The organism is Mycobacterium sp. AMU20-3851, from assembly GCF_043974665.1.
Lineage (GTDB): Bacteria > Actinomycetota > Actinomycetes > Mycobacteriales > Mycobacteriaceae > Mycobacterium.
The window spans coordinates 5,177,281-5,232,572 of sequence record NZ_CP146371.1 but is presented as its reverse complement, the minus strand read 5'-3'; the positions used below and the strand labels follow the sequence as shown (position 1 = coordinate 5,232,572).

Below are 55,292 nucleotides of genomic sequence, written 5' to 3'. Positions count from 1 at the left end.
GAGCCGTGGATCAACGGCCGGGCCGCGTTGCCCCGTGTGTAACCGATGCCATTGGCGTGGTCGATGACGGTGTCCGGGTTGCCTCGCTCGGCTGCCGGCAGGAACCACTGCATCCAGCTATTTAAGCCGCAACGCCGAAGCCGGACACAACTTCACGGCTTCGCGTGCATGCTCCTCTTCACCCTCGGGGACATCTTCGGTGAGTACCACCACCACACCGTCGTCGTCCTGATCGAACACCGCACCGGCCACCATCACGCAGTTGCCCGCAGTGATGCAGCTGTCGTAGTCGGCTTCAACTTTCATCGTCACCACCTCACTGATAGCGACCGTAGCCCGTAGATGAAGTGGAAATCGCGGAACTCGACATCCTCGAACGGCTCGGCGAGCGCCAGGGTGGGGAAGCGGCGCAGCAGCGCGGGGAAGGCGATCCGCATCTCCATCCGGGCCAGCGGTGCCCCGAGGCAGTGATGGACGCCGTGGCCGAACGCCAGATGTCCGGGTGCGCCGCGGCGCAGATCCAACTCCTCGGGCCGGTCGATGAACGACGGATCGCGGTTGCCCGCCGGCAGCGATGCGAACACCAGCGAGCCGGCCGGGATGCGCACGCCGGCCACCTCGACATCGGCGGTGACGAACCTCGGGATGGCGTGATGGACCACCGACAGATAACGCAGCAGTTCCTCCATCGCCGGTCCGATGGTGTCCGGGTCATCGCGCACCAGCGCCGCCTGCTCGGGCCGGCGCAACAGGGCCAGGGTGCCCAGTCCCAGCATGTTCGACGTCGTCTCGTGGCCGGCGAGCAGCAACAATCCGGCGATGCCGACGAGTTCGTCATCGCTGAGTTCGTCGCCGTGCTCACGGATCAGCATGCCGAGGATGTCCTCGCCCGGTTCCCGCCGGGCCCGGGACACCAGGCTGTGCATGTAGTCCCGGCTCTGCCGCTGCAGTTCCATCCGTTCGGCGATCGGAAGCGAGAGATCGAGCTGACGGGCCGAACGGTCCTGGAAGTCCGCCCGGTCGGCATACGGCACGCCCAGCAATTCGCAGATCACCAACGACGGTACCGGCAGGGCGAATTGGGATACCAGATCGACGGGCGACCCGGCGGCGGCCATCGCGTCCAGATGCTGCTCGACGATCTCGACGATCCTCGGCTCCAGGCGCTTCATCCGCCGGATGGTGAACTCCGGGGTCAGCAGCCGGCGTAGTCGCTGGTGCTCGGGCGGATCCTGGCCGAGCCGGTTGCCGGCCCGTGCGGCGGCCAGCTCGTCATCCGACATCTGTGGTGCGCCCGGCAACCGGAAACCCGGTGGGCGCGCGTTGCCGAAGTGCTCGTGGTCGGCCAGCACCGCCTTGACGTCCTCGTGCCGGGTCACCAGATACACCGTGTTGCCGATCGCGCTGACGACCGAGGCCACACCATCGCGCTCCCGGATCTCCCCGAGTTCAGGGACCGGATCGAAGCCGTTGCGCCGCATATGAATCGGCGGCAGCGGCGGAGTCATGCGCGGTCCGCCTTCGGCTTCTCGCTGCTGGGTCATCCCCCCACGCTACGCGTCGGCGCGCAGCCCCGGCCACCAGATGCGCGGCCCGATCAGGGTGAACAGCGCCGGGATGATCACCGTCCGCACCACGAAGGTGTCCAGCAGGATACCCAGGCCGACGATGATGCCGAGCTGCGTCAGCACGATCAACGGGAGCACGCCGAGCACGCAGAACACCGCGGCCAGCACGATGCCGGCACTGGTGATCACCGCACCGGTCGCCGAGACGGCACGCACGATGCCTTGTCGGGTACCGAATTCCGGTGTCTCCTCACGTGCCCGCGTCACCAGGAAGATGGTGTAGTCCACACCGAGGGCGACCAGGAACAGGAACGCGAACAGCGGGGTGCTGTTGTCCAGCGCCGGGAACCCGAACAGGTGCACGCTGGCCCAGCCGCCGATGCCCAGGGCCGCCACGGAACTGAGCACGGTGACGGCGACCAGGATCAGCGGCGCCAGCACGGACCGCAGCAGCACGAACAGCACCGCCAGAACCACCGCCAGGATGGCAGGAATGACCACCATCCGGTCCCGCTGCGCAGCCGTCGCGGAATCGCGTGCCTTGGCGTCCGATCCGCCCACCAGCGCGTCGGCGTTCACCGACTGCACCGAATCACGCAGCGCGTCAACGGTGTCGAAGGCTTCATCGGAGGCCGGTGCGGCCTCCAGAACGACCGACCACTGGGTCAGCCCGGTGCTGGACTCGCCGGCCGGCCGGGCCGAGACCACGCCCGGGGTATCGGAGATGGCACGGCCGAGCGCGTCGGCGTCGGTGCTGGGTGCGATCACCACGGCGGGATCGGTGAGGCCGCTCGGGAAGTGTTGGGACAGCGTGTCATAACCGGTCACGGATTCGGCTTGCACGCGGAACTGTTCGGTCTGGGACAGTCCGACCGGTGTGGAGAGCAGACCGAAGCACAACGCAACCAGCACAGACAGGGCCCCGGTCGCCACCCATGCGGGGCGCTTGGCGACCCAGGCGGCGACCCGGTGCCAGATGCCGCTGTCGGTCAAGGCCTGATCGCCGACCTGCGGGATGAACGGCCAGAAAAGCTTCTTGCCGAACAGGCCGAGGAACGGCGGCAGGACCAGCAGTACGAAGATCGCCGCGACCACCAGACCGGAGGCGGCCTGCACGCCGAGGCTGCGGTTGCTCGGGGCGGTGGCGAAGGTCAGGGTGAGCAGGGCCAGGACGACGGTGGCGTTACTGGCCAGGATGGCCGGGCCGGCGGCGCGGGTGGCCACGCGCAGCGCCTCCCGGTGGTCGGCCCGGGCGCCCAACTCCTCGCGGTAGCGCGAGATGAGCAGCAGCGCATAGTTGGTGCCCGCGCCGAACACCAGCACGCTGGTGATGCCGCCGGTGGATCCGTCGGGGTTCAGGCCGAGGCCCGAGGCGACGGCGGTGCCCACCACCGATCCGACCCGGTCGGCGAAGGCGATCACCAGCAGCGGGACCAGCCACAACACCGGGGAGCGGTAGGTGACGATGAGCAGCAGCGCCACCACCGTCGCGGTGACGGCGAGCAGTGTGAAGTTGGCTCCGGCAAAGGAGTTGGCAATGTCCGCCCCGAAAGCCGGTCCGCCGGTCACCTCGGCGCGCAGGCCGTCGGGCAGCCTGTCGGCGGTCTCGGCGCGCAGATCCTGGATCGCCTGGTCGAGGTCGAACCCGGACAGGTCGGCCGGCAGGGGGCTGACCGACAGCGCGGCCAGGCCGTCCTCGGAAACCTGTGCCCCCGGGCCTGCCGCGGCCACGTCCGCGGGGCTGAGCGGGGCGTCGTCCTCCCGGGTGAACACGATGATGGCCGGCGCCATATCGCCGCCCGGGAACTCCGCGCGCAATGCGTCGACTTGCGCGGATTCGGCGGCGGAGGGCACCGACACCGGGGATTGAGAAGCGGCGTCGGACCCACTGAGGGCGCCCATCAACCCGCCGGACACCACGATCACCAACAACGCCAGAACCCAGGAGATGCGACCGGACATCACGCCAATATTTCAGAATCTTAATAATTAAGCAACTGAAAGTTTCGTTATATGCTCGCTTCATGCAGGATCGCGAGGCACTCGAACAGCAGATCGCGTCCGACGTGCGCGCACTGACCGCGGAGTCGGATCAGATCGGGCGAGAGTTCGCTACCCGCAACAACGTCGCCTCAAACGACTTCCGGGCCCTATTGCACGTGATGGTCGCCGACGCCGCGGGAGCCCCGCTGACCGCCGGCGAGCTGCGCAAGCTGATGGGCACCTCCGGCGCTGCCATCACCTACCTGGTGGAAAGGATGATCGCGTCCGGGCACCTGCGGCGCGAGACGCACGCCCAGGACCGCCGCAAGGTCATCCTGCGCTACGACGACCACGGCCTGGCGGTGGCGCACAATTTCTTCGCCCCGCTGCAGCGGCTCAACTCCCAGGCCCTGGCGGGGCTGCCCGACGAGGACCTGCAGGCCGCGCACCGGGTGTTCACCGCACTCGTGGCGGCCATGCGCGAGTTCCAGGCTGCCGACGACGATTGAGCCCAGAATCTGGCAGGCTGGGTGCGCGATGGCTAATGAGGCGGACAACACAAGCAATTCGGCCGGTCCCGTGGTGATGCTGCTGGGTTCCGGTGAGATGAGCCGTGAACTGGCACTGGCGTTTCAGCGGCTCGGCGCGTCCGTCGTCGCCGTGGACGGTCACGCCGATGCGCCCGCGCACCGGGTGGCCGATCGGCACGCCGTGGTGACGATGAACGATCGCGCAGCACTGGCCGCGGTGATCGACCGGGAGCGCCCCGACTACGTGGTCGACCCGGCCGGTGTCCTCGCCGTCGAGGAGTCGGAGACACGGACCGACGGCGTCGAGATCTTTCCCAGCCCGCGTGCCATCAGCCTCAGCCTGGACCGCGAAGGCCTGCGGCGGCTGGCCGCCGACGAACTCGGCCTGCCGACCGCCCCGTTCTGGTTCGCCGGATCGGCCACCGAACTGTCCACGATCGCCGAGCATGCCGGGTTCCCGCTGACGGTGACGCCGGTGGCGGGTGCGACCGCCGACGGCCGCTCGGTGCTGCTGCGCCCCGAGGATGTGCAGCCCGCCTGGAACCGGGCGATCGCGGCGGGCACGGTCACCACCCCCAACCGGGTGATGGCCGAGACCGTGGTCGACGTCGACGACGAGATCACCCTGCTGACGGTGCGCACCGTCGGTTCGACCGGGCCGTCCGTGCACTTCTGCGAACCGATCGGGCACCGGGACTCCGACGGCACGCTGGCGGCCTGGCAGCCGCATCGGCTCAGCCCGGCCGCGTTGGACGCCGCCAAGTCGATCGCCGCCCGCATCGTCAACTCGCTCGGCGGGCGCGGTGTGTTCGCGGTCGAACTCCTCGTGCGCGGCGACGAGGTCTACTTCACCGATGTGCGGCCCCAGCCCGGCGACGCCGGCCTGCTGACCCTGCGGACCCAACGGCTGTCCCAGTTCGACCTGCACGCCCGCGCGATCCTGGGCCTGCCCGTCGACACCATCATGATCTCCCCGGGAGCGGCCGAGATCGGCTACGCAAACGGGCCGGCCACCGCGACGGCCAAGCGGCCCGACGCACTGGCGATCCTGTCGGAAACCCTCGACGTGGCCGAGAGTGACGTCGTGCTCTTCGACCGGCTCGACGAGACCGACGGCAGCCACCGGCTCGGGGCGGCCATCGCCACGGCAGCGGACGTCACGGTGGCCCGGGACCGCGCGCAACGGACCGCGGTGTCGCTGCGTAGGCTCTGGCAATCGTGAGTCAGGATCCAGCAGACCGGGACCGACCGACGGCGACGCCGTTCCTCTTGGCCCTGGTCATCATCGTCATTGTGATCACCGCGATTCTTGTGATCAATCGCGGTGACGGTGACGGTGACCCCGAGCAGATCGGCCGGGCCGTCGTCGCCCAGAACGACGCCCTGCAGCGGCAGGACTACCAGGCCTTCGTGGCCAGCACCTGCGCCGCGCAGCGCGGTACCGAGGAAAAGATCCTGGCCAGGCAACGGGAATCCGCTGCCGCGCGCGGCGAGCGGTACGTCGACGGGGCGGGCAACGTCGAGGTCGACGGTGACCGGGCGACCGCCAAGGTCAAGTACCACTTCGGCGACGACGAGGACGCCCAGGACACCGAAGTCACCGTCGACATGACGTTCGTGCGCGAGGACGGTGCCTGGAAGGTGTGTTCGGAGGGACCGGCCTAGCCGTTACGGTATGGGGGTGTCCACATCCGATCGTCCGGGCTACGCCGGAGACATCACGCCCGAGCAGGCCTGGGAGCTGCTGTCCGCCAACCCCGAAGCCGTGCTCGTCGACTGCCGCACCGAGGCCGAGTGGCGCTTCGTGGGCGTCCCCGATCTGAGCCCGCTGCGCCGCGACGTGGTCTACGTCGAATGGACCAAGTCCGACGGATCGCACAACGACAACTTCATCGACGACCTGGGCCGGGCCGGGATCGCCCCCGGCGAGCGTGCGGTGGTGTTCCTGTGCCGGTCCGGTAACCGGTCCATCGGCTCCGCCATCGCCGCCACCGACGCCGGCATCGGGCCGTCCTACAACGTGCTCGACGGGTTCGAGGGCAACCTCGACGAGAACGGTCACCGCGGTTCGACCGGCTGGAAGGCCGTCGGACTGCCCTGGAAACAGAGCTAGCAACAGAGCTGGCGACAGAGCTATCAACAGAGCCAGAAAAAGAGCGAGACAAGCATGAGTGACGTTCCATCCGTGCCCTCTGTGCGGATTCCCGCACCGCTGCCCGACGGTGTCAGCCAGGCCACCATCGGGGTGCGCGGTGGTCTGCTGCGCTCGAACTTCGAGGAGACCGCCGAGGCGCTGTACCTGAATTCGGGGTACGTCTACGCCAGTGCGGCCGACGCCGAGAAGGCGTTCACCGGCGAGATCGACCGCTACGTGTACTCGCGGTACGGCAATCCGACCATCACGATGTTCGAGGAGCGCCTGCGCCTGATCGAGGGTGCGCCCGCGGCGTTTGCGACCGCGACCGGCATGGCCGCGGTGTTCACCGCCCTCGGTGCGCTGCTGCGCGCGGGGGACCGGCTGGTGGCTGCCCGCAGCCTGTTCGGCTCGTGTTTCGTGGTGTGCAACGAGATCCTGCCGCGTTGGGGTGTGGAGACCGTCTTCGTCGACGGTGACGACCTCGCGCAGTGGGAGGAAGCGCTGAGCAAGCCCACCCAGGCCGTCTTCTTCGAGACCCCGTCCAACCCGATGCAGTCGCTGGTCGACATCGCGGCGGTCTCCGAGCTGGCGCACGCCGCCGGAGCGAAGGTGGTGCTGGACAACGTCTTTGCCACGCCGCTGCTGCAGCAGGGAATGCCGATGGGCGCCGACGTCGTGGTGTACTCGGGCACCAAGCACATCGACGGGCAGGGCCGGGTGCTCGGCGGGGCGATCCTGGGCGACAAGGAGTACATCGATGGCCCGGTGCAGACGCTGATGCGCCACACCGGTCCGGCGATCAGCGCGTTCAACGCCTGGACATTGCTCAAAGGCCTTGAGACACTTGCCGTCCGGGTGGACTATTCGAACCGCTCCGCGCAGCGGGTGGCCGAGTTCCTGGAGAGCCAGACATCGGTGAACTGGGTGAAATACCCGTTCCTGGAATCGCATCCGCAATTCGATCTGGCCAAACGGCAGATGCGTGGCGGTGGCACGGTGGTCACCTTCGAGCTGGATGGCGGCAAGGACAAGGCCTTCGAGGTGCTCGACAAACTGCGCGTCATCGACATCTCCAACAACCTGGGCGATGCCAAGACGCTGATCACCCACCCGGCCACCACCACCCACCGGGCGATGGGGCCGGAGGGTCGCGCGGCGATCGGGCTGGGCGACGGGGTGGTACGGATCTCGGTCGGCCTGGAGGGCACCGACGATCTGATCGCCGACCTGGATCAGGCGCTGAGCTAGCGGTGTCCAAGCGAGGGGACGCCAAGAAGGCGCGACGCAAGAAGCGCCAGTCGGCTGCGCGGGTGCCGGCGGCGATCATGGACCAGCTGGCGGCCATCCCGGACGGGATCGTCGCCGACCTCGCGGAGTTCGACGAGCGGGTCACCGCACGCGGTTGGACCTTCGACGAGGAAGAGTCCAACGACGACTACGCGGTGTGGTTCTTCGAGCCGTCCGGGGCGCTGGTGGACGACGGACTGCCGGTGACCTCGCTGTGGCTGGATGCGGCCGAGGACGGCGCGATCGTCCGGGTGGTGCTGGTCGGCACCACGGCACAGCATCCGTTCACCCACACCCAGTTGTTCGCGCACCTGGATGCGATCGAGGCCTACCGCAGCGGCAGCCCGATTCCGGAGTTCGGTTAGCTCTTACCGTCGGAGTCGATGACGCCCTGGGCGGCTCGGGCGCGGTCCTCGTAGGCCTTGCGCTTGTCCTTGTCGAAGTCCAGGAACACCGTGTCCAGGCCGAGCGCCTTGTTCATGGCGCGGCGGCCCTTCGGCGGCAGCATCTGCGCGGCCTGCGCGGTGAACCGCAGCGGGGTGGGCACCGACACGTGCGTCTTCGGCTTGTCGAGGGTCTTGACGATGGCCGCGGCAATCTCTTCGGGTTCGACCGGCTTGATCGCGCCACCGGACTTGGTGCCCGAGATCAGCTCGGTGTTGGTGAACGGCGGCATGATGACCGAGACGTGCACGCCGTGCGGGGCCATCTCGTCGGCCAGTGCGGTGGACAGGCCCACCACGGCGTACTTGGCGCCGACGTAGACCACCTGACCGGGCAGCGGGATGAGACCGGACAGCGAAGCGATGTTGATGACGTGCCCGCTGCGCCGCTTGACCATCTGCGGCAGCGCGAGCTGGCAGCCGGTCAGCACGCCGTAGACGTTGACCTCCAGCGACGAGCGGATCGACTGCTCCGTCTCGTCGAGGAAGGCACCTACGGGCATCACGCCGGCGTTGTTGATCAGCACGTCGATGTGGCCGCCACCGTCGGTGCGGGCCTTGTCCAGGAAGGTCTCGAAGGATTCCCGGTCGGTGACGTCGAGCGGGTAGCCGGAGACCTGCCCGAGCTTGGTGAGTTCGACGACGGCCGATTCCTGCAGCGCGACGTCACGGTCGCCGATGACGACGCGGGCACCGCGGGCCAGCAGCGCCTTTGCAGTGGCATAACCGATGCCGCGGGCGGCGCCGGTGATCGCGATGGTCTTACCCCTGATGTTGTCCATGGCGGCGAACTTTACACGTGTCAAGTTTCTTCCGGAAGGGGGGAGTTGCGCAGCCACAGGTCGACCCCTTCGTCGGCGAAGATCTGCACCAGAGTGCCCCACATCCGCGCTCCCACGGCCTCCTTGACCTGCCGATAATCGGTCATCACGAACCGGAAGCCGCCCTCGTCGGGAGTTCCGAAACCACCGCGCAGACAGTCCGCCAGCGCGTCCAGATTGGTGCCGAAGTAGCCGCCGTCCCCGTTGACCGCCCGGCCGATCTCCTTGAACAGTTCCGCGGCCGACCCGACCCGGGCACCGTCGATCCGATACGTCTTCATGCGTCCCCGATCAGGCAGAAGGATTCGTAGTGGTCGTCGGTGTAGTAGAAATCCGGCGGATCTCCGCCGGTGACGATGCGCCGCGTCCCGCGGTGCCCGAGACCCGGTGTGGGCACCGTGTATTCGCGGTAGTAGTCCCGGTCGTGCTCCGGCAGCCGGCCCTCGTAGTTGCCGAATCGCGTCCCGTCGTTGCGCGGGTGGGGAAACGGGCCGCCGGCCTCGATGAGTTCGACGGTGGCGGCGGCCTCCGGCGGCAGGGAGCTCAGGCTGCAGGTGTCGTCCGCTGCCTCGGGGGCCTGGATGGGCGACGTGCAGCCGATCAGCAGGCCGCCGGTCAGCGCGAGGGTCGCGGCGATGCGCATGGCGTGACGTTAGCAACGACCTGCCCATTCTTCGGATCAACGCGAGTGAATACCCCCTGCCGGAATGCGCGATCGGCCGGGGCGTTAGACATTCAAGTGATGACCGGATCGCAGGTGGCGCCCGTGCGCTTCGTGGCGGTGGGCCAGGACGACCCACTGGCCGAACCCCTGCTGGCCGAACTGGCCGTCGAATATTCCAGTCGGTACAACGTCACCGAAGAGGGCACCACGGCGTGGCTGCGCTCGCATCCGGCGCACGAGTTCGCCGAACCCGACGGCGCGCTGCTGATCGGACTGCTCGACGGCGTGCCGGTGACCGGCGGGGCCTTCCAGCGGTTCGACGCCGACACCGCCGAACTCAAGCGGATCTGGACCCACAGCGGGTACCGGCAACGCGGCTACGCCAAGGCGCTGCTCATCGAACTGGAGGCACTGGCCGCGCAGCGCGGATACCGCCGCGTCTACCTGACCACCGGGGACCGCCAGCCCGAGGCCGAGGCGCTCTATGAGTCGGCGGGCTACATCCGGCTGACCGACCCGCTGCCCGCAGACGGGGATATCTTCCCGATCGCCTTCGAGAAGGCGCTGGCATGAGTGTGCCGCTGTCGGTTCTCGACCTCGCCCCGGTTCCCGCCGGCGGCGACGCGGTCACCGCGCTGCGCAACACCGTCGACCTCGCCCGGCACGCCGAACGGTGGGGCTTTCGCCGCTATTGGGTGGCCGAGCACCACTACGTCGCGGTGGCCAGCGCCTCCCCGGCGGTGCTCATCGGCCAGATTGCGGCCGCCACCGACACCATCGCGGTCGGCGCCGCCGCCGTGCAGCTCGGGCACACCACCGCCATCGCGGTGGTGGAGAGCTTCGCAACCCTGGACGCGTTCCACCCCGGCCGCATCGATCTCGGCGTGGGGCGTTCCGGGCAGCGCCGCACCGAGGCCGCCCGTGAACGCTCCGGCAAGCCTCGCACGGAACGCTTTTGGCATGAGCGGGACGGTGTGGTCATTCCCGCCCCGTACGACATCGGTGCGCAGCTGCGCAATCCGCGGCTGCAGGCCGTCATGTCGACCCTGCAGCAGCCCGAGGCGGTGGCGCCCGACTTCGGTGATCAGGTCGCCGACATCATCGCCCTGTTGGAAGGCCGCTTCCGGGTCGACGGACACGAGGCGCACGCCACCCCGGGGGAGGGAACCGCGTTGCGGCCGTGGATCTTCGGCAGTAGCAAGGGGCAGAGCGCACGTGTGGCCGGCGCGCTCGGGTTGCCGTTCGTCGCGGCGTACCACATCGCACCGGCGACCTCGCTGGAGGCGATCGAGGTGTACCGCAACACTTTTGTGCCCTCTGCGAAGCTGCCCGAACCGTACGTGGTGGTGTCGGCCGACGTCCTGGCCGCCGACGACACCGCGACCGCGCGGCATCTGGCGTCCAGCTTCGGGCACTGGGTGCACTCCATCCGGATCGGTGGCGGCGCGGTGCCGTACCCCGATCCGGACACCGTCACGCCGTTGCCGCCGGAACAGCAGGAAATCGTGCGGGACCGTACCGAGACGCAGTTCGTCGGGGCGCCCGAGGAGGTGGCCGATCGGCTGGCCGCATTGCAGCGGGTGACCGGCGCCGACGAACTCGTCATCACCTCGGTGGCGCACCGTCATGCCGACCGGCTGCGGTCCCACCAGCTCATCGCCGAGGTCTGGGCCGGCTGACTTCGCATAAGCTGAGGCGGTGCCTCTGCTCCTGGTCGGCGCGCTGATCCTGCTGGGCGCCGTGGTCGTCGTCCTGGTGGGGGTCGGGGTGCGCACGCTGCTGGCCCGCAGGCAGGACACCGCCGACGATGCCGAACTCGACGAGAAGATCCTGATGCCCACGATCGTGCTGGCGTGCGGGCTGGTGGTGACGGCGGTGTTCCTGGTCGGCTATGCCCTCATCGCTTAGCGGCGAGTTCGGCGGCCTCGCGGATCGGACCCCGCCATACCGGGCCGTGCCCGGGCAGCAGCACCTCGGTGTCGAGCAGGCCGAGCGCGGCCAGGCTGCGCACGCAGCCGTCCTGATCGTGGTTGAAGATCGACGGCAGCAGCTGCGGGCCGTGCCGGGTGCTCAGCGGGTGCCCGGTGACCACGGCGTCCCCGGAGACCAGGACGCCGTCCACCAGATAGGAGCAGTGCCCGCCGGTGTGCCCGGGGGACGGGACCACCGCAGGCGCGCCGGGCAGCGCCGCGGCGATGCCCTCGTCGAGCGCCTCGGCCGTCGGGATCCCCTCGTGGGTCAGGCCGCCCTTACGGGCCAGCGCGAGCGACCACGCAAGGTATCGCGGCTGCCAGGCCCGGGACAGCACATCGGCCGGAGATACCTGCTCCAGATACCGCCGCTGTGCGTGCCCGACCTCCGCGGCATGCGTATACACCGGTGTGCCATGGGTTTTCGCGAACCAGATGGCCGAACCCAGGTGATCCACGTGCGCGTGGGTGAGCAGGATCGCCCGCACATCCTCGGGTCCGAAACCCAACCGGCGGACCGTGCCGAGTACGTCGTCGCGGTGGCCGGGATACCCCGCGTCGATCAGCAGAACCCCCTGGCCGTCGGTCACCAGCGTCCAGTTGACCAGGTCGGTCTGGGCGAAATGGACGCGATCGGTGACGGCCGTCAGCACCGGAGCCATGGCCCGAGTGTAGAAACATAGGTATGGCTGAACTGAAACTGGGCTACAAGGCGTCGGCGGAGCAGTTCGCCCCGCGTGAACTCGTGGAATTGGCCGTGGAGGCCGAGGCCCACGGGATGGACAGCGCGACGGTGAGTGATCACTTCCAGCCGTGGCGCCATGAGGGTGGGCATGCCCCGTTCTCGTTGGCGTGGATGACCGCGGTGGGGGAGCGCACCAAGCGGTTGCAGTTGGGCACCTCGGTGTTGACCCCGACGTTCCGGTACAACCCGGCGGTGATCGCGCAGGCGTTCGCGACCATGGGGTGTCTGTACCCGGACAGGATCTTCCTGGGCATCGGTACCGGTGAGGCGCTCAATGAGATCGCCACGGGTTATGAGGGGGAGTGGCCGGAGTTCAAGGAGCGCTACGCCCGGCTGCGTGAGGCGGTGCGGCTGATGCGTGAGTTGTGGCTCGGGGACCGCGTCGATTTCGAGGGCGAGTACTACAAGACCAAGGGCGCGTCGATCTACGACGTGCCCGAGGGCGGCATCCCGATCTACATCGCCGCGGGTGGGCCGCAGGTGGCCAAGTACGCGGGGCGGGCCGGGGACGGGTTCATCTGCACCTCGGGCAAGGGTGAGGAGCTCTACAAGGACAAGCTGATGCCGGCGATGCGGGAGGGGGCCGAGGCGGCGGGCAAGAATCCCGATGACGTGGACCGGATGATCGAGATCAAGATCTCCTATGACACCGATCCGGAGTTGGCGTTGGAGAACACCCGGTTCTGGGCGCCGTTGTCGTTGACCGCGGAGCAGAAGCATTCCATCGATGACCCGATCGAGATGGAGAAGGCTGCTGATGCGTTGCCGATCGAGCAGGTGGCCAAGCGCTGGATCGTGGCCTCGGATCCGGACGAGGCGGTGGAGAAGGTGGCCGACTACGTGAAGTGGGGCCTGAACCATCTGGTGTTCCATGCGCCCGGGCATGACCAGCGCCGCTTCCTGCAGCTGTTCAAGTCCGATCTGGAACCACGGCTGCGGAAACTGGGCTGACACCGGCGCCGCTGCTGGTCGCGGTCAGCCGGACCCGGTCGGCGCGGAACAGGTCGTAGGCGTACTCGAACGGTCGCCGGTTACCGTCACGAGTCACCCGGGTGATGGCAAGCAGCGGTTTACGGTGCGCAATCTGGAGCCACTCGCCTTCCCGCGGACTGGCGCTGACCACTTCGATCGTCTCGGTGATGTCGACCGGTTCCAAGCCGTACCGCCGGCGGAACAGTTCGTAGATCGAGCCGTCCAGCGGTTGTTCCAGCAGATCCTCCGCGTCCGCGGCCACGAAGCAGGACATGTCCACCGACAGCGGAACCCCGTCGGCGTAGCGCAGCCTGCGGATCACGAAGATGTCCGTGGAGTCCGCAACCTGGAGCGCCGCCGACTCCACCGCGGACGCGGCGCGGCGTTCGGCGTCGAGCACCGTGGTGGAGCTGGTATGCCCGGTGCTCTCCAGCCGCACCGGCAACCCCGCCAGTTCTGCTGCGTTGCGCTGCACCACGTCGGCGCGGATGAAGGTGCCCCCGGCCCGCCCGGTCCGCCGCTCCAGCACGCCGGCCTGGCTCAGCGGCAGCAGCGCGCTGCGCAGCGTGGAACGCGATACCGCAAAGGCGTCGGCCATCTCGCGTTCGGTACCCAATCTCGACCCGGGCCGCAGGGCGCCGCTCGCCAGCATGGACAGGATGCGCCGACGCACATCCTCGGCGACCGGTCCCCCGGCTGACTCCTCCACTGCGCTACGGGGTGACCGCGTCCGGTGACTCCGGCAGCACCTGTCCGCCGTCCACGGCGATGGCCTGCCCGGTGATGTAGGCAGCTTCGGTCGATGCCAGGAATGCGGCGAGGTGCCCGATGTCCTCCGGAGTGCCCAGCGCGCCTGCGGGAATCGCTCGTGTCATACCGGCAATGTAGTCATCGCCCATGTCCTTGAGGCCCTCGGTCAGGATGTTGCCGGGCAGGATGGCGTTGACCGTGATGCCGTGCGGCGCCAGTTCGATTGCCGCCGTGCGCATGAAACCGAGCTGCGCGGACTTGGATGCGCCGTAGTGGGTCCAGCCCGGGTAGCCGGTGATGGGTCCGGTGATCGACGAGGTGAGGACGACCCGGCCGGTACCCGAGGCGATCAGCGCGTCCATGCAGGCCTGAACCGCGAAGAAGGTGCCCTTGACGTTGACGTCGAGCACGTCGGCGAGCTGGTCGGGGGTCATGGTGGCCAGCGAGGCCTCCGGAAAGATCCCGGCATTCGCGCACAGCACGTCCAACCCGCCGAACGCCTCGACGACCGCCGCCGCCATCTCATCGCAGGAACCGCGGTCGCTGATGTCGGTGCGCACGCCGAGCACCTTGCCTGGTCCCAGCCCGTCGAGCCGACCGACTGCCTCGTCCAGGTCGGCGGCCGAGCGTGCTGCGATCGCGACATGTGCTCCGGCACGGGCGAATACCGATGCGATGCCCAGGCCGATTCCCTTGCTGCCGCCGGTGACGAGTACCGATCGATCCGTCAATTCGAACATCGTGCTCCTTAACTCAGCCATGAATCGTCAGTGAGGTATTTCTCGGCCAGTCGTGCCGTGCCCCGGGCGTAGTCCGGGCCGATCGTGCCGGCTGCATCGGCATCGGGGTGTGATCCGATCCAGGCGGTCAATTGGATACGTCGCATCATCACGAAGGTGGGCACCATGGCGATGTGCTCATCGGGCAGGGCTCGCACCTGCTGGTAGCCGCGCAACCAGTCGGCCACGATCTGTTCTGCGGCGGGTGTGTCCTCGATGAAGGAGACCACGGCCCCCAGGTCGGCCAGATGCCAGGACCAGCCGCAGTCGTCGAAGTCGATGACGGTGATACCGGTGGTGGGCGAATCGGGGTCGACCATCAGGTTGGCCAACCGCAGATCGGCGTGGACGAGGCCGAACCGGTCTGCTTCGGTGCCGAAGCCGGCCAACCGGTCGGCGATGACGATCAGCGCTCTGTCGATCGAATCATTGTCTGCCGACGTCAAACCCGGTGCGTCACGCCAGTTTCCCCACCGGCCCTGCGGCCCGACCATGGTGTCCATATCCCATCGGAATCGGGTGAAGCCGCTGGGTTGGGCCCAGGAGAGTGCGTGTTCGTGCATGAGGGCGGCCAGTTCGCCGAGCGCTTGGAAGCCCACCGCATCGGGCGCCTCCTCTGCGGTGCGGCCCGGTACGAAGCTCACCGCGTCGACGTGCAGCGTGCGATCGTCGACGGTCGCGGCCACCACCTGCCGGCCGGACCGCGCGGTGATCAATTCCGGTGTCCTGACCGATGTCTGGCCGCGCAGCGCGGACATCCAGGCGATCTCGGATTCGATGGCGGCCAGGGAGTGGTAACCGGGACGGTGCACACGCAGCACGAACGGCTCGTCACCGGGCGGTGAGACCAGGTACGTCGCGTTCTCGGACAGGCTGAGCAGGCGCAATCCGGCGTCGGCGGGGCAGTCGTAGGTAGGCAGTGCCGCCCGAGCGAACAGCTCATGGTCGGCGGGTAGTCCGGGCATGCCAGACAGTGTGCACCATTGCTTTGGCTCGAGCAGACCAAATCGAACTATTTACCCGACCGAAACATGACGCCCGCCGGATATCGAGTTTGCAGTGAAATTGGCAGTTGACCAATGGATCCCGGGGTAGTAACAATGTCGCTTGTCGCATCGCCGCACAGATTCGGCGCACCAGACCAGACCAAATAAATGGTCTGGAATCCTCCTGATGGGACCCATATGAGCGAGATCAGCGATCCACCGGCGCCCGTTCAGCGCCTCAAGCCCAATGCCGTGGGATTGCCCGGCGTGCTGTTCATGGCAGTGGCCACCGCGGCGCCCATCACCGCAATGGTCGGCAATGTGCCGATCTCGGTGGGCTTCGGACTGGGCGCCAACGCCCCGGCAGGCTATCTCGTCGCGACCATCGTGCTGACCCTGTTCGCCATCGGTTACGCCGCCATGAGCAAGCACATCACGGCGACCGGCGCGTTCTACGGATACATCTCGCACGGACTGGGCCGCACCGTGGGCCTCGGTGCGGGGTTCCTGACCGCTTTGGCGTACATGGTGTTCGAGGCATCGTTGGTCGGCATCTTCTCGTTCTTCGCCAACGACCTGTTCAACTCGTTCCTCGGTGTCGACGTACCGTGGCTGGTGTTCGCCGTGGTGATGCTGGCGGTCAACTCGATACTGAGCTACTTCGACATCAATCTGGCGGCGAAGGTGCTCGGTGTCTTCCTGATCACCGAGATCGTCATGCTCGCGATGATGGCCCTGTCGGTGGTGTTCACCGGCGGGGGACCCCAAGGCTGGTCACTGGGTTCGCTCAACCCGCTCAACGGCTTCCAGAGCCTGTCCGGCGAGGTGGCCGGACCCGACGGCAGCATGATCGCGGTGGCCGGTTCGGCCGGTGTCGGCCTCTTCTTCGCCTTCTGGTCCTGGGTGGGATTCGAGTCCAGCGCCATGTACGGCGAGGAATCGCGCAATCCCAAGAAGATCATTCCCATCGCCGTGATCACCTCGGTGGTCGGTATCGGCCTGTTCTACGTGGTGGTCTCCTGGCTGGCCATCGTGGGTACCGGCCCGGACAATTCCGTTGCGCTGGCCCAGGATTCAGCCACCGCCGGGGACATCTTCTTCGGACCCGTCCAACAGCATCTCGGCGTCTGGGCGGTGGATCTGTTCAAGATCCTGCTGATGAGCGGATCGTTCGCCTGTGGGATGGCCTTCCACAACTGTGCCGCGCGGTATCTGTACGCCATCGGCCGGGAGAACGTCATCCCCGGTATGCGCCGGACCATCGGGGCCACCCATCCGCGCCACGGTTCGCCCTACATCGCCGGATTCGTGCAGACCGGAGTCGCCGCCGCCATCGTGTTGTTCTTCGCGGTCACCGGCCGGGACCCCTACACCGGCCTGTACGGATTGATGGCACTGCTCGGGACCACCGCGATCATGCTGGTGCAGGCCTTGGCGGCGTTCTCCGTCATCGCCTACTTCCACGTGCAGAAGCGTCATCCCGAAACCGCCCACTGGTTCCGCACGCTGCTCGCTCCGCTCCTCGGCGGCGCCGGTATGCTCTATGTCATCTACCTGCTGGCCAAGAACGCCTCCTTCGCCGCGGGTTCGGCCGCGTCCGACTGGATCTTCGCGGCCATTCCGTGGGTGGTTTCAGTGGTGGGCATCGGTGGTGTCCTGCTGGCGATCTACCTGAAGTACAAGTCGCCGCAACGTTATTCGGAACTCGGACGGACCGTCCTGGAAGAAGCACACGAGCGCTGATGAGCACCAACTTCTCCAACATCATGGACTCCAACAGCTATGCGGGGGGTTCCGACGCCGATCCGCTGATCAAGGCCCGCAGCCGGGTGCTGGGCTCCGCCTATCGGCTGTTCTACGACAATCCGGTGCACCTGGTGCGCGGTCAGGGCACCAAACTGTACGACGCGCAGGGACGCGAATACCTGGACGCCTACAACAACGTGGCCAGCGTCGGGCACTGCCATCCCCATGTGATCGATGCGGTGACCAGGCAGATGAGCACCCTGAACACCCACACCCGGTATCTGCACGAGAACATCGTGGAGTACTCGCAGCGACTGTTGGCCAGCATGCCGGACGAGATCGATCAGGTGATGTACGCATGCACCGGATCGGAGGCCAACGACCTCGCGTTGCGGGTCGCGGCAAAGTACACCGGCGCTACCGGCGTCATCGTCACCCAGGAGGCCTATCACGGCAATACCGAAGCGGTGAATGCGATTTCACCGTCGATGGGTGCCGAGATCGTGGGACCGCACGTCCGCACGGTGTCGCCGATGCTGGAACCGCAGGAGGTCGCTGCGGCAATCGCCGATCTGCAGGACAGCGGGTACGGGTTGAGCGCACTGGTGGTGGACACCATCTTCTCCTCCGACGGCATCCACCCCGACCCGTTCGTGCTGGCGCCCGCGGTGGCCGCGGTCCGGGCCGCCGGCGGCGTGCTGATCGCCGACGAGGTGCAGCCGGGCTTCGGCCGCACCGGCGCCGGTATGTGGGGATTCACCCGGCACGGTGTGGTGCCCGACCTGGTCACCATGGGCAAGCCGATGGCCAACGGGATGCCGGTCTCGGCGATGGCCGCTCGCGGTACGGTGCTGGCCCGGTTCGCCGAGCAGGTGCCCTACTTCAACACCTTCGGCGGTAACCCGGTATCGATGGCGGCCGCGGCCGCGGTGCTCGACGTCATCGAGGGGGAGGGGCTGATATCGAATGCCGCCACGGTGGGCGGTGACCTGCGTACCCAATTGACCGAGCTGACCGCCGGGAACCCGCGGATCGGGGAGGTGCGCGGTGTGGGCCTCTACATCGGGATGGAAGTGCTCGACGCGGCCGGCGCGCCGGACCGTGCTGCCGCCCGGTGGATCATCAACGCCATGCGTGAGCGCCTGGTGCTGATCTCGGTGTGCGGCGCCGACGGCAACGTGCTCAAGATCAGGCCGCCGTTGGTGTTCTCGATGTCCGACGTGGACCGCTTCGTTGCCGAACTCACCGAGGTACTGGCAAGCTTGCACGAGTGACAGCGCACGCTGCTTCGGCCATCTACATCGCCTCCCCCGAGGGGGACACCGGAAAATCGACCATTGCGCTGGGCATTCTGCACAAGCTGGCGGCGACGGTCGCCAAGGTCGCGGTGTTCCGGCCGATCGTCCGGGGTGAACGCGACTACATCCTGGAACTACTGCTGGCTCAGGCCACCGCGGGGCTGTCCTACGAGGAGTGCGCCGGTGTCAGCTACCAGCAATTGCACGAGGACCCCGAGGCTGCCATCGCCGAGATCGTGGACCGGTTCCACAAGGTCGCGGACCGCTCGGACGCGGTGCTGATCGTCGGCAGTGATTACACCGACGTGGCGGCGCCCAGCGAACTGGGCATGAACGCCCGGATCGCGGTGAACCTCGGCGCGCCCGTGGTACTCGCGGTGAAGGCCAAGGACCGCACCCCGGCCGAGGTCGCCCAGGTCGCGGAACTCTGCCTGGCCGAACTGGCCGGCCAGCACGCACACACCGCGGCCGTGGTGGCCAACCGGTGTGAACCCGACCAGCTGACCGCGGTCGCCGAAGCGCTGGTGGATCTGGGACCCAAGAGCTATGTGCTGCCTGAGGAGCCGTTGCTGGTGGCCCCGTCGGTGGCCGAGTTGCGTGACGCGGTGGGCGGCGAACTGACCGGGGGCGACGAGCGCTTGCTGATCCGGGAGGCGATGAGCGTGCTGGTGGCGGGCATGACCGCCGAGCATGTGCTGGAACGACTCCGCGACGGGATGGCCGTGATCACGCCCGGTGATCGCTCCGATGTGGTGATGGCCGTGATGGGCGCCCATTCGGCGGCCGGATTCCCCTCCCTGTCCTGCGTGATCCTCAACGGCGGGATGCCGCTGCACCCGGAGGTCGCCAGGCTGGTGGCGGGCCTGGGCAATCGGCTGCCGATCATCAGCACCGATCTGGGCACCTACGACACGGCGCGGGCCGTCGCGACCACCCGTGGACGGGTCACCGTGGATTCGCACCGCAAGGTCGACACCGCCCTCGCGTTGATGGAACAGCACGTCGACACCGCGGATCTCATTGCCACCCTGTCGATTCCGATTCCGAGCGTCACGACCCCGCAGATGTTCACCTACCAGCTCATCGACCAGGCGCGCGCCGACGTGCAGCGCATCGTGTTGCCCGAGGGCGACGACGACCGGATCCTGCGCGCGGCCGGCCGGCTGCTGGCGCACCGGGTGGCCGAGCTGACCATCCTGGGCGAGGAGGCAGCGGTGCGGGGTCGCGCGGCAGAACTGGGCGTCGACCTGTCCGCGGCCACCGTGCTGGATCCGCGCACCAGCGACCTCTGTGACACGTTCGCCGAGCAGTACGCCAAACTGCGCAGCCACAAGGGCATCACCGTGGACCAGGCACGTGAAACCATCTCCGACGTCTCATATTTCGGCACCATGCTGGTGCACAACGACATGGTCGACGGGATGGTCTCGGGCGCCAGGCACACCACCGCGCACACCGTGCGGCCGTCCTTCGAGATCATCAAGACCCAGCCCGGGGTCTCGACGGTGTCCAGCATCTTCCTGATGTGCCTGGCGGACCGGGTACTCGCCTACGGGGACTGCGCGATCGTGCCGGATCCGACCGCCGAGGAACTGGCAGACATCGCCGTCTCCTCGGCGCGCACCGCCGCCCAGTTCGGTATCGATCCCCGGGTGGCCATGCTGTCCTACTCGACCGGAACGTCGGGAACCGGCGCCGACGTCGACAAGGTCAGGACCGCAACAGAATTGGTCCGCGAACGGGACCCGGAACTACTCGTGGAGGGCCCCATCCAGTACGACGCCGCAGTGGACCCGACCACAGCCAAGACCAAGATGCCGGATTCGCCGGTCGCCGGGCGGGCCACCGTGCTGATCTTCCCGGACCTCAACACCGGTAACAACACCTACAAAGCGGTGCAGCGCAGCGCCGGGGCCATTGCGATCGGGCCGGTCCTGCAGGGGCTGAACAAGCCCGTCAACGACCTGTCGCGGGGGGCACTGGTGGAGGACATCGTGAACACCGTGGCGATCACGGCGATCCAGGCGGCCCGCCGGTGACGAAGGAAACGGCGGTGCTGGTGTTGAACTGCGGTTCGTCATCGGTGAAATACCAGGTGCTCGAACCCCGGTCGGGTCGGTCGCTGTGCGCCGGGATCATCGAAGGGGTGACCGACTATGCGGCCGCGCTCCGGCAGATCTTCGAGGTCGTCACCGCCCACGGTGTGCACACCGAGGACCTGGCTGTGGTCGGGCATCGCGTGGTGCACGGCGGTCGACGGTTCCACCGCCCCATCGTGATCGACGACGACCTCGTCTCGACCCTGGAGGAGTTGTCCCCGCTGGCGCCGTTGCACAACCCGCCGGCGATCCTGGGCATCAACGGCGCCCGCAAGGTGCTGCCCGATCTGCCGCATATCGCGGTGTTCGACACCGCCTTCTTCCACGATCTGCCGCCCGCCGCCGCCGAGTATGCCATCGACCGCGACATCGCCGATGAATGGCACATCCGCCGCTACGGCTTCCACGGCACCTCACACCAGTACGTGAGCGAACAGGCCGCGGACTTCCTGGGGGCACCACTGGAATCGCTGAATCAGATTGTGCTGCACCTCGGTAACGGGGCGTCGGCATCGGCGATCGTCGGTGGCCGCCCGGTCGACACCTCGATGGGGCTGACCCCGATGGAAGGGCTGGTGATGGGCACCCGGTCCGGCGACGTGGATCCCGGGGTGATCACCTACCTGTGGCGCACGGCCCAGATGAGCATCGAGGACATCGAGAGCATGTTGAACCGGCGGTCGGGGGTGCTGGGACTCGGCGGGCAGAGCGACTTCCGGGAGCTGCGCAAACTCATCGATGCCGGCGACGAACAGGCCAAGCTCGCCTACGACGTGTACGTGCACCGGCTACGCAAGTATGTCGGCGGATACCTTGCGGTGCTGGGCAACACCGACGTCATCACCTTCACCGCGGGCGTCGGCGAGAACAGCCCCGCGGTCCGGCGCGATTCGCTGACCGGGCTGACCGCGCTGGGAATCGAGATCGACGAGACGCTCAACGAATCGCCCGATCGTGGACCGCGGCGTATCTCGGCCGACGGCTCGCCGATCACCGTACTGGTGATCCCCACCAACGAGGAATTGGCCATCGCCCGGGCGTGCCTGGAACTGGTCTGATCTGGCTCAGAACGTGCTCATCGGCCGCACGCTGTTGGCCAGATCGACCAGCGCATAACGGTGTTCCTGGGTGGGCGCCACCCGGGCCAGTCCGCGCAGCGAGGCCTCCACGCCGAGTTGCAGACCGTGCTGGGTGAACGGGAAACCGAGAATATGGTTGGTACTGGCGGTGTTGTCGGCCAGCCAGTCCATCGCGGTGCCCAGCACCAGAGCCCGGATCTGCAGCACCCGCGGCTCGCTCTCCGGCAGCGCCTCCACACGCCGGGCGGCACTGCGGATCTGCTGTTCGGACACCTCGTTGATGGACCGGCCGGACAGCAGCGTCACCGAACTGGTCAGCCGCGCCACCGTGAAATGCCTTGAGGTGGGCGGCACCTGATCCAGCGTGCGCACCGCATCGTCACGTTCCCCGGCGGCGGACTGCGCGCGGGCCAGGCCGAAACCGGCCGAGATGACGCCGTTGTCGGTGCGCCACACCGTCTGATAGAACCGGCGCTCGTCGGAGCTGCCCGCCAGTTCGGCCGTCGCGGCCAGTGCCAGCTTGGGCGCCAGCTCACCGGGCAGGGTGTCCAGCACCTCGGTGAAATACTTTGTGGCCGTGTCGTAGTCGGCGGTCAGCAGGGCGGCCACCCCGCGGAACCAGACCAGTCGCCAGCGCCAGCCGACCCGCTCGGCCAGATCGTCGAGCTTGCGGGTGGCCTTGGCGACGTCGCCGAGGTCCAGCAGCGCGCGGACCTCCATCAGCGGCAACTCCACCGATTCGGACAGGTCGATGCCCTCGGAGTCCAGCGTCCCGTGCCGCGCGGCGCGCAACGAATCCAGGGTCTGCACCGGCTGACTGAGCACGGTGGCCGACAGGATGGGCGCCCCGACGTCGGCGGGGTCGACCAGCGGAACCTGCAACGCCTTGACGATCTCCGGGGCGGTCAGCTTCTCCGAGTGCACCTGACCGTCCAGATAGACGTCGGTGTGCGCGACCAGCAATTCGACACCGAAGGTGGACCGTGGCGGGCTGAACACCGTGGACAGGCCCGGGCGTGGCACCCCACTGTCCTGTGCGACCACCTCGCGCAGGACGCCCAGCAACTGGCTGGACATCTCCTCGGCGCTGGCGAACCGGCGCCGAGGATCCGGATCGATGGCGCGGCGCAACAACCGGCCGAACGAATCGTATTTGGCCAGCACCGGATCGTCCTCGGGTAGCCCGTCGACGTAACGGCCCTTGCGAGTCCGCAGGCTCAGCGTCAGCGCCGCCAGGGTGCGCCCGACGGTGTAGATGTCGGTCTGCACGGTCGGGCCGGTCTGGACGATCTCGGGAGCCTGGTATCCCGGTGTGCCGTAGAGATATCCGAAGGAATTGATGCGGGACACCGCACCCAGGTCGATCAGCTTGAGCTGTTCCTCGGTGACCATGATGTTCTCGGGCTTGAGGTCGTTGTAGACCAGGCCGAGGGAGTGCAGATAGCCCAGAGCGGGCAGGATCTCCAGCATGTAGGCGATGGCCCGGGCGACCGGCAGTTTGACACCCTTGGCCTGTTTGAGCGAGGTCCCGCCGACGTACTCCATCACGATGTAGCCCACCGGCTCACCGTGCTTGTCCGCGTGCTCGACGAAGTTGTAGATCTTCACGATCGCCGGGTGCGTCACCTCGGCGAGGAACTGCCGCTCGGCCATCGCGGTGGCCTGCGCCTCGGCATCACCGGAATGCACCAGACCCTTGAGCACCACCGGCCGGCCGTTGACGTTGGTGTCGAAGGCCAGATACACCCAGCCCAGACCGCCGTGCGCGATACAGCCCTTGATCCGGTACTGGTCGGCGACCAGATCGCCGGGGCTGAGCTGCGGCAGAAACGAGAACGGGCTGCCGCAGCGCGGGCAGGAGCCCTCCGACGGGGCCCGGTGCTCCGGATCGTTCTTGTCCGCGCGCCCCACCGGTCGACCGCAGTTCCAGCAGAACCGTTTCGCTTCGGCCACCACCGGATTGGTCATCAACGCGGTCAGCGGATCGCGCTCGTGCACCCGAGGCACCTCGACCAGGCCACCGCCGAGCCGGCGCGTGGTCGACCGCGGCCGGCTCAGCGTGATCATGCCCTCGGTGGGCTGGGTGGATTGCGTCGACGCGCGATCGGTGTCGTCGAAGTCGGGCCGATACACGGCCTGGGTGGCCATCGGCCGTATGGTCGCGACGGACTCGTCGTCGTCCTCGAGGTCGGCGAGGCTGGCCGGCTGGGTCCCGGGATCTTCACTCATCAGTCGGAATACCTCGCCACCGGCGGAGCGGGAGTCGGGCCCAGCACCGTCAACCACTTGCGGTACAACGTATTCCAGGTGCCGTCCCGGCGGATGCGCTCCAGCGTGCCGTTGACGAACCGGACCAGACCCGGGTTGTTCTTGTTGATCCCGATGCCGTACGGCTCCTGATTCATGCTGGGGCCGACGATGTGCAGATACGGATCCTGGCTGACCAGGCCGGCCAGAATCGAATCATCGGTGCTCACCGCGTCGACCTGACGCTGCTGCAGGGCGACCAGGCAGTCCGCCCAGGTCACCACGTCCACCAGTTTGACCGGCGGCTCGATCTGCTGGACCCGCATGCGGGAGGTGGTGCCCTTGACGGCGCACACCCGTTTCCCGGACAGATCCGAGGCCTGCCGGATCCGCGAGTCGCGCGGGGCCAGGATGCGTTGATTGGCCGAGAGGTACTCGGTGGAGAAGTTCACCTGCTTGCGGCGCTCGCAGGTCATGCTCATGGTCTTCACCACGATGTCGACCTGGTTGTTCTCCAGCGCCTCGATGCGGTCCGCCGAGGACAGGATGCGGTACTCCACCTGGGACGGGGTGCCGAAGATATCGCGGGCCACCTCGCCGGCGATGTCGACGTCGAATCCGGTGATCTCACCGGTGATCGGGTCGCGGAAGGAGAACAGGTTGCTGCCGATGTCCAATCCGACGATCAACCGGCCGCGATTGCGGATGTTCTCGACGGCCTCGTCGGCGTCGGCGGGATTGGAGAACGGGCGCAGGCTCTCGGTGCGGTCGCAGTCGTCGTTGTCGGGCAACTCCGGCGGCGTCGTCTCGGGCGGGGATTCCTCCATCCCGGCCGGGGTCGGCGGGGCAAGCGTCACCTCGGGGATCGCGTCGACGGTCGAGGCCTGCTGGCAGCCCGTCAGGACCGCCGCCGCGATCAGAGCGCTCAGGACTTTTCTCACTACCGGTACTCGCTCAGTCTCGGCCACAACCCGAGCGCCACCGCGATCGCCGCGATGATGCTCAGTGCCGCGGCGCCGAAGGTCGCCCCGGACAGCACCCGGCGGGCGTTGACGATGTCGGTGCGCAGTTGCCCGCGGCTCTGCTCGATCGCCTTGGACAGTGCGGCGTCCAGGCTGCTGAACGCCGGGGTGGAATTGTCCTCACCGCTGCCCAACGCCACCTGGGTGGCCGCCTGGTAGTCGCCGACCGCGATGTAGGCGTTGATCCGGTCGTTGGATGCACGCCACTTGCGCAGCAAATCACCGGCGCCGGAAAGCTCGTCCTTGTCGATGTCGGTGTCGGCGTTGAGGAACGTGTTCAGCTGCTGCTGCATGCTCTCGATGCGCTGGTAGTACGACTGCTTGCGGACGTCTTCGTCGCCGCGGCGGACCAGGGCCAGGGTCTCGTCGGCGCGCGCCTGCTGCGCGGTGATCGCCATCGTCGTCACGGTTTTGAGTGACTGTGCCGCAGTATTTTTGGCACTGCGACTGTCCGCGGTGGAGATGACGAGTGCGGTGCCCACCCACACCACCATAATCAGAACGGCCAGCCCGCCCGCGACGAAACCCATGTTGACCCGGCGCCGGGTCCGCTTGGTCAGCCACTTGTTGGCGAACAACCCGAACATGACGGTCGCGAGCACCACCAGGATCACCGGGGCCGGGATTCGGGTGGAGGCCGTCGTCTCGGCGTCCACTCGCGCCGAGGTCTCCTCGTAGAGCCGCTGCGCGTTCGGCAGGATCTGGGTCTGCATCAGGGCCGAGGCTTCAGACAGGTACGACGAACCCACCGGATTGCCGGCGCGGTTGTTGGTGCGCGCGGTCTCGACCAGGCCCGTGTACACCGCCAGTTCGGCGTTCACCCGCCCCAGCAGTTCGATCATCGGTTCGGTGGTCAGCCCGGCGGATGCCCGGGTGACGGCGACGGCGGCGTCGGTGATGGCCTGCTCATAGCGCTGACGGACGTCCTGCGGTTCGGCCCCGGCGATGAACGCGGTCGCCGCGGCGGCATCCGCGACCGACAGCGTGGTGTAGAGCTGGCCGGCGGCGAAGGCCAGCGGCTCGCTGTGGTCGAGCACCGTGGTCAGGGCGGCCTGGCGGTCGTTGACGGTCGTCGAGGTCGCGAACGCGCACGCCATCACCAGGGCGGACAGCACGACGCCGATGGTCAGGATGCGGCCGGGGGTGGTCCAGAGGAACCACCACCGCGGATGTACGGGATTGGTCGGCGAACGTGAAGCCAGCGGTTCGGTCGACGGGTGCGCCAACTCCACGGTCACGTGTGCGCGGACCTCCTCGGTGTTTCTCTAAGAAGTCTAAGAGACATTGGAGTGACGTGTGGGAATTCGCGAGCCCCTATTCTGAACCCGTGCGCGGTGACGGTGACGGTTGGGTGATGTCGGACGGCGGCGGCCACTTCTGGGGACGCCACGGTGCCGCCGGTCTGCTGCTGCGGGCGCCCGGTCCCGACGGTACCTTCGCCGTGCTGCTGCAGCATCGAGCCCCGTGGAGCCACCAGGGCGGCACCTGGGGATTGCCGGGCGGCGCCCGCGACAGCCACGAATCCGTCGAGGAGGCCGCCATCCGGGAGGCCTTGGAAGAAACCGGCGTGGTGGCCGACCTGTTGACCGTGCGGGTCAGCGTCGTCACCCATGAGGTGCCGGGCTGGACCTACACCACCGTCATCGCCGACGCCGCCGAACAGCTACACACCACCCCGAACCGGGAGAGCTCCGAACTGCGCTGGGTGGCCGAGCACGAGGTGGCCGACCTGCCGCTGCATCCCGGTTTCGCCGCCAGCTGGGACCGGCTGCGCACGGTGACCGCCGACCTGCCGCTGCTCTCCTAGAGAGCCGACTTGAGCGCCTGCGCCGCAGCCCGGGGATCTTCGGCCGCGGTGATCGCGCGCACCACCACGATCCGACGCGCCCCGGCGGCCAGCACCTCGGGCAGCCGCTCACCGTCGATCCCGCCGATGGCGAACCACGGCTTGTCCGGCGCCAGCGCCGCGGTGTGGCGGACCAGATCCAGGCCCGGCGCAGTGCGCCCGGGTTTCGTCGGCGTCGGCCAGCACGGCCCGACGCAGAAGTAGTCCACCGCCTCCGCGATCGCGGCGGCGACCTGGTCGGCGTCGTGGGTGGAGCGGCCGATCACCGGATCGGGCCCGATGATGTCCCGCGCGATGTCCAGCGGTAGGTCGTCCTGGCCGAGGTGCAGCACATCCGCGCCGGCGGCCCGGGCCAGATCGGCCCGGTCGTTGACGGCCAGCAGGGCGCCGTGCCGGCGTGCCGCGTCGGCGAGCACCTCGAGCGCTTCGAGTTCCTGGCGGGCCTCCAGCGGTCCGAACTCCCGTTCCCCGGCCGAGCCCTTGTCACGCAACTGGATGATGTCCACCCCGCCGGCCAGCGCCGCATCGGCGAACTCGGCCAGGTCGCGGCGTTCCCGCCGGGCGTCGGTGCACAGGTACAGCGAGGCTGTCTTCAATCGTTCGACGAGTGGCTCGGGCACCCGAGTATCCTTTCAGTCGAACACGGGAGTCCCGGGACCGGGGACTGAGAGTGGGCGTACGACCGGCCCTGACCGTCGAACCTGATCCGGGTCATGCCGGCGAAGGGAGAGGGAGAACAGGTGTCTGGCTCAATTGCCGTGATCGGCGGCGGTGTCATCGGTCTGGCGGTGGCGCGGCGCGCCGCGCAGGACGGCTGGTCGGTGACGGTGCACCGCACCGAGGAACGCGGTGCGTCCTGGGTGGCCGGTGGCATGCTCGCCCCGCACAGCGAGGGCTGGCCGGGGGAGGCCGCCCAGCTGGCCATCGGGCTGGAATCGCTCAAGCTCTGGCACGCGGGATTCCTGGACGGATTGCCGGCCGAGGTGGTGACCGCCCACGAGTCCCTGGTGGTGGCGGTGGACCGGGCCGACGTCGCCGATCTCAAGACCGTCGCGAACTGGTTGTCCGAGCAGGGGCATCCGGTCACCATGACCACCGCCGCGCGCGAGATCGAACCACTGCTGGCCCAGGGCATCCGGCACGGCTTCACCGCCGACACCGAGCTGGCCGTGGACAACCGGGCCCTGGTCTCGGCACTGGAGCAGGCCTGCGCGGAGCTGGGTGTGCGATGGGCGCCGCCGGTGACCGACCTGGCCGAAGTGCACGCCGATGTGCGGGTGATCGCCAACGGAATCGACGCGCCGGCCCTGTGGCCGGGGCTGGCGGTGCATCCGGTCAAGGGCGAGGTGCTGCGGCTGCGGTGGCGCAAGGGCTGTATGCCGCTGCCGCGCAGGGTTGTTCGGGCCCGGGTGCACGGCAGGCCGGTTTATCTGGTGCCGCGCGGTGACGGGGTGGTGGTCGGCGCCACCCAATACGAGCACGGCCGGGACACCGCCCCGGTGGTCCGGGGGGTGCGCGACCTGCTCGACGACGCGTGCGCGGTGATGCCCGCGCTGGGGGAGTACGAACTGGCCGAATGCGCGGCCGGGCTGCGCCCGATGTCGCCGGACGGTCTGCCGCTGGTCGGTAGGCTCGATGAACGGACGCTGGCCGCCACCGGCCACGGACGCAACGGTTTTCTGCTCGCCCCGTGGACGGCCGAGCGGATCGCCGCTGAACTTGCAGAACTCGCAACACGTGCAGGACTTTGAGGGACGACATGATTTTGCTGGTCAACGGTGAGGAAGCCGAGGTGCCCGACGGCACCACGGTCGGGCAATTGATGGATCGGTTGGGGTTCCCGGAGAAAGGCATCGCGGTGGCGGTGGACTGGGAAGTACTGCCCCGGTCGTCGTGGCACACCGAACTGACCGGTGGCACCCGGGTGGAAGTGGTGACGGCGGTGCAGGGTGGCTAGCCAGGACAAGCTGACCATCGCCGGGCGCGAGTTCGGGTCCCGGTTGATCATGGGCACCGGCGGCGCGGCGAACCTGGCCGTGCTGGAGGAGGCGCTGATCGCCTCCGGCACCGAACTGACCACCGTGGCGATGCGCCGCGTGGACGCCGAAACAGGTACCGGAGTACTGGATCTGCTCAGCCGCCTGGGCATCACGCCGCTGCCCAACACCGCCGGTTGCCGGGGTGCCGCCGAGGCGGTGCTGACCGCACGACTGGCCCGGGAAGCGCTCGGCACCGACTGGGTGAAGCTGGAAGTCATCGCCGACGAGCGCACGCTGCTGCCCGACGCCATCGAATTGGTCAGCGCGGCAGAGCAATTGGTGGACGACGGTTTCACCGTGCTGCCTTACACCAACGACGACCCGGTGCTGGCGCGCCGGCTGGAGGACACCGGCTGCGCGGCGGTGATGCCGCTCGGCTCACCGATCGGCACCGGGCTGGGGATCGCCAACCCGCATCACATCGAGATGATCGTCGAGCAGGCGAACGTGCCGGTGATCCTGGACGCCGGCATCGGCACCGCCAGCGACGCCGCGCTGGCGATGGAACTCGGCTGCGACGCCGTGTTGTTGGCGACCGCCGTTACCAGGGCCGCCGATCCGGCGGCGATGGCCGCGGCGATGGCGGCCGGCGTCACTGCCGGGTATCTGGCCCGGCACGCCGGCCGCATCCCCAAGCGTTTCTGGGCACAGGCATCCAGCCCACAGCTGTGAGCCGGTTCGTGGCGCTCGGCTCGTCGATGGCGGCCGGGCCGGGCATCGCTCCGACGGCGCCGGGATCGCCGCTGCTGGCCATGCGTTCGGCGCGCAACTACCCCCACCTGGTGGCCCGGGACCTCGGCCTGGATCTCGTCGACGTGACCTTCTCCGGTGCCACCACCGCGCACGTGCTCACCGACTCCCAGCACGGGGAGCCACCACAGGTCGAGGCGCTGGACGGGTCCGAGGTGCTGGTCACCGTGACCATCGGCGGCAACGACGTCGGATACGTGCCGATGCTGTGTGCCGCCGCGTTGCCGGCCCCGTTGCGCTGGCTCCCGCCGCTGCGCGGCATGCGGGATCCCGGCGCCCGGCGCCGGGACCTGGCGGCGGTGTCCGACAAGCTCGTGCGGGTGGGCCGGGAGATCCGGCGCCGCGCCCCGCACGCCCGGGTGGTGTTCGTGGACTACCTGACCCTGCTGCCCGCACGCGGCACCGCGTCACCCCTGTCCGCCCGTGACGTGGACCTGGGCCGCGAGATCGCCGCCGAACTGGAACGGCTGACCGCGACCGCCGCCGAGACCACCGGCTGCCGGGTCGTGCGCGCCGGCGCGGCCAGCAGGGAACACCACGCCTGGTCGGGGCAGCCCTGGACGACTCTGCCGAGCCGTTTCCCGGTCCCGATCCCCGGACACACCGCGCCGCTGCACCCCAACGCCGACGGTATGCGGGCGGTCGCCGACCTCGTCGTATCCGACTTCGACGGGACGGAGTTCCGGGCGTGATCCAACTGAACGGTCTGACAAAGGCTTTCGGCCGGGGTTCGGCGCGCGTCACCGCCGTCGACGGGCTGAGCTGTACGGTCGCCCCCGGCGTGGTCACCGGTTTCCTCGGTCCCAACGGCGCCGGGAAGTCCACCACGATGCGGATGATCGTCGGCCTGGACCGGCCGACCGCCGGGTCCGCCACCGTCGCGGGCCTGCGCTACCACGAGCACAAACATCCGCTGCGTGCCGTCGGCGCACTGCTCGACGCGCGGCAGGTACACCCGAATCGCACCGCGCGCTCGCACCTGCGCTGGATCGCCGCGAGCAATGGCATCCCGGTGACCAGGGTGGATCAGGTGCTCGACGACGTAGGTCTCACCGCGGCAGCGGGGAAGCAGGCCGGGTCCTTCTCGCTGGGGATGTTGCAGCGGCTCGGTATCGCCGCGGCGCTGCTCGGTGACCCCCCGGTGCTGTTGTTCGACGAACCGGTCAACGGTCTGGATCCCGAGGGCATCCGCTGGATCCGGACGCTGATGCGCAAACTCGCCGGCGAGGGTCGCACCGTGTTCGTATCCAGCCACCTGCTGGCCGAGATGGCCAACACCGCCGACCATCTGGTGGTGATCGGACGGGGCCGCCTCATCGCGGCGACCACCATGGCGGATTTCCTGAGCCGCGCCGAAACGGTCCGGGTGCGCAGCCCACAGTTGGATCGGCTGGCCGCGCTGCTCCCGGGTGCCCGCCGGGACGGCGACGCGCTGCTGATCGAGGGCAGCAGCACCGAACAGATCGGCGACCTCGCCGCGGCCAACGGCATCGTGCTGCACGAGCTCAGTGCCCGGCGCGCCTCGCTGGAGGAGGCCTACATGGACCTGACCGACCAGGCCGTCCAGTACCGGGCGCGCCCATGAACGTCATCGCCGCCGAACGTATCAAGCTGACCAGCACCCGGTCGCCGTTGTGGCTGGCCTCGACCGTGGTGGTGCTCAGCCTGGGACTGGCGGCCATCCAGGCCGTCGCCGCGCTGCCCTACAGCACCGTCGGACCGGAGCGAGCGGGTCTGGGCGTGGCGATGTTCGGCGTGCCGGTGCTGATGATTTTGTCCGCGCTCACCGTGACCGGCGAGTACCGCACGTCGATGATCCGCACGACGTTCATGGCCACACCCCGCCGGTCGCGAGTACTCATCGCGAAAGCGGTTGTGGCGATGTCGCTTTCCGGCCTACTCGCGGCGGTGATGTCGCTGGGTTCGATGGTGCTGGTGCGGGCGATGCTCGACGAGCGCCAAGGCGCGCAGCTGGCACTGGACCAGAGCGGCCCGTGGCGCGCGGTCGCGGCCATCACGCTTTATGCGGTACTGGCGGCCTTGTTGGCAGTGGCATTGGGTGCGTTGCTGCGTCACAGCGCGGCGGTCATCGCGGTCCTGCTGCTGCTGCCGTTCGTCGTCGAACCGCTACTGGGGGCGACGCCCGGTGTCGGGTCGCGGATCGGGCCGCTGTTCCCGTTCGCTAATGCCAATGCTTTCACCGACATTCCGTGGTTGCAGAGTTTCACCATGTGGTGGGGTCCGCTCGGGTCTGCGCTGTATTTCGCGGCCGTCGCGGCAACGGTGTTCGCCGCGGCGGTCGCCGTCGTCGCCCGACGCGATCCCTGAGTCCGCTACCGTGGGGCTCATGCAGTCTCGTACCCGGTCCCTGGCGGCCACGCTCTCGGTTGCCGCCCTCGCCGTGGCGGCGGCCGGGTGTGGAAAGCAGGAGGACCCGGCCACGCCGGCGCCGGCGTACGCCGAGCAGATCTCCCAGGGCATCAGCGTCGACGCGATGGTGGGCCACCTGACCCGTTTGCAGGAGATCGCCGACCAGCACGACGGGAACCGGGCGATGGGCACCCCCGGATATCAGGCCAGCGTCGACTACGTGGTGAACACGTTGCGTGACAAGGGTTTCGAAACCGACACCCAAGAGTTCGAGGTGCGGCTGCCGTTCGCCGAGGAACCGGATGTCACCGTCGGCGGGGCCGAGATCACGGCCAAACCGCTGTCCTTCACTGTCGGCACCGGCCCCGACGGGGTGTCCGGCCCGCTGGTCGCCGCGCCGGTCGACGAGACCCCGGGCTGCGCCGACGCCGACTACCAGGGGCTGCCGGTATCGGGTGCGGTGGTCCTGGTGGATCGCGGCTCCTGCCAGTTCGGTGACAAGCAGACGATCGCGGCCAAGCGGGGCGCGGTGGCACTGATCGTGGCCGACAACGTCGACCGCCCGGTCGAGGAGTTCGGTGGCACCCTGGGCAGCAGCACCGACGTCAAGATCCCGGTCGTCAGCGTCAGCAAGGCCGAAGGCGCCCGGTTGCGGGCCAACCCCGCCCAGGCCGTCATCAAACTCACCGCCGGCGTCAACGTGAACAAGACCAGCAATGTCATTGCCCAGACCAAGACCGGCTCCACCGAGAACGTCGTCATGCTGGGCGGGCACCTGGACAGCGTGCCGGAAGGGCCCGGTATCAACGACAACGGTTCGGGGGTGGCGGCGGTGCTGGAAACCGCGCTGCAGATGGGCCCGTCACCGGAGGTGGAGAACGCCGTGCGGTTCGCGTTCTGGGGCGCCGAGGAGTTGGGTCTGCTCGGCAGCAGCGATTATGTCGGCAGGCTGAACGCCGAGGAACTCAAGGACATTGCGCTCTACCTCAACTACGACATGGTGGGTTCGCCCAATCCGGGCTACTTCACCTATGACGGAAACCAGTCGGCGCCGCCGACGGCCGACGGCCGGGTGCCCCGGGTGCCGGAGGGATCGGCCGGTATCGAACGCATGCTGGTCGCCTATCTCGACTCGGCAGGCAAACCGGCGCGGGACACCAGTTTCGACGGCCGCTCCGATTACGACGCCTTCACCGCCGCCGGGATACCGTCCGGCGGACTGTTCTCCGGGGCCGAGGAGAACATGACCGCCGAAGAGGCCGAGTTGTGGGGCGGGAAGGCGGATCAGCCGTTCGACCCCAACTATCACAAGAAGACCGACACCCTGGACCAGATCGACCACACCGCGCTGGAGATCCTCGGCCGCGGGGTCGGCTACTCGGCCGCGCTGTATGCACAGGACATCAGCGGCCGCAACGGAGTTCCGGTGCGCGAGGACCGCACCCGGCACGTACAGTCCCGTTCATGAGAAGGGTGCTGGCCGCCCCGGCTGTCGTCACCGCCCTGATGCTGGCGTCGTGCTCGGCGCCCCCCGAACCCGATCCCGTGCCCACCGCCTGGGCGTTGGCAGAGCAGGTCGACGCCGACGCCATCTTCGCCCACCTCGAAGAGCTCAGTGGCATCGCCACCGCCAACCGGGGTAGCCGGGCGGTCGGAACCCCCGGCTACGACGCCACCGTCGACTACATCGCCGAGGTGTTGCGGGACAAGGGCTTCGAGGTCAGCACCCCGGAGTTCGAGTGGCTGGACATGGGCAACCCGGGCAAGCCCACCCTGGAGATCGCCGGACGCAGCTATTCCGTCACCCAGGCATCTCCGCTGGCGGGGACGCCGCGCGGCGGGGTGCGCGGGGAGTCGCTGCGGCCCCGTGAACCGGCCGGCTGCGCGGCCGCCGACTACGGTGACGTGCGCGGTGCGGTGGTGATCGTCGACGACACCGAATGCTCGGTGGTGGCCAAGCAGAACGCCGCGATCGCCAAGGGGGCGGTTGCCCTGCTGGTGGTGAGCGACGGCGGGACCGAGGGCCTGTTCGAGCCCGGCTACTACCAGAAGCTGACGGTGCCGGTCGCGGTCATCGACCGCACCACCGATGCGGCGCTGCGTCGCACCACGGCACCGGTCCGGCTCAACCTCGATGCCGAGGCCTCCGTCGCGAAATCGCGAAACGTCATCGCCCAGACGAAAACCGGGGATACCGGGAACGTCGTGGTGGCCGGGGCGAACCTGGACAGTGCCCCGCGCAGCCCGGGCCTCAACGACAACGGCACCGGGGTGGCCGCACTGCTGGCCATCGCCGACGCGCTCGGTGCGGAGCCCCAGGTCGGCAACGGAGTGCGGTTCGCCTTCTGGGGATCGGAACGTCTCGGGGCCGCCGGGAAATACGTCGCCGGACTGGACGCCGGACAACTCGACGACATCGCCGCCTACCTCGACGCCGATATGCTCGGTTCGACGAACGCCGGCTTCTTCACCTACGACGGTGACCAGTCGGCGCGACCCGGTGCGGCACCGGAGGGTTCGGCCGGGATCGAGCGGACGCTGGCCGGCTACCTCAACCTGGCCGGGGTCCGGCCGGCCGATCTGCCACTGGGTGACACCGGTGACTACAGTCCGTTCGTCAAGGCCGGGGTGCCCGTGGGCGGGGTGACCACCGGCTCGACCCAACTCAAGACCGCCGTCCAGGCTCGGCTGTGGGGCGGGCGGGCCGGCGTCGCATTCGATCCGCAGAACGGCACCCCGCGCGACGGCATGGAGAATGTGGATCACCGCGCGCTGTCCATCACCGGACCTGCGATGGCCTTCGCCATCGGTACCTACGCGCTCTCGATCGAGGGCGACAACGGTGTACCCGCCCGTGACCAACGCCACCGCCGAGGATGAGGACGTCCATGTATCTGCGCGTCGACACCACCAGCACACCTCCGTCGGTCGAGGTCGTCGAACCCGACGACTTCACCTCGTTCAAAGTCGTCGTGGTCACCCCGTCGCATTCCTGGGTGGACCCCGCCGGTCTCGCCGCGCTGGCCGGTCGCGCCGGAGACCCCGAATGGGAACACAATCTCTCCGGCATGGTCGGCTACGCCCAGTCCAAGGGCTGGCTGGACGAGCAGGGCCGGATACGCGCACACGTGGAGGTCCAGGAGCCCTGACTTTGGCCGGACCGGGCGGGTAACAGTCCTGGTACCGCTCAACAAAGTTCGTGCCCGGATGCACGACAGCATCGGATTCGTCGAAGAGCCGTTGAACCGGAAGAGGTAGCCCTCCGTAGTGAGGGTATGGCCGTTAATCTCCCCGTGATGCCCAGTTACAGCTCGATCGCCGGTGTGCACGGGGTGCTGCCGCGGTACCGCTACACCCAGGATGAGATCACCGATGCCCTGCTCGAATTGCCGGGTTACCAGGGGCTCGAAGACGCCGTACGCCGACTGCACAAGAGCGCCAAGGTGGAAAGCCGCTACCTGGTCTGCCCGCTGGAGGACTATCCGGGGCTCACCGACTTCGGTGAGTCGAACAACCTATTCATCGAGCATGCAACGGAACTCGGTGTGGCGGCACTCTCGGGCGCGCTCGAGGAGGCCGGACTGCGCCCGGCGGACGTCGATCTGATCGTGACCACCACGGTGACCGGCGCGGCGGTGCCCTCACTGGACGCCCGGATCGCCGGCCGGGTCGGGCTGCGGCCCGATGTCCGCCGTATTCCGATCTTCGGGCTCGGCTGCGTGGCGGGCGCGGCGGGTATCGCCCGGCTACACGACTACCTGCGCGGCGCCCCGGACAAGGTGGCGGTGCTGGTCTCGGTGGAGCTGTGTTCGCTGACCCGCAAACATCATCCGTCGATGCCGACGTTGGTCGCCGGCGCGTTGTTCGGCGACGGCGCGGCGGCCGTGGTAGCGGTCGGTCAGGAACGCGCCGCGCAGTTGAACCCGGCGGGCCCGGATGTGCTGGACTCGCGCAGCCACCTGTACCCGGACTCGTTGGACGCGATGGGCTGGAATATCGGCACGGACGGTTTCGAGATCGTGCTCAGTGCCGAGGTACCCGCCTTCGTCGGCCGCTACCTCGGTGACGATGTCACCGAATTCCTCGCGGCTCACGACCTGACCGTCCCCGACATCCACACCTGGGTCAGCCATCCCGGCGGGCCGAAGGTGATCGAGGCCATCATCGACACTCTGTCGCTGCCGCCGGATGCGCTCGATCTGACCTGGCAGTCGCTGGCCGAGGTCGGCAACCTGTCCTCCTCCTCGGTGCTGCACGTGCTGCGCGACACCATCGGCACGCGACCCACGCCCGGAACCCCCGGGGTGCTGATGGCGATGGGGCCGGGGTTCTGCTCGGAACTCGTCCTGCTGCGGTGGCGGTGAGGCGATGAAGGGTTTCGTCGCGCTGGTCGTGCTCGTCGCCGTCGAGCGGGTCGCCGAATTGGTCGTGTCCCAACGTAACCTGGCGTGGAGCCGGGCCAACGGGGGAAGGGAGTACGGGGCCGGGCACTATCCGGTGATGGTGGCCCTGCACACCGGGCTGCTGGCCGCTGCGGTGCTCGAAGCCCGGTCCCGCCGACGCTTCGTCTGGCCGGCGTTCTGGGTGGTGGTGGCGGCGCAGCTGCTGCGCTGGTGGTGTATCGGCACGCTCGGGAAGCAGTGGAACACCAGGGTGGTCGTGGTGCCGGGCGCGCAGCGCGTGCACGGCGGTCCGTACCGCATTGTGCCGCACCCGAATTACGTGGCCGTCGTGCTCGAAGGTGCTGCGCTGCCGTTGGCGGGGGGAGCCTGGATCACCGCTGCGGTGTTCTCGGTGGCCAACGCGCTGCTGCTGCGGACCCGAATCCGGGTCGAGAACAAGGCTTTGACGAGCTTGACGTGATCGATCTGCTGGTGGCAGGGGGCGGGCCCGCGGGCCTGGCCACCGCCGTGCATGCCGCACGGGCCGGGCTGGAGGTCGTCGTCGTCGAGCACCGTCGCGGCCCCATCGACAAGGCCTGCGGTGAGGGGCTGATGCCGCACTCCCTGGCACACCTGGCACGGCTCGGGGTGTATCCCGCGGGCCGGTCCTTTCACGGCATTCGCTACCTGGACGGCCGGTGCACCGCCGAGGCCCGCTTCACCGGCGGCCCCGGCCGCGGGGTACGTCGCACGGTGCTGCACACAGCACTCGCCGATGCGGCCGCGGATGCCGGGGTGCGGGTGGTGCACGGTGAGGTCGGCGAGGTCACCCAGGATTCGACGTCGGTGTGCGCGGCGGGTTTTCGGGCCCGCCATCTGGCTGCGGCCGACGGCCTGCATTCGCCGATCCGCCGCGCACTGGGCCTGGCCGCCGACGAGACCGGACGCCGGCGCTGGGGCATCAGAAGGCACATTCAGGTCGCGCCGTGGTCGGACTGCGTCGAGGTCTACTGGGGCCGCGACACCGAGGCCTACATCACCCCGGTCTCCGATGACTGCGTGGGCGTGGCGATCCTGAAATCCACCAAGGGCGGTTTCGAGGAACACCTGCAACAGTTCCCGGCTCTCATGGACCGGCTGCACGGTCTGCCGCACGGGCCGGACCGGGCCGCCGGGCCGCTGCGGCAGAAGGTCCGCCACCGCACCGCCGGCCGGGTACTGCTGGTCGGTGATGCCGCCGGCTACGTCGATGCCCTGACCGGAGAGGGGATGGGGCTGGCGTTCGGCGCGGCCGAGCTACTGGTCGACTGCGTCGCGGCCGGCCGCACCGGAGACTATGACCGCCGCTGGCGCGCGCTGACCCGCCGGTACCGGTTGCTGACCGCAGCACTGTTGCACGCCAGCGCAATCCGTCCGGTGCGGGCCGCGCTCACCCCGGCCTCGGCAGCGCTGCCGTCGGTATTCGCGAAGGTGGTCAACACGCTCGGCGAATAGCGCCCAGCCCGGTCATACCGTGGTACACGACCAGCGCGGCGATGGCACCCAGCGAGATGCCGGTGAACGTCAAGGACCCTGCCTGCCAGGTGAAGTCGGCGATACCGATGATCAACGGGATGGCGGCCGTCATCTGGTTGACCGGGTTGGCGAAGTCGACGTGATTGGTCAGCCAGATCCGGATACCGAGTACCCCGACCAGACCGTAGAGCACGATGGTGGCACCACCGAGCACGCCCGGGGGGATGGCCGAGATCGTGGCACCCACCTTGGGGCACAACGACAATCCGATGGCCACCACGGCGGCCACCCAGTAGGCGGCCGTCGAGTAGATACGGGTGGCGGCCATGACGCCGATGTTCTCGGCGTAGGTGGTGGTGGCCGAACCACCGCCGGCACCGGCCAGCACGGTGGCCACACCGTCGGCGGCCAGGGCCCTGCCCATCATGGGGTCCAGGTCGGTCCCCGTCATCTGACCCACCGACTTCACATGCCCGATGTTCTCGGCGACCAGCGCGATCACCGCGGGCAGGAACAGCGGCAGCACAGCGAGGCTGAACGTCGGAGTCTGGAACTGCGGCAATCCGATCCAGGCCGCCTCCGCGATCGGCGCGGTGTCCACCTCGCCGAGGACCAACGCCAGCAGATAGCCGATCACCACGGCTCCGAAGATCGCCAGCCGGCCGATCAGGCCACGGAAGAACGCCAGTGCACCGACCAGCAGCACCAAGGTCACCAGCCCGACCAGCGGGCCCTCCTCGAAGTTCGTCTTCGCGGCCGGGGCCAGGTTGAACCCGATCAGCGCGACGATCGCGCCGGTCACCACCGGCGGCAGGGCCAGGTCGAGCCAACGGGTGCCGACCAGATGCACCACCGCGCCGATCAGGATCAGCAGCAGACCGACCGCGACCAGGCCACCCAGGGCGCTACCGGTGCCCTGCGAGGCGACCGCCGCGGTGACCGGTGCGATGACCGAGAAGCTCGATCCCAGATAGCTGGGCAGCCGGTTGCCGGTGATCAGCAGGAACAGGATGGTGCCGACGCCGGAGAACAGCAGGGTGGTGGCCGGCGGGAAGCCGGTCAGCACCGGCACCAGGAAGGTCGCCCCGAACATCGCCACCACATGCTGGGCGCCGATACCGAGCGTGCGGGGCCAGCTCAACCGTTCATCGGGCGCGACGACATCGGCGTCGGGTCCGACGTACTTCCAGGACAGCTTGGTCATCGGAACACGGTAAACCGTCGGGCCGCATACAGCGCGGCGCCGAGGCCGACGACCGCGCACCCGGCCAGCACCGAGGTGACCGGCAACGTGAACGCCAGCACCAGGCAGCCGGCCAACCCCACCGCGGGCACCAGCCGCCGCCGCGGTTCCAGGGTCCAGGCGCTCGCGTTGGCGATCGCGTAGTACACCAGCACCGCGAAGGACGAAAAGCCGATCGCCGCACGCACATCCACGAAGGCGGCGAGCACCGCGACGATCGCGCCGACGGCCACCTCCGCGCGGTGCGGGCCACCGAAGCGCGGATGTACCGCGGCCAGGAAGGTCGGCAGGTGGCGGTCGCGGGCCATCGCCAACGTCGTGCGTGACACTCCGAGCACCAGCGCCAGCAGCGATCCGAGCGCGGCCACCGCCGCACCGGCGCGCACCAGTGGCGCGAGGTACGGATGGCCGGCTGCGGTGACCGCATCGGCGAGCGGGGCGGCGGCGGTGGCCAGCCGGTCGCCGCCGAGCACCGACAGCACGGCGACGGCCACCCCCGCGTACACCAACAGGGTGATGCCGAGCGCGATCGGAATGGCCCGGACGATGGTGCGGGCCGGATCGCGCACCTCCTCACCGAGCGTCGCGATGCGCGCATAACCGGCGAAGGCGAAGAACAGCAGACCGGCCGCCTGCAGCACGCCTGCGGGGCTGACGTCGGCGCTCACGCTCAGCCTGGCGGCCTCCCCGGCCCCGGCGAGTACCACCACCACAGCGGCCAGCACCGCCAGCACGGTCGCGACGATGATCCTGGTGAGCAGGGCCGATTTCTGCACGCCGGCGTAGTTCACCGCGGTCAGCGCGACCACCGCGGCGACCGCCACGGCGTGCGCGTACTGCGGCCAGGCGTAGATGCCGACGGTGAGGGCCATCGCCGCGCACGAGGCGGTCTTGCCGACGATGAAACTCCATCCGGCGGTGTAACCCCAGAAGTCGCCGAGACGTTCGCGGCCGTAGACGTAGGTGCCACCGGACTGCGGGTGCACCGCCGCCAGGCGGGCCGAGGAGGTCGCGTTGCAGTAGGCGATGACAGCGGCCACGGCCAGACCGACGAGCAGCCCGGACCCCGCCGCGGCGGCGGCCGGTCCGAGCGCCACGAAGATGCCGGCGCCGATCATCGAGCCCAGCCCGATGACGACCGCGTCGAAGGTGCCTAGGCGGCGCTCCACCTCACTTGTTGCGTGCGGCGTTCACGCCCAGGTAGGCGATGTAGCCCAGCCCGCCGACGGCCGCCAGCTTGCGGGTCTGCGGGATCAGCAGGCCCACCCCGAGGGCGGTTTCGATGGTGCCGTTGGTCTTGATGTGCCGATCGGTGTCCCGCGGGAAGGCGGGCTTGGTCATCGACTCGAAAAGCTGCGGGGCCACGAAATGGGCGAGGCCCGCGCCGACCAGCGACAGACCGGCCAGCGTGGCACCGGGCGAACTCTTCTTCTCGGCCAAGGCAATTCCTCTCAGTTGATCGTGTAGTCGGTCAGGGGGAACTCGGAGGCTTCCCTGATCGCCGTCTCGGTGGTGGTGGGGCGCAGCAGCGTGGGCTCCCCGGCCGGGTCGTAGTAGTAGGACCGCGCCGACGCGCAGTTGCCCAGGGTGAACAGCGAATTGCCGAGCAACTCGGTCATCCGGTCCAGGTAGCGGGTGTTGGCTTCCTCGGTGACCTCGAAGGTGGTCGCGCCGCGCGCCTGCACCTCCCGGAACAGCCGGTCCATCAGCCGCATCTGGTATTCCATCGTGTTGAAGAAGTTCAGGCCGAGGAAGGCGTACGGGCTGGCCAGACTCAGTAGATTCGGGAAGTGCGGCACCGACACGCCCTGGTAGGCCTGGAACCGGTTCTCCCGCCACCACTTTCCGAGATTGCGGCCGTCGCGACCGATGATCTCGATGGCCGGGAAGTTGGCCTCCCACAAATCGAACCCGGTGGCGAGCACCAGGGTGTCGATGACGTTCTTGGTGCCGTCCTGGGCGACGATGCCGTCGGATTGCACGTGGTCGATGCCGATGTCCTGCAGGTGCACGTTCGGCCGGGTGAAGGATCGGTAGTAGCCGTTGCTGAAAGTGGGCCGCTTGCAACCGAAGTCATAGTCCGGGGTGAGCCGGCGGCGAAGCTCCTTGTCCCGGATGGTGATGAACCGGTGCAGCTTTGACAGGTCGGCGGCCGAGATGTTGCCCCGGCCACGGAAGGTCCGGTAGTGCACGACGCCGATCGTCACCATCCATTCGTAGATGGAGTCGGTGAGCCAGCGCAGCATGCGTTGCGTCGCGGGCATCCGGGCGAACAGCTTCTTGGCCCGCGGGCCGAAGTGCAGGTCGATCTTGGGTACCACCCAGATCGGGGTGCGCTGGTACACGGTGAGATCGGCCGCGGTCTTGGCCAGTTCGGGGATGAGCTGCACCGCGGTGGCGCCGGTGCCGATGACGGCGATCCGCTGCCCCGCGGGGTCGTAGTCGTCATCCCAGTCGGTGGTGTGGATGACGCGGCCGGCGAAGTTGTCGATGCCGGGGATGTCGGGGATCTTCGGCTGGGACAGGAAGCCGGTGGCGGTGATCAGGTAGCGGCCGCTGAGTACCTCACCGCCGTTGACGGTCACCTGCCACAGCTTGGCGTCCTCGTCCCAGCGGGCACCCTCGACCACGGTGCTCAACCGGATGTGCCGGCGCACGTCGTACTTGTCGGCGACGTCGTCGGCGTACTGCTTGATCTCCCGGCCGGTGGAGAACAGCCGCGACCAGTTCGGGTTGGGCTCGAAGAAGTACGAGTAGGTGGTGGTGGGGACGTCGACGGCCAGCCCGGGGTAGTGATTGACATACCAGGTGCCGCCGAGGTCGTCCTCGCGGTCGAGGATCACGAAGTTTTCGATTCCCGACCGCTTGAGCTGGATCGCGGCACCGATCCCTGCGAAGCCGGCGCCCACGATTACCGCGTCAAACATGGTTGAAACGGTACCCCAGGTAACGGCCTACCCCCGTAGCGATCCGGTGCGGGGGACGTCGGTGGTGGCGATGCAGGTCACCGCGCGGTCGCCGCGCTTCCACGAGTCCGCGGTCGGATAGAGCACGAACATCCCCACCTCGGGATCTGCGGTCGCCGACGGGGAGAACGCCCGCAGGGCCGGCTCGCATTTGTCCTGGTATTCGATGATCGCCGTCTCACCCGGGAACTCGTCGCCGGGCACTGTGGCAACGTAATACACCTCACCTTTGTGGGGTTCGGAACAGTCCACCGTCTTCACCGTGGAGACCAGGCTGGCGTCCGCCGGGATGGCGGACAGGCAGTCGCCGAGGCCCACATCGGCCGCGTCGACGGCGTCCGGGTCGAAGATCTCCGTCAGCTCGTCCTTGTTGGCGATGAGGACCACCGTCACCAGAGCACCCACCAGGAGCGCCACCGCACCGAGAACGAGGGCGATGATGAGTCCCCAGCGGGTCTTGCCCGGCGGTGGGGGCGGTGGGTGGGACTGCCCGTACGGCAGGGGTGGGGGTGGCGGGAAGTTTCCCGGTGGGGGTGGTGGGAAGTTTCCCGGTGGGGGTGGTGGGAAGTTTCCCGGTGGGGGTGGTGGGAAGTTCCCCGGTGGGGGTGGCGGGTAGTGGCCACCCGGCGGCTGAGTCATGCCACGAATTTAATCGCGGCGGCCACTGCGAGCGCAGGGACGTCCAAAGTCTTCGAGCCGAGGTCGTGGCGCGCCCCGGTGACCTCGACGATGCATGCCGGTCCGGTGACCAGGGCTGCCGCGGCGCGGATCTCCTCGATGGTCCCGAACGGGTCGGCGGTGCCGTGCGTGAACACCGTCGGCACGGTGATCGCGGGCAGGTGCTCGGTGCGCGCGCGTTCGGGCTTGCCCGGCGGGTGCAGCGGATAGGAGAACAGCGTCAGCACGTCGGGCCCGCCGCCCGACGCGGTGACCATCGACGTCATCCGCCCGCCGTAGGAGTGTCCGCCGGCCAGTACCGGGCCGTGGTCGAGTCCACGGGCCCACGCGATCGCCTCGGCGATGCCTTCCTGGTCGGAGGCGGCTGAGTTGGACGGCGGTCCCTTGGGGCGGCGACGCCGGTAGGGCAGGTTGTAGCGGACCGCCAGGTACCCGTGGCGCGCCCATTCGTCGCAGACCCGCACCAGCATCGGGGAGTCCCGGTTGCCGCCCGCGCCGTGGGTGAGCACGACGACTCCGTTCGGGGTGCCCGTGGGCTCGTGCGCCACACCGGCCAGCCCCTCCAGGCCGTCAAGCATCACGGGTCAGCCGGAACAGCGGGTTCACCGGCCCGTGGCCGTGACCCAACGGGTATGCGGCGCGCAGACATTCGGTGACCCAGCGCTTACCGAAGGCCACCGCCTCGGGTACCGGGTAGCCGTGCGCCAGGGCAGTGGCGGTCGCCGCGGCCAGCGTGTCACCCGCGCCGTGGTCGTGGCCGGTGTCGATGCGGGCCTCGGCGAACTCGTAGAAGTCGGTGCCGTTGTAGAGCAGGTCCGGGCTGCGCTCCGACGACCGCAGGTGCCCGCCCTTGACCAGCGCCCATCTCGGGCCGAGGTCGTGCAGGGCCCGGGCCGCATCGCGCTGGGTGGTTTCGTCGACGACGTCGATGCCGGTGATCAGCCGGACCTCGTCGAGGTTGGGGGTGACCAGGGTGGCGATCGGGAACAGTTCGGTGCGTACCGAATCCAGTGCGCTGGGGTGCAGCAGCGGATCGCCGTGCATGGACGCGCAGACCGGGTCGACGACGAGCGGGACGTCGATCTGCAGTCCGCGCCAGGTGTCGGCCACCGCGCCGATGATCTCCGCGGATGCGAGCATGCCGGTCTTGGCGGCCTGGATGCCGATGTCCTCGACGACGACCTGGATCTGGCCGGAGATGATGTCCAGTGGAAGTTCGTGAAAGCCCTTGACGCCCACCGAGTTCTGCACCGTCACTGCGGCGACCGCCACGCAGCCGTGCACGCCCAGCATGGCGAAGGTGCGCATATCGGCCTGGATGCCGGCCCCACCGCCGGAGTCGGAACCGGCGATGGTCATGACCCGCAGCGGTGTCTGGCCCGGCGGGGGGAGCGGCAAGAACGTCATGAGCTCAAGGGTAGATACACGCGATTGCCGTGTTCGAGGAACTCCGCCGATTTCCCGTTCATCGCCTCCCGGATGTCCTGGGTGATGCGCATGGAGCAGAACTTCGGACCGCACATCGAGCAGAAGTGCGCGGTCTTGGCGGGTTCGGCGGGCAGGGTCTCGTCGTGGTACTCCCGGGCGGTGTCGGGGTCCAGCGACAGCGCGAACTGATCATGCCAGCGGAACTCGAAGCGGGCCTTGCTCAGTGCGTCGTCGCGTTGCTGGGCCCGCGGATGTCCCTTGGCCAGATCGGCGGCGTGGGCGGCGATCCGGTAGGCGATCACGCCGTCCTTGACGTCCTTGCGGTCGGGCAGGCCGAGGTGCTCCTTGGGGGTGACGTAGCAGAGCATCGCGGTGCCGGCCTGGGCGATGATCGCCGCGCCGATCGCGCTGGTGATGTGGTCGTAGGCCGGTGCGATGTCGGTGGCCAGCGGGCCCAGGGTGTAGAACGGCGCCTCCTCGCACCACTCCTGCTCCAGCCGGACGTTCTCCACGATCTTGTGCATCGGGACGTGTCCGGGCCCCTCGATCATCACCTGCACACCATGGGATTTCGCGATTTTGGTGAGCTCGCCCAGGGTACGCAGCTCGGCGAACTGGGCTTCGTCGTTGGCGTCGGCGATGGATCCGGGCCGCAACCCGTCACCGAGCGAGAACGTCACGTCGTAGCGGGCCAGGATCTCACAGAGCTCACCGAAGTTCTCGTACAGGAATGACTCCCGGTGGTGGGCGAGCATCCAGGCCGCCATGATCGACCCGCCGCGTGAGACGATCCCGGTGACCCGGTTGATGGTCAGCGGGATGTACCGCAACAGCACGCCGGCATGCACCGTCATGTAGTCGACGCCCTGCTCGCACTGTTCGATCACGGTGTCGCGGTAGGACTCCCAGGTCATCTTGGTCGGATCGCCGCCCACCTTCTCCAGCGCCTGATACATCGGCACGGTCCCGACCGGGACCGGCGAGTTGCGCAGGATCCATTCCCGGGTGAGGTGGATGTCCTTGCCGGTGGACAGGTCCATGATGGTGTCCGCACCCCAGCGGGTGGCCCACACCATCTTGTCGACCTCTTCGGCGATCGACGAGGTGACCGCCGAATTGCCGATGTTGGCATTGACTTTCACCCCGAACGCCTTGCCGATGATCATCGGTTCGCTCTCGGGGTGATTGTGGTTGGCCGGGATGACCGCGCGGCCGCCGGCGACCTCGTCGCGCACCAGTTCGGCCGGCACACCCTCACGGATGGCGATGAACGCCATCTCGGCGGTGATCTCGCCGTTGCGCGCGCGCTGCAGCTGGGTGCCGCGATCGCGGACGACGCCGGCCCGCGGCGGCAGCCCCTTCTCCAGGTCGATGGTGACGTCGGCATCGGTGTACGGCCCGGAGGTGTCGTACAGGTCGAAATGCTCGCCGGTGCTCAGGTGCACCCGGCGGAACGGCACGCCTTCGGGGGAGTAGTACTTCGAACTGCCGGAAATAGGACCAACGGACACACCCATTACACATCTCCCTACGCCGGCATTACCCGGTCAGGTTCGTACGGTCGACGGCCCTAGCCGTCCTCTCAGCGCGCTGGTGCGTGCTCCCGTGTGGACGCGTTCAACCTAGCGCATGTGGCGCGTATTGCCGAGCGATCGTTTGTATAGCTAACATATGTTTTTTCCGATTCGTGGATCGAGATCCGATGACAACCGAGCTTGACCAGACGCGCCTCCGGATGGACCGGGAACATCCGTTCTACAAGTGGATCGCGCTGTCCAACACCACCTTGGGCATCCTGCTGGCCGCCATCAACGCGTCGATCGTGCTCATCTCGCTGCCCGCGATCTTCCGCGGTATCGGCCTGAACCCGCTGGCCCCGGGCAATGTCGGATACCTGCTGTGGATGATCATGGGCTACCTGGTGGTCACGGCGGTCCTGGTGGTGCCGTTCGGCCGGCTCGGGGACATGTTCGGCCGGGTCCGCATCTACAACCTGGGTTTCGTGGTGTTCACCCTGGCGGCCGTAGCGCTGTCCTTCGACCCGTTCCACCTCGGCGGCGGCGCGGTGTGGCTGATCGCCTGGCGGGTCGTCCAGGGCATCGGCGGCGCGATGCTGATGGCCTCGTCATCGGCGATCCTGACCGATGCGTTCCCCGCCAACCAGCGCGGGATGGCGCTCGGGGTGAACATGGTGGCCGCGGTGGCCGGATCGTTTCTGGGCCTGCTCATCGGGGGTGTGCTGTCCGAGTGGCACTGGCAGGCGATCTTCTGGGTGGGCGTGCCGATCGGTGTTCTCGGCACCGTGTGGAGCGTGCGCTCCCTGCGGGAACTCGGGGTGCGCACCCCGGGCCGGCTGGACTGGGCGGGCGCGCTGTCCTTCGGCGTGGGCCTGACGGTGCTGCTGGTCGGGATCACCTACGGCATCCAGCCCTACGGTGACTCGTCGACCGGGTGGACCAATCCCTGGGTACTGGGCGCCATCGGGTTCGGCATCCTGGTGCTGGCGGCCTTCTGCTTCGTCGAACTGCGGGTCCAGCACCCGATGGTCGACATCCGGTTGTTCCGTTCGGCGGCGTTCGGGATGGGAAACCTGGCCGGGCTGATGTCCTCGGTGGGCAGGGGCGGTCTGCAGTTCATGCTGATCATCTGGTTGCAGGGCATCTGGCTTCCGTTGCACGGGTACAGCTTCGAATCGACGCCGCTGTGGGCCGGCATCTACCTGCTGCCCGTGACGATCGGGTTCCTGGTGGCCGCGCCGGTGGCCGGCACCCTGGCCGACCGGTACGGCGCACGGCCGCTGACCGTCGGCGGCATGCTGCTGATGGCGGCGTCCTTCGTTGCGCTGCTGTTGATCCCGGTCAACTTCGACTACTGGATCTTCGCGGTGCTGGTGTTCCTCAACGGACTGGGCGGCGGCATCTTCACCGCACCCAATACGGCGGCCATCATGTCCAGCGTGCCGCCGGAGCAACGTGGAGCCGCCTCGGGCGTGCGCGCCACATTCTTCAACGCGGGCTCGTCGCTGTCGATCGGGATCTTCTTCTCACTGATGATGGTCGGGCTGGCCAACTCGCTGCCCTCGGCACTCAGTGCGGGGCTGCAGGAGCAGGGGGTCCCGGCTGCGGTCGCGCACGAGGTCGCGCACACCCCGCCGGTGGGCAGCCTGTTCGCGGCGTTCCTGGGGTACAACCCGATCGGTGAACTGCTGGAGCCCTCCGGCGCCCTGGAGGCCCCGGGCGTCAACGCCGGCGTGCTCACCGGCAAGGCGTTCTTCCCCGAACTGATCACCGGGCCGTTCCACGCGGGCCTGACGGTGGTGTTCGTGGCCGCCGCGGCGATGATGCTCGTCGGGGCGGCTGCCTCGATGTTCAGCGCGGGCCGGTACGGCGAAGTTGACCCTCTCCCAGGGGGAGAGCCCACGCTGGAGGCATGACAGCTGACTGGGCAGACCTACCGAAAGCCATCACCACCTACCTGGGCGCGCCGGACACGGCGACCGCGCTCGCGGTCTTCACCGCCGACGCCACGGTGACCGACGAGGGCCGGAATCACCACGGCACGGAGGAGATCCGGGCTTGGATGACCCGCGCGGCCCGTGAGTACACCTACACCGCCGAATTCCTGGGCGCTACCGGAGAGTGGGATGTCGTGCAGCGCTTGACGGGGAACTTTCCCGGTGGGGTGGTCGACCTGCACTATCGGTTCTCGATGCGCGGTCCGTTGATCGAGCGACTGGTGATCGAGCCATGAGTGTGCGGAACTGGTTCATCACCGGCGGGACCCCCGGCGGCTTCGGCATCGCGTTCGCCGAGGCCGCGCTCGAGGTCGGCGACCGGGTGGCGCTGACCTCCCGGCGCCCCGCCGAACTCGACGAGTGGGCACGCGGGTACGGGACCGGGTGCTGATCGTGCCACTCGACGTCACCGATGATGGTCAGGTCCAGGAGGCGGTCCGGGCGGTCGAGCAGCGTTTCGGGGGCGTCGAAGTGGTGGTCAACAATGCCGGGCGCGGCTGGGTCGGATCGATCGAAGGCATGCCCGATTCCGGGGGGCGGTCGATGTTCGAGCTGAACTTCTTCGCCGTGCTCTCGGTCCTGTGGGCGGTGTTGCCGGGCATGCGGGACCGCGGCAGCGGCTGGGTCATCAATGTGTCCTCTGTAGCCGGGCTCACCGGGGTGACGGGGTTCGGCTATTACAGCGCAACGAAATTCGCGCTGGAGGCGGTCACCGAGGTGCTTCGCAACGAGCTGAGCGGCACCGATGTCCGGGTGCTGGCCGTCGAGCCCGGGGCGTTTCGGACCCGCGCCTACTCCGGGTTCGCCGGTGCGGCGGTGCACGAGACCGTCACTGCCTACCGGCCCATGCTGGAACAGGTCCGCGAGGCGATGGTTGAACAGGACGGCGCCCAGCCCGGTGATCCGCAGCGCGGTGCCCGAGCGGTCATCGCGGCCATGGCGCACAATCCGCCGCCGCGCCGGCTGGTGCTCGGCGGCGAGGGCTTCGATACGGTCATGTCAACATTGCAGGCGGCCATTCGGGACCTGCGCGATCATGAGGAGCTTTCTCGCGCAGCCGATTTCCCGGACAGCCGGAACACCGGCCAGCCGATCTCGGTGCGCCAGTCCGCGGCATCGGGTGTATCGCGGGGGCCCACGAGATAGATCTCCTGGATGGGGCCGTCCACGGCCAGCGCGTGGGTGGCCACCCACGCACCCAGCCGGCCGTAGGTGACGTCGATGTCATCGTGGGACCCGGCGTGCACGGTGACCGCGAGTTCGGCCGGCGGCAACTCCGTGACCTCGATACGTCCCGATGCCCGGGGCGTACGAACCGGGCGGAAGACGGTCATCAGACCGTAGCCGGCGGTGAACAGCTCGTTGGCGTAGTGGCCACCGGGTGGCCCGGTGCGTTCCTCGGGCCCGAAGGCGGCATCCAACTCGGACATCGCGCCGTCGTACCAATCGAGGGAATCCTGCAGATGCACAGGGCTTTTGATGGCGGCGACGGTGCGAGCCGGCAGCATCGGCAGCTGGACCTCGACCTCCGCGGGCTCGGGATGTACCAGGCGGCGCAGCGCGGTGACGGCGGCCTGGGTGCGGGCGAGTTCGGCCTCGAGTTGGCTCAGGTGTCCGGCGATCACCTGCTGGCGCGCTCGGGCGTCGTCGGTGGCGAGGATGCGCTTGATCTCCTGCAGCGGAACATCGAGCCGGCGCAGTTGGTGGATCACCTGAGCGTTCGGGATCTGCTCGGGCGCGTAGTAGCGGTAGTTCGTGAACGGGTCGACGGCGGCCGGCTCGAGGAGGCCGTCGGCGTGGTAGCGCCGCAGGGTGCGCACACTCAGGTGCGTGAGCGTGGCGAATTCACCGATGGTCAGCCGGGAGCCCATGACAGGAAGCCCAGAGATAGCTGTTCCCGTCGATCAGCGCGCGGAAGGCGCTGACGCCGATCGCTGGGCACGGTGCGCCGACGGGTTGCCTGACCGCTCCTGCGCAACCATCCCCGTCGATTAGCGGGGCTAACTGAGACTCGTTGGGGTGCGGCGCTTTCCGGCTGTCGTGTCGGTGCAGGCGACCGACGGGGTGGTCGAAGTTCCGGATGTCCGACCGCGGATCGATCCTGGTCAGATCGCCTGGCTAGTTTTGCTGATATTTCCATAGTCAATGACATGGACAGCAAATTTCAAGATCGTTCTGTTGCGCATTGAACGAGACGATCTTGAAAGGGTGGTCTGCACCCAGACTCAGAGCGATGACCTGGAAAAATATGCGTGCTTTGCGGCTCGGCACCTTGTACAGTTGGCGCGGGGATTCACCTAGCAGTGGGGGTTCAGCAAATGAAGAAGCGTCTAGCGGGAGCGATCGTCGGAGCGCTGGCGGCCGGGGCCATCCTCGGCACCGCGCCGGCCCAGGCCGACATCCCGAACAACCCGAGCCCGTGGGACTACACCGGCGACGTGATCAAGCTGCCGTTCTTCGGCAGCATCAAGATCATCGGTGCGGACGAATGGGGGCAGAACTACCGGGGGGTGAAGGGGCCCAAGGGTCCCAAGGGCCCGAACGCCAGCCCCCGCGGGGCCGGGAATCCGGGTTAGGTAGCCGGCGCTACCACCACATACTGCGCACGCGCGCTGTACCTGCCGGGGGGTTGGTGCAGCGCGCGTGCGTCGTTTCCGCACCCGTCAATTTTTGGCGGACCTCTGCCAAGAGTTTGCTGAGGCAAGAATCCCGCCCAGACCGGGCGCGCGCACCCCGGTGTTGCTCCGCGGTCCTTTTCGCGCTGGTCGGGCCCAATTGTTAGATGGGCTGCATTTTGCATGCACAATTTTTTGCTATAGCAAATTTGCGCCGACGTCACAGGCAGAACGTTCCGCTGGCAATCAAAACCCTTGAAGTCGGAAGGATTACCCACGACAAGGCCGGTATGCAGCGGATTCGAGGCACGCGGCAAAGAAAGTCTCGTGTATGGTCGGCGGGAAACTCACCGCGTTCGAGGGGATGCAGCAAATGAAGATGACTGTGGCCGGATTGATCGTCGGAGCACTTGCTGTCGGCACCCTCGTGGGAGCGGGCGCGGCCCAGGCCGCACCCTTCGAGTACATCGACAACCCGAGCCCGCACGTCAACCCGATCAAAGACGCCACCGGGAAGATCATCGGCTGGCAGGACACCAACCCCACCCTGTGGGATTTCACCGGTGACGTCATCAAGTTGCCGGGTGGCGGCAGCATCCGGTTCACCGGCAAGAATGACTGGGAACGGAACTACAAGGGCCGGACCGGTCCGAAGAGCGCCGGTAACCCGTCGGAGTAGTGCTCGACCGGGCCTACACTCGGCTTGGTGACAACCATCCAGCGTGGAACCCTCACCGACGCGATAACAAAGTTCTGGACCTTCGCCGCACCGGTCTACGACCAGGGCTGCCTGCAGAGGCTGGTGTACAAGCCGGCCCAGGACGAGGTCATCGACCGGCTGAGGCAGCACGGCTCCGCCCAGATCGTCGACGTGGCCTGCGGCACCGGCATCCTGGCCACCCGCATCCAGCAGGATCTGCGCCCCGACGAGGTCTACGGCCTCGACATGTCAGACGGCATGCTCGCCCAGGCCCGTCGACGGTCGGACCGGGTGCGCTGGAAATCCGCCGCGGCCGAGGAACTGCCGTTCGCGGACGGCTTCCTCGACGCCGTGGTGACCACCTCGGCCTTCCACTTCTTCGACCAGCCCGCCGCACTCAGGGAGTTCCATCGGGTCCTCGCACCCGGTGGCATCGTCGCGGTCACCACCGTGGTTCCGACACCGGGCGAAACCCGAAAACTGTTCGAATCGGCCGGCTTCCGGGTCGAAGACCAGCATCGGGTGCGTCGCACCTTCTGGACGCCGGTCGCCGATACGATCACCGTCGGGCTCAAGCCTGCTTGATCCACTTCTCGCCGGCCTTGGCGGCGCGGTGTAGCGCACCGAACTCACCCAGATATGTGGCAACCGCGCCGACGGCCGGCAGCATTCCCAGATAGCGGAAGACTGTGTTCGGGTGGGGCCGCTTGCCGACCTCATCGCTGATCGCGTTCAGGATTCCGGCGAGGTGCCACAACTTCTTGGGCAGTGAATCCGGCCACTCGTGCTCGGCCGGGGCGAGCGGGGGATCGGGGATGTCGCGACCACACAGCACCGCAGCCAGCATCCGGACCTGCGCCTGCCGATCGGTCAAATCGTACTCGCGGGCCACCGCGCACAGGATCAGCGTCTGATTGGCGAAGCCGAGCGCATCCTGCAGCGGAAGCTGACGCGCGATCACACCGAACGCGCCGGGAAAGGCCACCGCGATGTTGTTCAGTGCCCCCACCCGGTGCACCCACCAGTTGATGCGGGAGTTGCGATCCTTGCCCTCCCACGCCTGAGTGCCCGGCACGTCCGCCCAGTCCAGCACGGACGCAGTCACATTCAGCGCCTTGCCCAGCCCGCAGTCCCCGCCGTCGAGATCATGTGTGCGCTCGCGCAACCCCAGCGGGTCGAACTCGACGAGCGCATCGAGAATCAGATCGGCCAACGCCGCCGCACGGCTCAGCGCCGCGGCGACCTCGGCGTCGTCCAGATCTGCTTTCGGTAAATCGAGAACCCCCATGGCGACCAGTATTACCGTTAGGGCGCCAGTTCGACCAACACGGGGGCATGGTCGCTGGGGCTCTTGCCTTTTCGTTCCTCCCGGACGATTTCACCGTGCGTGACACGGTCGGCGAACGCCGCCGACCCGAGGATGAAGTCGATGCGCATGCCCTGCTTCTTCGGGAACCGCAGCTGGGTGTAGTCCCAGTACGTGTACACCCCCGGCCCCGGTGTGAACGGCCGCACCACATCGGTGAAGCCGGCGTCGACCATGGCCCGGAAGGCGGCCCGCTCCGGTTCAGAGACGTGGGTGGAGCCCTGGAAAACCGCCATGTCCCAGACGTCCTCGTCGGTGGGGGCGATATTCCAGTCGCCGACCAGGGCCACCGGCAGGGAAGGATCGTCGGCAATCCACTTGGAGGCCGTGTTGTGCAGGGCGCCAAGCCAATCCAACTTGTACGGGTAGTGCGGATCGGCCAAGGTGCGGCCGTTGGGGACGTACAGACTCCAGATCCGGACTCCGCCGCAGGTCGCACCGATGGCCCGGGCTTCGCGCAGCGCCTGCCATTCGGGTTGGCCGTCGAATCCGATCTCCACGTTCTCCAGCCCGACCCGGGACGCGATCGCCACGCCGTTCCACTGGTTCAGCCCGATGTGCGCGATCTCGTAACCCAGCGCGGCGAACGGCATCGCCGGGAACTGGGCGTCGGTGCACTTGGTCTCCTGCATGGCCAGCACGTCGACGTCGGCGCGGGCCAGCCAATCGGTCACCCGGTCCACCCGGGTGCGGATCGAGTTGACGTTCCAGGTGGCGATGCGCATCGGTTTCTCCTCGCTAGACAGGTTCGGGGACCTTGAGGTCCCGCTTCAGCGCGGTGAAGTCGCTGATGGTCTTGGTGGTCACCGACGCGACCGGTCGCGCGTTGCGCCCGGTGGCCTCGGTCTTGGACACCATCACGACCCCGTCGATATAGGGCTGGATGGTGGTGGCGTTCTGCACGGTGGCCACGATGACGAGCTGGAAGCCGAACTTGCGGAACGCCTGCAGGGCCTGTGAGGCGAACTGCGGATCGGACTTCGAGAAGGCCTCGTCGAGCATGAGCTGCGCGAAAACGGGTTTGTTGTCCCCACTCTCGGGGTTGGCCAGGTTGAAGCTCAGCGCGCCCGCCAGGCAGAACGCCATCAACTTCTCCTGCTCGCCACCGGAATTGTCGCCGGCATTGCTGTGCGTACGGATGAGTTCATCGCTGCGCACATCCCATTCGGCGCAGTCGAAGGTGAACCGGTTGCGGACGTCCAACGCATCGCGGGTCCACGCCCGGTCCTCGGGGGTGTTGCTGGCCAACCGATTACGCAGTCGCAGGATGTCGGCGTACTGCTCCAGGATCGCCTTCTTGTCACCCAGACCCACCTCGGCGATGCGCCGGGAGATGGACTTGACGATATCGGTGAGTTCGGACACCGCGGCCAGGCTGCGCGGCGTCGCCCGCAGCGTCAACCGGGTACCGCGGTTGAACTCCACCGCACCCAGACCGGTGTTGACCCGCTCGATCTGCTCGGCGATGCGGCGGGTCTCCTGTTCGGCGACGCGGTGCAGGGTCAGGATCGCGTCGGGGGCCTGCTCGGTGATGAGCCGCATCATCCGCTCGTAGGCATCAGGGAGTTCGCGTTCGTCGATGTGGCGGCAGACCGCGACATAGTCGTGCACCCGCTCGTCGAAGTCCTCGGAGTCGTTCGGGATGGCGTCGGGGAACGTCGTGTCGAAGGTCGCGATGATGCGGGCCAGCTCTTCGTAAGAGCGCCTGCGACTTTCGGTGAGCTGGTCGCGCTCGCGACGGACCGCGGCGAACAGCGCCTCCCGGTGCGGCTCCGGGTTGAGGAGTTCCAGGTGCACCGGGACCTCGGCGGAGTAGCGACGCAGCAGTTCGTTGGCGGCGTCGGACACCGACGGCGGTGCCAGGCGGTCCTGCAGATCCATCAGCCGGGTACGTCGACCGTCGAGGTCGTCACGCCGGGTCGCGATGGCGCCGCGCCGGGTCATCAGGGTCTGGATGTCGTTCCAGCATTCCTCGGCGCGCACGCTGAGCGCCTCCACATCGGGGTTGTCGGCCATCAGCAACTCGAACTGTTCCCGCAGCCGGTCGGCGTGCCCCTCGGCGGTCTCGGTGTCGATTTGGCTCCACTGCGGGAACTGCTCGCAGATGGCCTTGCACGCGGCGGCCTGATCGCGCCACTGCTGACGCTCGGCCGCGATATCGTCGGCGGCCTGGCGGGCCTGCTCGAAGGTGTGCTCGGCCTCGGCGAGTTCGGCGGTCAGCGCGTCCAACTTGGCGCCGATGTCACCCTGATAGATGTACTCGGAGGGTTTGAGCGGCCGGCGGTCGTCCTTGATCGCCAGCCGGTCGGAATCCTTGTACAGGCCGGTGTCGGTGACCGCACGCCGGAACCGGGGGAACAGGTCCGGGGTGTCCACGCAGATGTGATCGCCTGCGGCGCTGAGCACATCGAGCGCCTCGGGCGCGCACGGATGGTCGGGGCTGACCACGAACAGCTTGCCGGCCAGGGTGCTCGGCTCGGGCTCACGGTTCGGTGGATTCACCCGCACGTGGTGCAGGGCCAACCTGCCGCGCATGTTGTTCTCGTTGACGAAGCGCAGCACCTTGGCGTAGTGCTCGTCGGGCACCAGCAGCCGCAGACCCACCGAACGCAGCACTTTTTCCACCGCGCCCCGCCACCGGTTCTCCTCGGGACGCAGGTCCATCAGCTCGGCCACATACGGCAGCGTCGACGGGTCGACACCGACTGCGGTGCAGATGTGTTCGCGCATGGTGACCGCGAACTCCGGCAGCGC

General features: G+C 68.1%; 59 protein-coding genes, 1 pseudogene and 2 riboswitches (2 of these 62 only partly in view). Of the genes and pseudogenes, 33 read left to right on the top strand and 27 right to left on the bottom strand.

Annotated elements, in window-relative coordinates; all coding sequences use genetic code 11:
• The 4 genes in view from V4U86_RS25080 to V4U86_RS25065 are tightly spaced (at most 9 nt apart) and all read right to left on the bottom strand, a layout consistent with a single transcriptional unit that may run on beyond the window.
• On the bottom strand, positions 1–113 hold the 5' portion of the coding sequence (locus tag V4U86_RS25080; RefSeq protein ID WP_395308555.1) for a phospholipase D family protein. It extends 1,456 nt beyond the left edge of the window; only the first 113 of its 1,569 coding nucleotides appear in the window; it begins with the start codon at positions 111–113; its stop codon lies off the left edge, out of view.
• A gap of 4 nt (positions 114–117) precedes the next feature.
• Entirely contained in the window at positions 118–306 is a 189-nt protein-coding gene (locus V4U86_RS25075; RefSeq protein ID WP_395308554.1) for a ferredoxin, read from the bottom strand.
• 2 nt (positions 307–308) lie between these two features.
• Positions 309–1,544, bottom strand: coding sequence for a cytochrome P450 (locus V4U86_RS25070; RefSeq protein ID WP_395308553.1), 1,236 nt, complete (start codon positions 1,542–1,544; stop codon positions 309–311).
• 9 nt (positions 1,545–1,553) lie between these two features.
• Positions 1,554–3,530, bottom strand: coding sequence for an MMPL family transporter (locus tag V4U86_RS25065; RefSeq protein WP_395308552.1), 1,977 nt, complete (start codon positions 3,528–3,530; stop codon positions 1,554–1,556).
• A gap of 62 nt (positions 3,531–3,592) precedes the next feature.
• Here V4U86_RS25065 and V4U86_RS25060 point away from each other — a divergent pair, with 62 nt between their 5' ends.
• Genes V4U86_RS25060 through V4U86_RS25035 form a run of 6 tightly spaced genes read left to right on the top strand, consistent with a single transcriptional unit; the run spans position 3,593 to position 7,870 of the window.
• On the top strand, positions 3,593–4,060 hold the full coding sequence (locus V4U86_RS25060; RefSeq protein WP_395308551.1) for a MarR family winged helix-turn-helix transcriptional regulator: 468 nt from the start codon (positions 3,593–3,595) through the stop codon (positions 4,058–4,060).
• A 28-nt stretch (positions 4,061–4,088) separates the two neighbouring features.
• Positions 4,089–5,303: a formate-dependent phosphoribosylglycinamide formyltransferase gene (purT, locus tag V4U86_RS25055; RefSeq protein ID WP_395308550.1), complete on the top strand. Its 1,215-nt coding sequence runs from the start codon at positions 4,089–4,091 to the stop codon at positions 5,301–5,303.
• The gene (locus tag V4U86_RS25050; RefSeq protein WP_395308549.1) at positions 5,300–5,746 is read left to right on the top strand and encodes a lumazine-binding protein; all 447 of its coding nucleotides are present in this window, start codon (positions 5,300–5,302) and stop codon (positions 5,744–5,746) included. Before purT ends, V4U86_RS25050 begins: the two co-directional genes overlap by 4 nt.
• Positions 5,747–5,762: 16 nt before the next feature.
• A complete protein-coding gene (locus tag V4U86_RS25045; protein WP_395308548.1) occupies positions 5,763–6,194 on the top strand; it encodes a rhodanese-like domain-containing protein in 432 nt (143 codons plus the stop codon).
• Between the two features lie 54 nt (positions 6,195–6,248).
• The gene (locus tag V4U86_RS25040; RefSeq protein ID WP_395308547.1) at positions 6,249–7,466 is read left to right on the top strand and encodes an O-succinylhomoserine sulfhydrylase; all 1,218 of its coding nucleotides are present in this window, start codon (positions 6,249–6,251) and stop codon (positions 7,464–7,466) included.
• 2 nt (positions 7,467–7,468) lie between these two features.
• Positions 7,469–7,870, top strand: a complete 402-nt coding sequence (locus V4U86_RS25035) for a hypothetical protein (protein ID WP_395308546.1) — start codon at positions 7,469–7,471, stop codon at positions 7,868–7,870.
• Here V4U86_RS25035 and V4U86_RS25030 read toward each other — a convergent pair.
• The 3 genes from V4U86_RS25030 to V4U86_RS25020 are packed head-to-tail and all read right to left on the bottom strand — an operon-like array spanning position 7,867 to position 9,412.
• Entirely contained in the window at positions 7,867–8,730 is an 864-nt protein-coding gene (locus V4U86_RS25030; protein ID WP_395308545.1) for an SDR family oxidoreductase, read from the bottom strand. The genes V4U86_RS25035 and V4U86_RS25030 overlap by 4 nt on opposite strands.
• A gap of 20 nt (positions 8,731–8,750) precedes the next feature.
• Positions 8,751–9,050 carry a barstar family protein gene (locus tag V4U86_RS25025; protein ID WP_395308544.1) on the bottom strand — a complete coding sequence of 100 codons (300 nt, stop codon included), beginning with the start codon at positions 9,048–9,050 and terminating at the stop codon, positions 8,751–8,753.
• Entirely contained in the window at positions 9,047–9,412 is a 366-nt protein-coding gene (locus V4U86_RS25020; RefSeq protein WP_395308543.1) for a ribonuclease domain-containing protein, read from the bottom strand. The genes V4U86_RS25025 and V4U86_RS25020 overlap by 4 nt, the downstream gene beginning before the upstream one ends.
• 99 nt (positions 9,413–9,511) lie before the next feature.
• Here V4U86_RS25020 and V4U86_RS25015 point away from each other — a divergent pair, with 99 nt between their 5' ends.
• The 3 genes from V4U86_RS25015 to V4U86_RS25005 are packed head-to-tail and all read left to right on the top strand — an operon-like array spanning position 9,512 to position 11,341.
• Positions 9,512–10,006 carry a GNAT family N-acetyltransferase gene (locus tag V4U86_RS25015; RefSeq protein ID WP_395308542.1) on the top strand — a complete coding sequence of 165 codons (495 nt, stop codon included), beginning with the start codon at positions 9,512–9,514 and terminating at the stop codon, positions 10,004–10,006.
• Entirely contained in the window at positions 10,003–11,112 is a 1,110-nt protein-coding gene (locus V4U86_RS25010) for an LLM class flavin-dependent oxidoreductase (RefSeq protein ID WP_395308541.1), read from the top strand. The genes V4U86_RS25015 and V4U86_RS25010 overlap by 4 nt, the downstream gene beginning before the upstream one ends.
• Before the next feature lie 19 nt (positions 11,113–11,131).
• Positions 11,132–11,341: a hypothetical protein gene (locus V4U86_RS25005; RefSeq protein ID WP_395308540.1), complete on the top strand. Its 210-nt coding sequence runs from the start codon at positions 11,132–11,134 to the stop codon at positions 11,339–11,341.
• Here the strand turns inward: V4U86_RS25005 and V4U86_RS25000 are convergent.
• On the bottom strand, positions 11,331–12,065 hold the full coding sequence (locus V4U86_RS25000; protein WP_395308539.1) for an MBL fold metallo-hydrolase: 735 nt from the start codon (positions 12,063–12,065) through the stop codon (positions 11,331–11,333). The genes V4U86_RS25005 and V4U86_RS25000 overlap by 11 nt on opposite strands.
• 23 nt (positions 12,066–12,088) lie before the next feature.
• Between V4U86_RS25000 and fgd the strand changes: the two genes are divergently transcribed.
• Positions 12,089–13,099: a glucose-6-phosphate dehydrogenase (coenzyme-F420) gene (gene fgd / locus V4U86_RS24995; RefSeq protein ID WP_395308538.1), complete on the top strand. Its 1,011-nt coding sequence runs from the start codon at positions 12,089–12,091 to the stop codon at positions 13,097–13,099.
• On the opposite strand, the gene V4U86_RS24990 is transcribed toward fgd, so the two are convergent.
• The 3 genes from V4U86_RS24990 to V4U86_RS24980 are packed head-to-tail and all read right to left on the bottom strand — an operon-like array spanning position 13,059 to position 15,614.
• Complete coding sequence (locus V4U86_RS24990) at positions 13,059–13,829, bottom strand: GntR family transcriptional regulator (RefSeq protein WP_395308537.1); 771 nt, start codon at positions 13,827–13,829, stop codon at positions 13,059–13,061. The two genes, fgd and V4U86_RS24990, sit on opposite strands and share 41 nt — an antisense overlap.
• 4 nt (positions 13,830–13,833) lie before the next feature.
• Complete coding sequence (gene fabG, locus V4U86_RS24985; RefSeq protein ID WP_395308536.1) at positions 13,834–14,610, bottom strand: 3-oxoacyl-ACP reductase FabG; 777 nt, start codon at positions 14,608–14,610, stop codon at positions 13,834–13,836.
• Positions 14,611–14,618: 8 nt separating this feature from the next.
• Complete coding sequence (locus V4U86_RS24980; protein WP_395308535.1) at positions 14,619–15,614, bottom strand: phosphotransferase enzyme family protein; 996 nt, start codon at positions 15,612–15,614, stop codon at positions 14,619–14,621.
• Positions 15,615–15,833: 219 nt separating this feature from the next.
• Between V4U86_RS24980 and V4U86_RS24975 the strand changes: the two genes are divergently transcribed.
• Genes V4U86_RS24975 through V4U86_RS24960 form a run of 4 tightly spaced genes read left to right on the top strand, consistent with a single transcriptional unit; the run spans position 15,834 to position 21,836 of the window.
• Positions 15,834–17,378, top strand: a complete 1,545-nt coding sequence (locus tag V4U86_RS24975; RefSeq protein ID WP_395308534.1) for an APC family permease — start codon at positions 15,834–15,836, stop codon at positions 17,376–17,378.
• A complete protein-coding gene (locus V4U86_RS24970) occupies positions 17,378–18,655 on the top strand; it encodes an aspartate aminotransferase family protein (RefSeq protein WP_395308533.1) in 1,278 nt (425 codons plus the stop codon). The genes V4U86_RS24975 and V4U86_RS24970 overlap by 1 nt, the downstream gene beginning before the upstream one ends.
• Complete coding sequence (gene pta / locus V4U86_RS24965) at positions 18,652–20,718, top strand: phosphate acetyltransferase (protein WP_395308532.1); 2,067 nt, start codon at positions 18,652–18,654, stop codon at positions 20,716–20,718. The genes V4U86_RS24970 and pta overlap by 4 nt, the downstream gene beginning before the upstream one ends.
• Complete coding sequence (locus V4U86_RS24960) at positions 20,715–21,836, top strand: acetate kinase (protein ID WP_395308531.1); 1,122 nt, start codon at positions 20,715–20,717, stop codon at positions 21,834–21,836. The genes pta and V4U86_RS24960 overlap by 4 nt, the downstream gene beginning before the upstream one ends.
• Before the next feature lie 6 nt (positions 21,837–21,842).
• On the opposite strand, the gene V4U86_RS24955 is transcribed toward V4U86_RS24960, so the two are convergent.
• From V4U86_RS24955 to glnX, 3 genes are read right to left on the bottom strand one after another with little or no spacing between them, the layout of a single operon-like run.
• Complete coding sequence (locus tag V4U86_RS24955; protein ID WP_395308530.1) at positions 21,843–24,086, bottom strand: serine/threonine-protein kinase PknG; 2,244 nt, start codon at positions 24,084–24,086, stop codon at positions 21,843–21,845.
• On the bottom strand, positions 24,086–25,045 hold the full coding sequence (locus tag V4U86_RS24950) for a glutamate ABC transporter substrate-binding protein (protein ID WP_395308529.1): 960 nt from the start codon (positions 25,043–25,045) through the stop codon (positions 24,086–24,088). The genes V4U86_RS24955 and V4U86_RS24950 overlap by 1 nt, the downstream gene beginning before the upstream one ends.
• Positions 25,045–26,364, bottom strand: coding sequence for a protein kinase G-activating protein GlnX (gene glnX / locus V4U86_RS24945; RefSeq protein WP_395308528.1), 1,320 nt, complete (start codon positions 26,362–26,364; stop codon positions 25,045–25,047). The genes V4U86_RS24950 and glnX overlap by 1 nt, the downstream gene beginning before the upstream one ends.
• Before the next feature lie 89 nt (positions 26,365–26,453).
• On the opposite strand from glnX, the gene V4U86_RS24940 reads away from it, so the two are divergent.
• Entirely contained in the window at positions 26,454–26,933 is a 480-nt protein-coding gene (locus tag V4U86_RS24940) for an NUDIX hydrolase (RefSeq protein ID WP_395308527.1), read from the top strand.
• On the opposite strand, the gene thiE is transcribed toward V4U86_RS24940, so the two are convergent.
• Positions 26,930–27,592, bottom strand: a complete 663-nt coding sequence (gene thiE, locus V4U86_RS24935) for a thiamine phosphate synthase (protein ID WP_395308526.1) — start codon at positions 27,590–27,592, stop codon at positions 26,930–26,932. The genes V4U86_RS24940 and thiE overlap by 4 nt on opposite strands.
• Before the next feature lie 12 nt (positions 27,593–27,604).
• Positions 27,605–27,717: riboswitch (TPP riboswitch) on the top strand.
• On the opposite strand from thiE, the gene thiO reads away from it, so the two are divergent.
• The 12 genes from thiO to V4U86_RS24875 all read left to right on the top strand — a co-directional run bounded on the left by thiO (position 27,686) and on the right by V4U86_RS24875 (position 38,007).
• On the top strand, positions 27,686–28,723 hold the full coding sequence (thiO, locus tag V4U86_RS24930) for a glycine oxidase ThiO (RefSeq protein ID WP_395308525.1): 1,038 nt from the start codon (positions 27,686–27,688) through the stop codon (positions 28,721–28,723). Its footprint overlaps the riboswitch before it by 32 nt.
• Before the next feature lie 8 nt (positions 28,724–28,731).
• The gene (gene thiS / locus V4U86_RS24925) at positions 28,732–28,929 is read left to right on the top strand and encodes a sulfur carrier protein ThiS (RefSeq protein ID WP_395308524.1); all 198 of its coding nucleotides are present in this window, start codon (positions 28,732–28,734) and stop codon (positions 28,927–28,929) included.
• A 49-nt stretch (positions 28,930–28,978) separates the two neighbouring features.
• Positions 28,979–29,683, top strand: coding sequence for a thiazole synthase (locus V4U86_RS24920; RefSeq protein ID WP_234800312.1), 705 nt, complete (start codon positions 28,979–28,981; stop codon positions 29,681–29,683).
• The gene (locus V4U86_RS24915; RefSeq protein WP_395308523.1) at positions 29,680–30,453 is read left to right on the top strand and encodes an SGNH/GDSL hydrolase family protein; all 774 of its coding nucleotides are present in this window, start codon (positions 29,680–29,682) and stop codon (positions 30,451–30,453) included. Before V4U86_RS24920 ends, V4U86_RS24915 begins: the two co-directional genes overlap by 4 nt.
• Positions 30,450–31,346 (top strand): ABC transporter ATP-binding protein, encoded by an 897-nt coding sequence (locus tag V4U86_RS24910; protein WP_395308522.1) that lies wholly within the window; start codon positions 30,450–30,452, stop codon positions 31,344–31,346. The genes V4U86_RS24915 and V4U86_RS24910 overlap by 4 nt, the downstream gene beginning before the upstream one ends.
• The gene (locus V4U86_RS24905) at positions 31,343–32,089 is read left to right on the top strand and encodes an ABC transporter permease (RefSeq protein WP_395308521.1); all 747 of its coding nucleotides are present in this window, start codon (positions 31,343–31,345) and stop codon (positions 32,087–32,089) included. The genes V4U86_RS24910 and V4U86_RS24905 overlap by 4 nt, the downstream gene beginning before the upstream one ends.
• A 19-nt stretch (positions 32,090–32,108) precedes the next feature.
• A complete protein-coding gene (locus tag V4U86_RS24900) occupies positions 32,109–33,599 on the top strand; it encodes a M28 family metallopeptidase (RefSeq protein WP_395308520.1) in 1,491 nt (496 codons plus the stop codon).
• Positions 33,596–35,011 (top strand): M28 family peptidase, encoded by a 1,416-nt coding sequence (locus V4U86_RS24895; RefSeq protein ID WP_395308519.1) that lies wholly within the window; start codon positions 33,596–33,598, stop codon positions 35,009–35,011. Before V4U86_RS24900 ends, V4U86_RS24895 begins: the two co-directional genes overlap by 4 nt.
• A gap of 8 nt (positions 35,012–35,019) precedes the next feature.
• Positions 35,020–35,280 (top strand): hypothetical protein, encoded by a 261-nt coding sequence (locus tag V4U86_RS24890; RefSeq protein ID WP_395308518.1) that lies wholly within the window; start codon positions 35,020–35,022, stop codon positions 35,278–35,280.
• A gap of 147 nt (positions 35,281–35,427) precedes the next feature.
• On the top strand, positions 35,428–36,495 hold the full coding sequence (locus tag V4U86_RS24885; protein WP_395308517.1) for a type III polyketide synthase: 1,068 nt from the start codon (positions 35,428–35,430) through the stop codon (positions 36,493–36,495).
• A gap of 4 nt (positions 36,496–36,499) precedes the next feature.
• Positions 36,500–36,994, top strand: coding sequence for an isoprenylcysteine carboxyl methyltransferase family protein (locus V4U86_RS24880; protein WP_395308516.1), 495 nt, complete (start codon positions 36,500–36,502; stop codon positions 36,992–36,994).
• Positions 36,991–38,007, top strand: coding sequence for an NAD(P)/FAD-dependent oxidoreductase (locus V4U86_RS24875; RefSeq protein ID WP_395308515.1), 1,017 nt, complete (start codon positions 36,991–36,993; stop codon positions 38,005–38,007). The genes V4U86_RS24880 and V4U86_RS24875 overlap by 4 nt, the downstream gene beginning before the upstream one ends.
• On the opposite strand, the gene V4U86_RS24870 is transcribed toward V4U86_RS24875, so the two are convergent.
• The 8 genes from V4U86_RS24870 to thiC form a co-directional block, all read right to left on the bottom strand.
• A complete protein-coding gene (locus V4U86_RS24870) occupies positions 37,988–39,232 on the bottom strand; it encodes a uracil-xanthine permease family protein (RefSeq protein ID WP_395308514.1) in 1,245 nt (414 codons plus the stop codon). The genes V4U86_RS24875 and V4U86_RS24870 overlap by 20 nt on opposite strands.
• On the bottom strand, positions 39,229–40,389 hold the full coding sequence (locus tag V4U86_RS24865; RefSeq protein ID WP_395312205.1) for an APC family permease: 1,161 nt from the start codon (positions 40,387–40,389) through the stop codon (positions 39,229–39,231). Before V4U86_RS24865 ends, V4U86_RS24870 begins: the two co-directional genes overlap by 4 nt.
• A 52-nt stretch (positions 40,390–40,441) precedes the next feature.
• The gene (locus V4U86_RS24860; RefSeq protein WP_395308513.1) at positions 40,442–40,711 is read right to left on the bottom strand and encodes a hypothetical protein; all 270 of its coding nucleotides are present in this window, start codon (positions 40,709–40,711) and stop codon (positions 40,442–40,444) included.
• An 11-nt stretch (positions 40,712–40,722) separates the two neighbouring features.
• Positions 40,723–42,198, bottom strand: coding sequence for a flavin-containing monooxygenase (locus V4U86_RS24855; protein ID WP_395308512.1), 1,476 nt, complete (start codon positions 42,196–42,198; stop codon positions 40,723–40,725).
• Between the two features lie 27 nt (positions 42,199–42,225).
• Entirely contained in the window at positions 42,226–42,876 is a 651-nt protein-coding gene (locus V4U86_RS24850) for a septum formation family protein (RefSeq protein WP_395308511.1), read from the bottom strand.
• Positions 42,873–43,493 (bottom strand): alpha/beta hydrolase family protein, encoded by a 621-nt coding sequence (locus V4U86_RS24845; RefSeq protein ID WP_395308510.1) that lies wholly within the window; start codon positions 43,491–43,493, stop codon positions 42,873–42,875. The genes V4U86_RS24850 and V4U86_RS24845 overlap by 4 nt, the downstream gene beginning before the upstream one ends.
• Positions 43,486–44,322: a bifunctional hydroxymethylpyrimidine kinase/phosphomethylpyrimidine kinase gene (gene thiD, locus V4U86_RS24840; RefSeq protein WP_395308509.1), complete on the bottom strand. Its 837-nt coding sequence runs from the start codon at positions 44,320–44,322 to the stop codon at positions 43,486–43,488. The genes V4U86_RS24845 and thiD overlap by 8 nt, the downstream gene beginning before the upstream one ends.
• A complete protein-coding gene (gene thiC, locus V4U86_RS24835) occupies positions 44,319–45,860 on the bottom strand; it encodes a phosphomethylpyrimidine synthase ThiC (RefSeq protein WP_395308508.1) in 1,542 nt (513 codons plus the stop codon). Before thiC ends, thiD begins: the two co-directional genes overlap by 4 nt.
• A riboswitch (TPP riboswitch) is annotated at positions 45,852–45,960 on the bottom strand. It overlaps the preceding gene by 9 nt.
• A gap of 85 nt (positions 45,961–46,045) precedes the next feature.
• Here thiC and V4U86_RS24830 point away from each other — a divergent pair.
• The 3 genes and pseudogenes from V4U86_RS24830 to V4U86_RS24820 all read left to right on the top strand — a co-directional run.
• Positions 46,046–47,776, top strand: coding sequence for an MFS transporter (locus V4U86_RS24830; RefSeq protein ID WP_395308507.1), 1,731 nt, complete (start codon positions 46,046–46,048; stop codon positions 47,774–47,776).
• The gene (locus V4U86_RS24825) at positions 47,773–48,093 is read left to right on the top strand and encodes a nuclear transport factor 2 family protein (RefSeq protein WP_395308506.1); all 321 of its coding nucleotides are present in this window, start codon (positions 47,773–47,775) and stop codon (positions 48,091–48,093) included. Before V4U86_RS24830 ends, V4U86_RS24825 begins: the two co-directional genes overlap by 4 nt.
• A pseudogene (locus tag V4U86_RS24820) lies at positions 48,090–48,925 on the top strand (SDR family NAD(P)-dependent oxidoreductase); the annotation flags it as partial. The gene V4U86_RS24825 and the pseudogene V4U86_RS24820, both read left to right, overlap by 4 nt.
• On the opposite strand, the gene V4U86_RS24815 reads toward V4U86_RS24820, so the two are convergent.
• On the bottom strand, positions 48,892–49,728 hold the full coding sequence (locus V4U86_RS24815; protein ID WP_395308505.1) for a MerR family transcriptional regulator: 837 nt from the start codon (positions 49,726–49,728) through the stop codon (positions 48,892–48,894). The pseudogene V4U86_RS24820 and the gene V4U86_RS24815 sit on opposite strands and share 34 nt — an antisense overlap.
• 447 nt (positions 49,729–50,175) lie before the next feature.
• On the opposite strand from V4U86_RS24815, the gene V4U86_RS24810 reads away from it, so the two are divergent.
• The 3 genes from V4U86_RS24810 (at position 50,176) to V4U86_RS24800 (ending at position 51,757) form a co-directional block, all read left to right on the top strand.
• On the top strand, positions 50,176–50,433 hold the full coding sequence (locus V4U86_RS24810; protein WP_395308504.1) for a hypothetical protein: 258 nt from the start codon (positions 50,176–50,178) through the stop codon (positions 50,431–50,433).
• Positions 50,434–50,845: 412 nt separating this feature from the next.
• A complete protein-coding gene (locus V4U86_RS24805) occupies positions 50,846–51,151 on the top strand; it encodes a hypothetical protein (protein WP_395308503.1) in 306 nt (101 codons plus the stop codon).
• A gap of 27 nt (positions 51,152–51,178) precedes the next feature.
• A complete protein-coding gene (locus V4U86_RS24800; protein WP_395308502.1) occupies positions 51,179–51,757 on the top strand; it encodes a class I SAM-dependent methyltransferase in 579 nt (192 codons plus the stop codon).
• Here V4U86_RS24800 and V4U86_RS24795 read toward each other — a convergent pair.
• The 3 genes in view from V4U86_RS24795 to V4U86_RS24785 are tightly spaced (at most 17 nt apart) and all read right to left on the bottom strand, a layout consistent with a single transcriptional unit that may run on beyond the window.
• Positions 51,744–52,460 (bottom strand): hypothetical protein, encoded by a 717-nt coding sequence (locus V4U86_RS24795; RefSeq protein ID WP_395308501.1) that lies wholly within the window; start codon positions 52,458–52,460, stop codon positions 51,744–51,746. The genes V4U86_RS24800 and V4U86_RS24795 overlap by 14 nt on opposite strands.
• 17 nt (positions 52,461–52,477) lie before the next feature.
• Entirely contained in the window at positions 52,478–53,263 is a 786-nt protein-coding gene (locus tag V4U86_RS24790) for an exodeoxyribonuclease III (RefSeq protein ID WP_395308500.1), read from the bottom strand.
• Positions 53,264–53,276: 13 nt separating this feature from the next.
• Positions 53,277–55,292, bottom strand: partial view of an ATP-binding protein gene (locus V4U86_RS24785; protein ID WP_395308499.1) — the 3' portion only. Its footprint extends 1,323 nt past the window's final position; only the last 2,016 of its 3,339 coding nucleotides appear in the window; the start codon falls outside the window, past its right edge; the stop codon is at positions 53,277–53,279.

Excerpts from the sequence above, each read along its gene's own strand:
- V4U86_RS24845 (WP_395308510.1), bottom strand. The coding sequence starts at position 43,493 with ATGCTTGACGGCCTGGAGGGGCTGGCCGGTGTGGCGCACGAGCCCACG.
- V4U86_RS24805 (WP_395308503.1), top strand. The coding sequence starts at position 50,846 with ATGAAGATGACTGTGGCCGGATTGATCGTCGGAGCACTTGCTGTCGGC.
- V4U86_RS25015 (WP_395308542.1), top strand. The coding sequence starts at position 9,512 with ATGACCGGATCGCAGGTGGCGCCCGTGCGCTTCGTGGCGGTGGGCCAG.
- V4U86_RS24920 (WP_234800312.1), top strand. The coding sequence starts at position 28,979 with ATGGGCACCGGCGGCGCGGCGAACCTGGCCGTGCTGGAGGAGGCGCTG.
- V4U86_RS24880 (WP_395308516.1), top strand. The coding sequence starts at position 36,500 with ATGAAGGGTTTCGTCGCGCTGGTCGTGCTCGTCGCCGTCGAGCGGGTC.
- thiO (WP_395308525.1), top strand. The coding sequence starts at position 27,686 with ATGCCGGCGAAGGGAGAGGGAGAACAGGTGTCTGGCTCAATTGCCGTG.
- V4U86_RS24825 (WP_395308506.1), top strand. The coding sequence starts at position 47,773 with ATGACAGCTGACTGGGCAGACCTACCGAAAGCCATCACCACCTACCTG.
- V4U86_RS24815 (WP_395308505.1), bottom strand. The coding sequence starts at position 49,728 with ATGGGCTCCCGGCTGACCATCGGTGAATTCGCCACGCTCACGCACCTG.
- V4U86_RS25065 (WP_395308552.1), bottom strand. The coding sequence starts at position 3,530 with ATGTCCGGTCGCATCTCCTGGGTTCTGGCGTTGTTGGTGATCGTGGTG.
- V4U86_RS24970 (WP_395308533.1), top strand. The coding sequence starts at position 17,378 with ATGAGCACCAACTTCTCCAACATCATGGACTCCAACAGCTATGCGGGG.
- V4U86_RS24790 (WP_395308500.1), bottom strand. The coding sequence starts at position 53,263 with ATGCGCATCGCCACCTGGAACGTCAACTCGATCCGCACCCGGGTGGAC.
- V4U86_RS24895 (WP_395308519.1), top strand. The coding sequence starts at position 33,596 with ATGAGAAGGGTGCTGGCCGCCCCGGCTGTCGTCACCGCCCTGATGCTG.
- V4U86_RS24810 (WP_395308504.1), top strand. The coding sequence starts at position 50,176 with ATGAAGAAGCGTCTAGCGGGAGCGATCGTCGGAGCGCTGGCGGCCGGG.
- V4U86_RS24855 (WP_395308512.1), bottom strand. The coding sequence starts at position 42,198 with ATGTTTGACGCGGTAATCGTGGGCGCCGGCTTCGCAGGGATCGGTGCC.
- fgd (WP_395308538.1), top strand. The coding sequence starts at position 12,089 with ATGGCTGAACTGAAACTGGGCTACAAGGCGTCGGCGGAGCAGTTCGCC.
- V4U86_RS24955 (WP_395308530.1), bottom strand. The coding sequence starts at position 24,086 with ATGAGTGAAGATCCCGGGACCCAGCCGGCCAGCCTCGCCGACCTCGAG.
- V4U86_RS25020 (WP_395308543.1), bottom strand. The coding sequence starts at position 9,412 with ATGCGCATCGCCGCGACCCTCGCGCTGACCGGCGGCCTGCTGATCGGC.
- thiC (WP_395308508.1), bottom strand. The coding sequence starts at position 45,860 with ATGGGTGTGTCCGTTGGTCCTATTTCCGGCAGTTCGAAGTACTACTCC.
- V4U86_RS25060 (WP_395308551.1), top strand. The coding sequence starts at position 3,593 with ATGCAGGATCGCGAGGCACTCGAACAGCAGATCGCGTCCGACGTGCGC.
- V4U86_RS24885 (WP_395308517.1), top strand. The coding sequence starts at position 35,428 with ATGCCCAGTTACAGCTCGATCGCCGGTGTGCACGGGGTGCTGCCGCGG.
- fabG (WP_395308536.1), bottom strand. The coding sequence starts at position 14,610 with ATGTTCGAATTGACGGATCGATCGGTACTCGTCACCGGCGGCAGCAAG.
- purT (WP_395308550.1), top strand. The coding sequence starts at position 4,089 with ATGGCTAATGAGGCGGACAACACAAGCAATTCGGCCGGTCCCGTGGTG.
- V4U86_RS24870 (WP_395308514.1), bottom strand. The coding sequence starts at position 39,232 with ATGACCAAGCTGTCCTGGAAGTACGTCGGACCCGACGCCGATGTCGTC.
- V4U86_RS24795 (WP_395308501.1), bottom strand. The coding sequence starts at position 52,460 with ATGGGGGTTCTCGATTTACCGAAAGCAGATCTGGACGACGCCGAGGTC.
- V4U86_RS24865 (WP_395312205.1), bottom strand. The coding sequence starts at position 40,389 with ATGATCGGCGCCGGCATCTTCGTGGCGCTCGGACCGGCCGCCGCCGCG.
- V4U86_RS25040 (WP_395308547.1), top strand. The coding sequence starts at position 6,249 with ATGAGTGACGTTCCATCCGTGCCCTCTGTGCGGATTCCCGCACCGCTG.
- V4U86_RS24850 (WP_395308511.1), bottom strand. The coding sequence starts at position 42,876 with ATGACTCAGCCGCCGGGTGGCCACTACCCGCCACCCCCACCGGGGAAC.
- thiD (WP_395308509.1), bottom strand. The coding sequence starts at position 44,322 with ATGACGTTCTTGCCGCTCCCCCCGCCGGGCCAGACACCGCTGCGGGTC.
- V4U86_RS25070 (WP_395308553.1), bottom strand. The coding sequence starts at position 1,544 with ATGACCCAGCAGCGAGAAGCCGAAGGCGGACCGCGCATGACTCCGCCG.
- V4U86_RS25030 (WP_395308545.1), bottom strand. The coding sequence starts at position 8,730 with ATGGACAACATCAGGGGTAAGACCATCGCGATCACCGGCGCCGCCCGC.
- V4U86_RS25025 (WP_395308544.1), bottom strand. The coding sequence starts at position 9,050 with ATGAAGACGTATCGGATCGACGGTGCCCGGGTCGGGTCGGCCGCGGAA.
- V4U86_RS24890 (WP_395308518.1), top strand. The coding sequence starts at position 35,020 with ATGTATCTGCGCGTCGACACCACCAGCACACCTCCGTCGGTCGAGGTC.
- V4U86_RS24830 (WP_395308507.1), top strand. The coding sequence starts at position 46,046 with ATGACAACCGAGCTTGACCAGACGCGCCTCCGGATGGACCGGGAACAT.
- thiS (WP_395308524.1), top strand. The coding sequence starts at position 28,732 with ATGATTTTGCTGGTCAACGGTGAGGAAGCCGAGGTGCCCGACGGCACC.
- V4U86_RS24975 (WP_395308534.1), top strand. The coding sequence starts at position 15,834 with ATGAGCGAGATCAGCGATCCACCGGCGCCCGTTCAGCGCCTCAAGCCC.
- V4U86_RS25000 (WP_395308539.1), bottom strand. The coding sequence starts at position 12,065 with ATGGCTCCGGTGCTGACGGCCGTCACCGATCGCGTCCATTTCGCCCAG.
- V4U86_RS24900 (WP_395308520.1), top strand. The coding sequence starts at position 32,109 with ATGCAGTCTCGTACCCGGTCCCTGGCGGCCACGCTCTCGGTTGCCGCC.
- V4U86_RS24905 (WP_395308521.1), top strand. The coding sequence starts at position 31,343 with ATGAACGTCATCGCCGCCGAACGTATCAAGCTGACCAGCACCCGGTCG.
- V4U86_RS25010 (WP_395308541.1), top strand. The coding sequence starts at position 10,003 with ATGAGTGTGCCGCTGTCGGTTCTCGACCTCGCCCCGGTTCCCGCCGGC.
- V4U86_RS24980 (WP_395308535.1), bottom strand. The coding sequence starts at position 15,614 with ATGCCCGGACTACCCGCCGACCATGAGCTGTTCGCTCGGGCGGCACTG.
- V4U86_RS25075 (WP_395308554.1), bottom strand. The coding sequence starts at position 306 with ATGAAAGTTGAAGCCGACTACGACAGCTGCATCACTGCGGGCAACTGC.